Source organism: Acinetobacter sp. YH12023 (assembly GCF_013420135.1).
GTDB lineage: Bacteria > Pseudomonadota > Gammaproteobacteria > Pseudomonadales > Moraxellaceae > Acinetobacter > Acinetobacter amyesii.
In genome coordinates this window covers 1-57,413 of record NZ_VOYU01000009.1, presented here as the reverse complement: position 1 = coordinate 57,413, position 57,413 = coordinate 1, and the positions used below count along the sequence as shown (strand labels likewise).

The window sequence follows — 57,413 nt, the reverse complement described above, 5'->3', positions numbered from 1 at the left end:
TTCTCGTAAGTCAGCAACTAACTCTGTACTTTGGTTCTTTGGTGACGAAATTGCTCACATTCCGAACAAAAAAGATGGTGGTTATTGCTTAGGTTCTAAAATCGCTCCGATTTTCTTCAACACTATGGAAGATGCTGGTGCATTGCCAGTAGAAATCGATGTTCAAAACATGAACATGGGCGACGAAATCACGCTTAAAATCGACCACGCTGCTGCTAAAGTAACTGCGTTCAAAGACGGCGTTCAAATCGCTGAATCTGAACTTAAAACTCCAGTTCTTTTAGATGAAGTACGTGCTGGTGGCCGTATCAACCTTATCGTTGGTCGTGGTTTAACAACTAAAGCTCGTGAAGCTCTTGGTCTTGCACCTTCAACTTTATTCCGTACTCCAGTTCAACCTGCAGCTACTGGTAAAGGCTTCACTCAAGCTCAAAAAATGGTTGGTCGCGCTTGTGGTCTTCCTGAAGGTCAAGGTGTACTTCCAGGTACTTACTGTGAACCTAAAATGACGACCGTTGGTTCTCAAGATACAACAGGTCCAATGACTCGTGACGAACTTAAAGATCTTGCTTGCCTAGGCTTCTCTGCTGACCTAGTTATGCAATCTTTCTGTCATACAGCTGCGTATCCAAAACCAGTTGACGTTCAAATGCAGCACACGCTTCCTGATTTCATTATGAACCGTGGTGGTGTTTCTCTACGTCCAGGTGATGGTATTATCCACTCTTGGTTAAACCGTATGCTTCTTCCAGATACAGTTGGTACTGGTGGTGACTCGCATACTCGTTTCCCAATCGGTATTTCTTTCCCAGCGGGTTCTGGTCTTGTAGCGTTTGCTGCTGCAACTGGCGTTATGCCACTAGACATGCCTGAGTCTGTTCTTGTTAAGTTCAAAGGTAAAATGCAACCTGGTATCACTCTACGTGACCTAGTACATGCGATTCCTTACGTTGCGATCCAAGAAGGCGACTTAACTGTAGAGAAAAAAGGTAAGAAGAACATCTTCTCTGGCCGTATCCTTGAGATCGACCTTACAGAAATGGAAACTGACCTTACTGTTGAGCAAGCGTTCGAACTTTCTGACGCTTCTGCTGAACGTTCTGCTGCTGGTTGTTCTATCACGCTTTCTGAAGAGAAAGTTGCTGAATACCTTAAATCAAACATTACTATGTTGAAATGGATGATTTCTGAAGGTTATGGCGATGCTCGTACTATGGCGCGCCGTGTAGAAAACATGGAGAAATGGTTAGCGAACCCAAGCCTAATCAAAGCAGATCCAGATGCTGAATACACTAAAGTGTATGAAATTGACCTTTCTACAATTACTGAACCAGTTCTTTGCTGCCCGAACGACCCAGATGACGCTAAATTGCTTTCTGACGTTGCTGGTACAAAAATTGACGAAGTATTCGTTGGTTCATGTATGACTAACATTGGTCACTTCCGTGCGGCTGGTAAACTTCTAGACAAAGTTCCTGGTGGTTCTTTATCTACTCGTCTATGGTTGGCTCCTCCAACTCGTATGGACGAACGTCAATTGATGGAAGAAGGTTTCTATAACATCTATGGTAAAGCTGGCGCTCGTACAGAAATGCCAGGTTGTTCATTATGTATGGGTAACCAAGCACGTGTAGCTCCGAACACTACTTGTGTATCGACTTCTACTCGTAACTTCCCGAACCGTCTAGGTCAAGGTGCGAACGTTTACTTAGCTTCTGCTGAGCTTGCTTCTGTTGCTGCTGTACTTGGTAAATTACCAACTCCAGCTGAGTACCAAGAATACGCAGCTCAAATTGATAGCATGTCTGCCGACATCTACCAATACTTAAGCTTCGACAAAATGAGCGACTATACTGACGCTTCTAAAGATGTTGATACTAAGAAAATTGCTGCTGCTCAATTAAGCTAAGTTATTGAAAAATAATTTTAATTGAGTTAAAAATAAGGGCTGATTAATCAGCCCTTATTTTTTGAGAATAATTATTAATGGAATTATCAAATTTATCAGTTTGGTTTTTTAGTACATTAGGTTCTACAGGTTTGCTTGTTGGCATTGGATATTTGTCTAAAGATATTATTTTTAAGTACTATGAAAAGAAAATTAATATTAAATTTGAAAAAGAAATGGAAGAATTTCGACAAAAAATAAGAGAAAAAGACAGTCATGTAGCGTTAATAAATAATTATTTAACTGATTTAGAAACAAATCGTTCAAAAGTAAGAAATGATAAGCAATTAATTGCTGCGGAAGATTGTTTAAAATTAATAAAAATATTTAATAAAACAAATTTCCTGATTCAAATGCTAATAAGAATTAATTTTAAAAAAGTATATGCTGAAAAAAGAGAATTAGAATTACAAGAGGTTGGTGAGCAGCTATACCGTGACTGTAATATTGAAAATATTTTAAAAGAAATTAAAGACTTAAATAGTCATTTTATAGACCTTTATTTAGATCATGAAAGTTTAAATAGTTTGCGTATTTTTCAGGGAATAACAGTTACTGCAATAACATTAATAGCGGCTTTTAAAGACAAAACTACAGAATTTTTAAAAAAAGAAGATAAAGAACTTGTTGAATTAATAATTAAATACTTACCAAGTACTAAAAGTTCCTTTGAGAAATATGGTGACGAGTATATGTTTATTTGGCACGATTATTTTTATGAGAAAACTTTAATCTCATTACGTAGTTTTGTTAGTGGTGAAAAAATAAATGATGATATCGTCAATATTCAAAAAATAACAATGACAACTAGAAAAATTTATAATAATTTACCTGATGATTTAAAATTTCAAAGAAGTTGAAGTAATCAATGCTCAAACAATCCCGCTTTCTCTGCATAGGTGGTTTCCTTAACGGAACTCAAGTCAAAGACCAAGGTGACAGCTTTGTCTGTGTCGAAAATGGCAAACAGGTGAATTACTTCAAAAAAGAAATCTTTAACCAAGATGCGTGGGACCAAGATTACTATGTATGTGAAACCACCAGTGATAAAGAGGCGCATAACTGGGTATTCGACATAAAATAATATCTCAAAAATCTTTATATTCAGTCATAAATAACCAATGCTCAGCACATCACATACGCTGAGCATTTTTATTTATTTCACTTATTAGGCTTCAAAAATGTGTAGTAGAAGAAGGGGGGTAAATAGCTTACTTACATTTTTCTAGCTGAAAAAACTCCAATGATTATGTAAAAAGGTAAATAAAATTGAGCACTTAAGATTAAATTATGAATTATGAGCTAGATGCTTTTTTGACAATTGTCGTGGCGGTATTGGTTTTATTTATCGGTTATTTCTTCGTACATAAAATTTCCATCCTGAAAAAATACAACATTCCTGAACCAGTGGCAGGTGGTCTAGTTGCAGCGGTAATTACTTTTATATTATTTAAAAACTTTAATATCACCGTAAATTTTGATGCCAAAATTCAGCAAATATTCATGCTGATGTTCTTTACCTCTGTAGGTTTGAGCGCAAGTCTTGGAAAACTCAAAGAAGGCGGAAAAGCACTGGTACTGTTTTTAGGTTGTGTGATTGTATTTGTCATGCTGCAAAACATCGTCGGTATCAGCTTGGCCAAAGTTTTGGGACTTGATCCACTCATCGGCTTAATTACAGGTTCCGTAACACTTACAGGTGGTCACGGTACAGCAGGCGCATGGGGTACAGTCTTTGAACAAGATCATGGTATACAAGGTGCAGTCGTACTCGGTATGGCAAGTGCAACCTTCGGCTTGGTGATTGGCGGCATGATGGGCGGGCCAGTGGCGAAATTCCTCATCCGCCGTTTTCAGTTGGCAGAAGAACTTGTACCGACATCAGGGCGTAATGAAGCACCGCCTGCATCTGAAACGGCACCATTCGAATATCCTGAAAAAACTCGTTTAATTACCGCAGATGATGCCGTCAAAACGATGGGGATGTTTGCCATCTGTATCAGCTTTGCTTATTTCATGACAGAGTTTGCTCGTGGACAGTGGTTTGAATTACCTACCTTCGTTTGGGCTTTAGCGTGTGGTGTATTTTTAAGAAACACCCTTGAACTTGGCTTTAAAATTGAAATGTTTGATCGCTGTATCGATGTATTTGGTAACGCATCCTTGGCATTATTTTTATCCATGGCGCTGATGTCATTGCAACTCTGGTTATTGGCAAATCTTGCAGGCCCACTGGTGATTATTTTACTGGTACAAACCCTCGTTTTAGCACTGTATCTGTACTTTGTAACTTTTAGGATCATGGGAAAAAGCTATGACGCAGCCGTACTTTGTGCAGGGCAGTGCGGCGTAAACCTCGGTGCAACACCGACAGCGATTGCCAATATTCAGGCAGTGACCAATACCTATGGACCTTCACATAAAGCCTTTTTGATTATACCTTTGACAGGGGCGTTTTTTGTAGACATTGTCAATGCTGTGGTCATTCAGATAACGATAGGCTTCTTCGGTTAAAGCTGTATATACTGCTTAAAAAATGCTAAAGCATCTAGAGAGGGTGCTTCAGCATTTCATTTTTCACCATCTTATTGATCAAGAATAATTAACAATGAAAGCTTTAAAATATCATTTGCCTTACATCAAATTGTGCATGCTATTTGTATTAACAGTACTTCCATTTTCTATAACCTTTTCAGCCGAAATTGATGTCCAAAAGACCATCATTCAAGCGAAAAATAACGATAAACAGGCGCTGTATGATTTGGCTGTACTGAAACATATGGGGCTAGAAGGTGTGGAGATTAATCTGCCCGAAGCCATAGCGTTGTATAAACGTGCTTCTGCCTTAGGGCACCGCTCTGCAAATCAAAATTTGGGATTGATATATTACAAAGGTGTCGGTGTAAAAGTAGATTATGTGGAAGCTGCAAAATGGTTTGAGATTGGTGCTGAAAGAAATTTAGAAGACTCAAAGCGTATGCTTTTGATCATGAATAAATATGAACTCATTCCAAGGAATGAGAAAAAATTGGAAAGTCTTTTAATTGAATTTGCAAATAAAGGCAAGCAAGAAGATATCGAACAATTGGCCGACTATTATTACTATACGAAGCAAAATATGCAGCTTGCTGAAAAGCCAACAATGTTGTTGGCTGAACAAGGCTTGGCTCAATATCAGTCCCGTTTGGGTATGATTTATTATCAAGGTATTGACGCAAAGCCTGATTATAAAAAGGCTTATCCGTGGTTTTTAAAGGCTGCGGAAGCAAATGATTTGAACGGAAAAATTAGCGTAGCAAGTTTTTATTTAGGTGGGCTAGGCGTACAGCAAGATTTTGAAAAAGCTGCTGCATGGTTTAATTCGGCTTATGAGCAAGACCCTGTGAAAACATGTGAAATTCACAGTCTCGTTCTGTCAGAATTGAACAATGAAACACAACAATGTGAGCTGAGTAGAAAACAATAAAAAGCCCCGTGGTTAGGGGCTAGTCGTATCACTCGCGTGATACTCATATAAGGCTCATCTCATACTGTGTATATTAAAGCATAAAATTGAAAAAAATGTTGAGTAAATTGACATTTAAAACTTTGTTGTTTTAGGAAAAAGCGATCGCTATACTTTGCCATGAACATTTGTTCAATTCACTATAACCATAAAGAACTATATTGATGAAAGAATATAAAGTTGTTATCTATCAAGAAGGTATGCTGGGATCTTTGCTGCTTGGCTCTTCAAAAGTTGATCCTGTTAAATTCACCAATTTTTTAAATCAAAATGCACAGCAAGGCTGGGCTGTGATTACGATGGAAAAGGATATCCGTCGTATGCTGCTTTTTTGGAAGCGCGAAGCTTATGTAGTTGTTTTGGAGAGAGAAAAATGAAATACGGTGTCTTTAGTGCACTTATTATTTCAGTTTTATGGGGTTTATTAGCCATCGCTCAATTATGGTTTGAGTTGCTCAGTGTCGAAGTATTTACCAAACTAACCGTCACAGTAGCGATCTTAGAAGCCATCATTATTATTGCAACATTGGTCATACGTGAGTATTTGACAGATAAAAAATTGAAAAAAGATGGCTATATAGATTAGAACACATAAATAGGGCAATTGAGTGCTGAACTCAATTGCCCTTAAATTTTAAAGTCATCTTATAGATTAGATCTATATGGGCTCATTACTCAATCATCATTAGGTCAGCACTGCTGGCAGATTTTAATTGTCGTAGCGCAAAAATAGAGCGGGTATGGCGTATACCTTTCATAGAATATAAATTTTTACGTAAAAAACGCTCATAGTGTTCAGCATTTTTAACTGCAACTTTCACCAAATAATCATAATCGCCAGTGACTAAATGTGCTTCTACTACTTCTGGCATATTGGCTAAAGTTTCACTAAATTGATCTAAAATTTCATCGTCGTGACGTTCTAATGTAATTTCAATAAAGAATAATTCATTGATCCCAATCGATTTTGGGTTGATGTTGGCTGTATAGCCGTCGATAATTTTTAAATTTTCTAGACGCTTTAAGCGTGTCCAACACGGCGAAGAGGAGAGACCAACACGTTCAGAAAGCTGGGCTATGGTGAGTCGTCCATCTTCTCTTAATGCGGATAATATTAAACGATCAATTCTGTCGAGGTTGTGTCGTGCTTCACTCATGCCAAAATAGAATATAATTGAGAAAAAATAGTTATATCATTTTTTGCAATGGTCGGCTGAAGAAAATAAGTACACTTGGACGTTCAGTGCAGATTTTAAAGATAGAAAATAGAATATGTAAGCTGTCAGGCAGTTTGAATGAATCTAAAAGTAGAAATTATTGTGCAGTCCATAAAAAGACCACTCAGCCGGATTACTGACTGAGTGGCAAAAACTTAAGCGTGTAACTGTTGTTCAATGATCGGCCATAGGTTTTGATGTGACGATTTAAACATCAACATATGTCCGATGGCTTTATGACCTGTTTCTTTCGGTTTTAACTCAAGCATTTGAGTCGAAGCATTCGGGTATAAGCGCAGCAAGTCTTTGACATTGGCTTCCGTGGCAATTTCGTCATCGGAGCTCCATACGGCAGTGATCGGGCAGCTCACTTGTTGATGAAAATCATGCTGAACAGTTTTGCCTAAGGCATTGATGACATAACCAGGTTTGCTACAAAATTCAGCCCATTCACGAGCTACATCTTTTGGCAAATTTTCACCCATGCCAATTGCATTGGTCGGGCCATAGCCAATGGTATAGCGTGCAATCGGGAAGATCACATTAAACATCACTGGAGCTAAAAGTTTGGTACGACCTTTAAGTTTTTTTACATGACCTGTAGAGCCAGAAACAGCAACCACTTTGGCAACTTTGTCAAAATTTGGCACGATACCTAATAATTGTCCGCCTGCGCTATGACCGAGTAATATGACTTTAGGCGCTTGCGTTTTACTGATCAAGGCGTCGATTGCCGCAGGGATATCAAGCTGCCCCCATTGCACAATACTTGCTGTCGATTCTTTTAGAGGGCTGTGTAGCGACTCACCAATACCACGAAAATCAAAAACTAAAACGTCATAGCCTTGTTGGCTCAACCATGTTGCATAACTATTATAAAATTGCTTGGTAATGCCTGTGGCTGGACAAATCAACACAGGTAAAACCTGTTTGAGCTCTGTCTGGTGCGGATAATAGCGCGCACTCAGTGAATAGCCGTCTTGGCAATGAATCGTGAGTTTTTCAGATGATGACATGATTCAAACTTCATGGGTGTGTTCCGATGACTCTAATTTACACAAGTTCCAAAAAGAAACCTGAAAAGAGTATGACTCTAAAGTCATGTCATAACAGGTTTGAAGCAAGTACTATTGCAGTAGAAATACAGATAAAAATAATGCGTGTAATTGAACAATGGATGTAAATTAAAAATGGACATGCTTCAACTTTCGGGTGCAGTAAAAATTGCGATAGTCTTTAGTGGGATTTATTTATGGGTAGGTATGCTCACGGGTGTGTGGAAATATGCACAAATAAGACAGTCTGAACTGGCACGTGCGCATTATTATGTCGATATAGCACATCGGAGCAGTTTGTTATACGCCCCAGCGACACTCATTTTGGCGGTATTGGCCTATTTTTCAGCACTTCCTCACGCGCTCAATTTACTCTTTGTAATCATTAATTTGTTCTTTTTTAGTTTTTCGATTTTAAGCTATGTACTGCATGGCTTTTTAGCCGATACCACCAATCAATTTAAAGTCCCGCACGTCTTAGGTAAGTGGCATTTGCCTAAATGGATGATGAGTATGGCAATGCTTGGATTGGTGATAGGCGAGTTAATTGCAACACTCGGTTTGCTCTTTGGAGTCATTGTTAAATTTTGGTTTTAAGCAAAGTATATGAATCAGAAATAGTATCAATTAGATTGGAGGCTAATCAGGAGATAAACGCTTTTAAAGTGCAGACGATGGCTATGTAGAAGAATTTATAAAAACAAAATTTGAAGTTAAATAGAATCGAAAATTCATGAGAAAAGGCTGATGATTTTCTGGTTATTTTAGGGATTATTTGTATTGTTATTTAAAAAGGATTAAATGATCGAGAAGGTAGGGATTGGCATCTTTTCTTTTTTCAAGATGGATGATGCCTCATCCATCTTCTAACTTAAAATTCTGTTGATTTTTGCTTTCGATATTTGTGGTCAATGACTGCCCATAAATAAAAGGCCACCGAGACAATAAGCGCATAAGCAAAGTATTCAGGTCTTAAATTTCCTTGGATTAAGCCTTGAATAAGTAGTGTCAGCATGAGAGCAATAGTGGTGCTTGTATAGGTCACCATGTTCTTATTTGCCTTCAGAGCGTTAATGAAGAATTGCTTTTTGAAATGTACTGATAACATCTCCACCCCTCCGTGTTGTTGTTTCGCCAAAACCCATGATTTTGGTCAGGTTTGAACTACTGTTGTACTTCGAAACTAGAAGTATTTCAATAGTAAATGTCATTATTTTGTCATAAAACTATGTTAGATCATCATATAAGAATAATCATTTTATTCATATACTAAATATTATGAATCTAAAGGTGTTGGCTGGTAAGTAAAATGGTCGATGCATAATATCTATGTATGAATAAGCAATATATATACCAACACGGGTATATCGGCTTTATGACACGAAACCGCCTAGCTTACAGTCTGAATCGGGTTTAATCATGGAGTTTGTGTACGGTGTATTTTGCAGAAAGTATTTGTATTTTAACTATTATTATATTTTGTAGCCAAAGGGCTGGATTTTTTTCTCATCATGAAAATAAAACTTTATTTAAAAGTTCAATGACTTAGGATTTTTGCGCTGTAGTGGGACAAATAAATGTCAGTTTGGGTAAAACTCGACAATTATTGGTCACAGGTAAAATCGTCATTCGGGTAAAACTCCGATTTTAGACAGGTCAAAAAAGGTTATTTTTTAACTTTATCAATTACAGCAGCAATAATCAGCACAATCACTGATGGCATCAGCCATGCTAAATTTTGTTGAGCAAGTGGTAGATTGGCAATAACGCTTGGAAGTGCATCTTCGAAACCAGCCACTTTTAAACCATCAAAAATGCCGAAAATAAACGCACATGCGGTAACAGGCGCAATAACTCTTGATGGTGAAATAAACCATTTAGAGCAGAAGCTAAGTAGGATAACTGCAATCGCAGGTGGATAAATCGCACTTAAAACAGGCACTGAAACGGCAATGAGTTTGGTTAAACCTAAGTTTGAAATCAGCAGTGAGAAACCAACTAAAATGAACACAAAAACTTTGTATGGAATTTTAGTCAATTCTGAGAAATATTCAGCACATGCGCAGGTTAAGCCAATCGCGGTCACCATACATGCAACAAAGATCATTGCAGATAGGAAATAAGCGCCCATATCACCAAAAGCATGTTGTACATATGCATGCAGGATCACTGCACCATTTGTTGCATTTGGAGCAATATCATGGCTGCCCATACCGAGTTTGAATAAGCTGATATAAACCAGGGTAAGACCAATACCAGAAATAATACTGGCAATGACAGCATATTTGGTGACGAGCTTACTATCCGTTACGCCGCGTGAAGTAATGGCTTTGACGATCACAATACCAAAAACTAAAGCGCCTAGTGTATCCATGGTTAAATAACCATTTACTACACCTTCAGAAACTGGTGCAGTTACGTAGTTATCAATTGCAGGTGGAATCACACCGGCAGGGATAAAGAACGCAGAGATACCCAGTATAACGAGGCCTAAAATCTTGAGTGGTGAAAGGAAATAACCTACGGTATCTAAAATTTTATTTGGGTAAAGTGAAACAATCGTCACCAATGCAAAATAAATCACGCTATAAATCAGCAGACTGTTTGCGCTGTTACCAAAATAAGAAGAGAAACCAATTTCATAAGAAACGGTAGCTGTACGAGGTGTTGCAAATAAAGGTCCAACAGCTAAGTAACACGCGACAGTAAGGATAATGCTGGCTGCTTTACCCAGAGGTGAACTTAAAACTTGAATAGAACCTTCTACACGCGACAAAGCAATAATCGTGATGACAGGTAGGCCAACTGCAGTGATCAAGAAACCAAATGCAGCTAACCAAACATGTTCACCCGCTTGCTGTGCGACAATTGGTGGGAAAATAATGTTACCTGCACCAATAAACAGTGCGAAGGTCATAAAACCTAAGGCAACAATATCCCGTGTACGAAGACTTGTCATAAAGGGGAGATGAACTGTGAAAAAAGGCAATTTTAGTGCAATTAAGCTCGTTTTTGGAGCAAAATTTATAAATGGTATAGATAGTTTTTATAATACGAATCATGAATATATTGACAGATAAAATAATGTTTTATTTATGTTTATGATAAATAAAAGAAATTTATTGTATATAAATTTTTTATAGGAATAAGTTTAGCTATTAAGATTTATCAGATATAAATCAATTGTTCTAATTTTCAGCACTAAATAGGATGCTATAAGCCGAATAAATGCAGAAATATTGGCTGAATAAAACAAAAAAAATCTAAAAGGTCTATAATTCGGTGTATTCAAATTTGAGGATATTCAGATGAAAGCTTCCAAAATCACGATTAAAACCGAGCAAGATATTGAAAAATTACGCATTTCAGGTCGTTTAGCTGCTCAGGTTTTAGAGATGATCGGGGAGTATGTCAAGCCGGGCGTGACCACTGAATATCTGGACGATATTTGTAATGATTTTATCGTCAACACACTTAAAGTGATTCCTGCCAATGTTGGCTACTATGGCTATACCAAAACCACCTGCATTTCACCGAATGAAGTGGTTTGTCATGGTATTCCTTCGAAAGAAACCGTATTGAAAGATGGTGACATTATCAATATTGATGTTGCCATCATTAAAGATGGTTATTTTGGTGATACCAGTCGTATGTACTATGTGGGTGAGGTTTCGCCTGCGGCTAAAAAGTTAGTCGAAACTACCTACGAAGCGATGGTTGCAGGGATTCATGCAGTTAAACCGGGAGCAACTTTGGGGGATGTAGGCTATGCCATTCAACAAGTTGCTCATCGTGAAGGCTACAGCATTGTACGTGAATATTGTGGTCACGGGATTGGTAAGGTTTATCATGAGCAACCAAGTGTTTTACACTATGGTCAACCTGGTCAAGGTGTTATTCTGAAAAAAGGCATGGTCTTTACCATTGAACCGATGATTAATAGCGGTAAAGCACGTACTAAAGAGTTAAAAGACGGCTGGACAGTAATTACTGCAGACCGTTCTTTATCGGCACAGTGGGAACATATGGTTGTTGTAACCGATACTGGTTTTGAGTTGTTATCTCCATGGCCAGAGGGTACAGGCGCATATCCCGCGATCTAAGCTCTGTAGTGTTGTTAATGCCATATCTACTGTGTCCAAATGATTGAAGTTAAATAAAATTATACAGTTGTATATATTTTGACTTTAGTCTAGGAGTTCGTGGTGATTATGGGCGTTATCGTTTTTAAGACTAACTACATTTCTCTAAGTCTTAATTTGTAAGGCTTTGCCTATAGCTCAAAAAATCAGTTAGAGCTATTAACGATTTAATAAAGATGTATTTTATTTATACAATAGCCCTACAGATTCTGCTGTAGTTTCTGATTTTACTTAATTTTTAAGTTTTCGCTTACCCATCACATGGGTAAGCTTTTTTTTGCTTAAAATTTAGCGTGTTCATGTTGGCTGAGTTTTTCAACTAAGTAATCAATGAATACACGTACAGCAGGTAGTAAGCCACGACGAGATGGATAAACTGCATGGAAAATACCATGTGCAGCTTTCCACTCAGGTAGTACACGAACCAAAGCACCTGATTTCACGTGATCGGACACAATACTGTCGGGTAATAACACCACGCCACAATCTTGGCAGGCCAGTGCAGCTAACATAGACAGGTCAGAGCCCATCACGGTTGGGTTAACTTTGATTTTTTTCTGATGATGCTGTGCATCGGTCACAATAATATGTTGATCGAGATGCTCATCCGCCATACTTAATATTTGATGCTGAGATAAATCTTCAGGTTGTTTGAGTTCACCAAATTTATTCAGATACGCCTGACTGGCAAATAAGTGCTGCTCAATCGTTTCAAATTTACGAATGACTAAATTAGGGTCGTCGTCTAGATTTGAACGTACACGTAGCGCAAGATCGAAGCCTTCATTAATGATATCTACGCGTCGATTGGTCACCATCATTTGCACTTTGATTTCTGGATATTGCTTTAAAAATTCAGGCAATATTTTGGTCATTTCATTTTGCGCGATGGAAACAGGTAAGCTGACTTTAATTAAGCCGCGCGGCTGCGTACTGAGATGATCAACCAAATCGTGTGCGGCTTGAGCGGCATTCATCATAACTTGTGCATGGCGGTAGATATTCATACCAATATCTGTAACAGCAAAATGTCGTGAACTACGTTGAATCAGGCGGACACCTAAACGTTCTTCTAAGTTATAGACCCGACGACTCAGTTTTGATTTTGGAATATCTGTTGCACGTTCGGCTGCACTAAAACCACCATGTTCGACCACTTGGGCAAAACAATAAAAATCATCTAGATCACTCAGCACTGTTCTTATTCCATATTTGCAACGATTTTGCTAATTAACTTGAATTGTTTCATGAAGTCAATCACGTTTTGTAGTTTTTCATGTGAGAAGATTGAGCAAAATTGCCAATACTAAAGTCGGGTTAACCTTGTAATCGTTTCACATTAGCATGACCAAACAATAAATGTGGTGTATACATCTTTTAAATAACCGAATTTGAAGGATGTGATTTGAGTGTCGTCCTGATATATTCAAATAAAAGACCATTATGAAAGAAATTCGACATTAAAGGACAATGTCATGGAATTAAGACATTTACGTTACTTTGTTGCCGTTGTAGAAGAACAGAGTTTTACGAAGGCTGCTGAAAAGCTATTTATTGCTCAACCTCCTTTAAGTCGTCAAATTCAAAATTTAGAAGAAGAGTTGGGGGCACAGCTTTTTGAGCGTGGCAGCCGTCCTTTAAGAACCACCACCATTGGACGTTTCTTTTATCAGCAAGCTGTGAAATTACTTTCCAATGCAGAAGAAATTAAGCTCATTACGCAGCGGGCCAGTGCTACAGAACGTACCATTAATATTGGGTATGGCGGTTCGTTACTCTGTGGTTTATTACCTCGAATTGTTTATTTGTTCCGTCAGCAATATCCACACTTAAATGTAAATTTAATTGAACTGAGTGCAGTCGATCAGATTCAGGCATTAAAAGAAGGTCGGGTTGATGCATGTTTTAGCCGAGTTCGAGTGTCGGATCAGGCGGTTAAACGTGTGCTATTGCGTGAAGAGCCACTAATTGTTGCGGTGCATTCGAGTCATCCTTTATCTTCACAGCAGCAGATTGCATTAAATAATCTCAAAGATGAGCAGATTTTTATTTATCCTGCAACGGATGGTCAAAGTTATGCAACGCTGATCAAGTCGTTGTTTTTAGAATATGGTATGGAGCCGAAACGCTTTAATACTCAAGCAGATTTGCAACAATCACTAGGCATGGTTGCCGCAGGCGAAGGCATTTGTATTGTTCCTGAATCTGTACAAATTATGCAGTTTAGGCATGTGAATTATGTGAGATTATCGGACAGTGCTGCCATTAGCCAAATTTATTTGATTGTGCGGAATGATGATGAAGGGGAATTGGCACGTCCTTTATTTGATTGTGTTTACCAAGTATATGATTTAGAAGCAATTGAATACGATCGTCGAGTTTTCTAACATTTGTTTTAAAATTAATATTGATGTTAATTTCGAAATTCAATTTTGAAGCAAACGCTTAAGTAACACCATTCTGCATAAAAAATAGGCTCATTCTTGAAAGTTTTGAGCCTATTTTTTTATTCAGTCTTATTAGATCGCTTGTTTTAAGAATTTGGTGATTTCACGGCTAAATTTGACTGGTTCACTGAGCAATGGCGTGTGTCCCGATTTTTTAAAAATGATTTGCTCTGCATTGGCTAGGCTATCAGCAATAATTTTTTGACCTTGAGCAGGATAGAGGATCGATTTTGCACCTGTGAAAAAAGTTGTTGGTGCGGTGAGTGCTGCAATGGCTTCACGATAATCTTCAGTATGGTTCAAATAATTTTGAATATACCAATATAAATAGGCCACACTTTGTGAGGGTAACATCAGCTTCTGTAATGTTGGTTTTTGGTATGCGAAACGGAAAGCGGATAATGCATAAGGATTGCTATTTTGTAAGTCTATGAACCTTAACCAAGCATCGACCAGACTTTGACGATCATGTTTATTCATCTGCTGTGCAAATGGCACGGAGAGGTTAGTTGCAAGTACCTTCGAGATGTCTTCTAAAATACTCAAAAACTCAGTGTGGCGTTTGCCATATAAACCATATTGCCAATCAGCATCCACTCGAATTTTAGGCGTTTGATCGATGTGCAAATAACGTTTAATTTTTTTGGCAAACTGACCGTATTTTAAACCGTGCATGGTGGTTGTTGCCCCCATGGAGTAAGCAATCACCGTGATTTTATCGTAACCAAGTTGGGAAACTAAGCTGTCAATATCTCGCCAATGGCTTGAAATGGTGTCCATATTTGGAATTTGACAATGTTTAGAGCCACCAAATCCACGCCAGTCTGGAATGATAAATTTAAAGTGTTTTCGGTGTTGATATAGAAAAGGGTGCCATTGCCAACTTTGCATGCCGAGTCCAGATAAAACCAGGATGGGTTCTCCTTGACCATATTCACGAACATACAGTTGTTGCAGATCGGGCATTGTATAATGTGGCATGCGGCTTCCTATTTATTTTTTGTTTTAGCGATTAAATTTATGCAACTGTGGAATGATGGTTTCGAGCCATTTGATCCAACCGATTTCCAAATCAATCCCAAGCTGTAAAATCATTTTATGAATGTACAAAGTACGGTCTTCATCATGCGCATGTGCAAAGTCTTTTGCAAAAATAGACTGGTACACTTTTAGTTTTTCTTTGTGAATTTCTAGATGACGTTCTAATTCGGGTAATACGCCATTTGTACCCAGCTGAGCTTCTGCACGTAAACGAACCATCAACTCTTCACGTAATTGAGCCGGAGGGCTTTGCTCAACCATCCAATTGGCTAATTCAACACGTCCAAGCTGTTCAACTTGGTAGGTTTTTTTACGGGTTGTACTGTGCTCATCTTCAATGGTGCTGATCCAGCCTTTTTGCAGCATGCCATTGAGTTCACGGTAGATTTGCTGATGTGTCGCATTCCAAAAAAAGCCCATAGAGCGGTCAAAACGGCGTGCAAGGTCAATTCCTGTGCTCGGTTTTTCAAGTAAGCTCGTGAGTAAAACATGGGCTAAAGACATATATGGCTCAGTCAAAATAGTTTTGTACTTTTTATTATGCAACATGTTGCATAAAAATCAAATCTCGCATATAAATTAGTGCAACAAGTTGCAAAAATCTTGTATGCGTAGATGGAAATAGAAAGCTTGTATACAAGCGAAGATAAAAATAGCCAGCTTTTCAGCACGCTAAGGAGAAAAAATGTCAAATTATCCAAATTTATTGGCACCACTAGATTTAGGTTTTACAACGCTAAAGAACCGTGTATTGATGGGTTCTATGCATATCGGCCTTGAAGAAGCACCGGGTGGCTATGAACGCATGGCTGCTTTTTATGCAGAACGTGCGAAAGGTGGTGTAGGTCTGATTGTAACCGGTGGTATTTCTCCCAATGATGATGGTGTGACATTTGCTGGTGGTTCAAAATTAGACTCTTTAGAAGAAGCAGAAAAACATAAAGTGATTACGCAGGCGGTACATGATGCTGGCGGTAAAATTGCGATGCAGATTTTGCATACAGGTCGCTACTCGTATCAAGCCAATAATGTTGCACCTTCATCTATTCAAGCACCAATTAACCCAGTAAAACCGCAAGCTTTAAGCACAGCAGACGTCGAACGCACAATCAATGATTTTGCCAAATGTGCTCAGTTAGCACAGACAGCGGGTTATGATGGTGTAGAGGTCATGGGGTCAGAAGGTTATTTAATTAATGAGTTTATTGCTGCACGTACCAACCACCGTGATGATGAATGGGGTGGCAGTTATGAAAACCGGATTCGTTTTCCAATTGAGATCGTGCGTCGTACGCGTGAATTAGTCGGTGAAAATTTTATTATTATTTACCGTCTTTCTATGCTGGATCTGGTTGAAGGTGGTTCGACTTTCGAAGAAGTTGTGCAACTTGCAAAAGCCATTGAAAAAGCCGGTGCAACTATTATCAATACCGGTATTGGTTGGCATGAAGCGCGTATTCCGACCATTGCAACCAAAGTGCCACGTGCTGCATTTACATGGGTGACCAAGAAATTAAAAGGTCTTGTGAATGTTCCTTTAATCACCTCAAACCGTATTAACACTCCTGAAATGGCTGAGCACGTACTTGCTTCGGGTGATGCAGATATGGTGTCCATGGCACGTCCAATGCTGGCTGACCCACGTTTTGTAGAAAAAGCAGAACAAGGTCGTAGTGATGAAATTAATACCTGTATTGGTTGTAACCAAGCCTGTCTAGATCATATTTTCTCGATGAAAATTGCAACATGTTTGGTTAACCCTCAAGCTTGCTATGAAACTGAACTGATTTTTAAAGAATCTGCACAGGTGAAAAATATTGCTGTGATTGGTGCGGGACCTGCAGGTTTAAGCTTTGCAACTTATGCTGCAGAGCGTGGTCATAACATAACTATTTTTGAAGCATCGAGCCAAATTGGTGGGCAGTTCAATATCGCGAAAACGATTCCTGGTAAAGAAGAGTTTTATGAAACGCTGCGTTATTTCAAACGCAAAATAGAACTATTGCCTCAGATTAAATTGGTATTGAACCATACAGCAACGTATGAAGAATTAGCTCAGTCTGATTTTGATGACATCGTGGTGGCGACGGGTGTAACACCGCGTCAGTTAGATATAGATGGTATTGATCATCCAAAAGTATTGAGCTATTTACAGGTATTACGTGAACGTCAACCTGTTGGCAAACGTGTAGCAATCATTGGTGCAGGCGGTATTGGTTTCGATACGGCTGAATATTTAACGCATGAAGGTGAAAGCGGTAGCCTCAATCCTGAGAAATTTTATGATGAATGGGGTATTGATACCACTTATGCGCAAGTCGGTGGCTTGAAACATCCAGACGTCGAAGAATCGCCGCGTGAAGTGTATTTATTGCAACGTAAGGCTAAATCGGTTGGTGCTGGCTTAGGTAAAACCACGGGTTGGATTCACCGTACAGGTTTGAAACACCGCGATGTGAAAATGATTGCGGGTGCAAGCTACGACAAAATTGATGATCAAGGTTTGCATATTACCGTTGATGGTCAATCACGTATTTTAGATGTTGATCATGTGGTGATTTGTGCAGGTCAGGAATCCTATACCGCGATGTATGAACAGCTACAAGCAGATGGGAAAAATGTGCATTTGATTGGTGGTGCGAAAGAAGCAGGTGAGTTAGATGCTAAACGTGCCATTCGTCAAGGTGCAGATTTGGCTGCGGTGATTTAATCAGCCTCATACTAAACCACGACAACTTCATTCAATTTAATATGCAGTTGTCGTGCTTCCTCTCCATTTGGGAGAGGAGTTTGAGGAAAGGGAAATGATTCATCAAAAAAAAGGACATAAACATGATTATTGAAACAACAAAAAAATCTGTTGCACGTTGGCACGAAATGCTTAACACACGGGATATGAATATTTTAAATGAACTCTTGGCAGAGGATGTGGTGTTTCGTTCACCTGTCGCGTTTAACCCATATCCAGGTAAGCCTGTAGTAACTTTTATTTTGACCAATGTGATTCAAATTTTTGAAAATTTTACTTACCACCGTGAGTTTTATAGTGAGGATGGCCTCAATGTTGTACTTGAGTTTTCTGCCAATGTTGGCGAGAAAAAGTTAAAAGGGATCGACATGATTCAGTTTAATGAACAAGGTCAGATGATTGATTTTGAAGTCATGCTTCGTCCAAAAAGTGGCTTGGAAACATTGGCGGCGAAAATGGGTGAGCGCATTATGCAATATCAGCCTTAACTCTGCTGATTTTTAAATGCTCATCACAGAATGATAAAAAGCATGATGGGGATTGTCATGCTTTTTGCTTATGAGGCTTAAGCAAACAAATATTGCTAGCTAGATATAGTTTTGTAGATACATTTTTTTAATGGGCATTGTTAGTCAAAGTGAAAAGATTGAAATGATTTGCTGTGGTGCGAAGCGAGGTGAAGGTAAGGTCAATGAATAATGTGATTCATAAAGGGCGTCAGGCTCTTTTAAACTTTGTAGATCATGCAATTGGTGCAGAATTACCACAGCTTTATTATCATCCTGAAGGGCAAATGAAACATGTGCTGCCGAAGTTAAAGCAACTACATGAAAAATATCGCCCTACGCCTTGGCTGTCGAATACCCACGCACATTTACTATATTTTGATGTCATTAAAAAGCGTCAAGTGAAGCTTAAATATGATGCTATAGAGCAGCTGACCATGGCTGATGGTGGAATCACAGCCATTGCATGGTTAGGTTTAGATTTACCTGTGGCTGTGCCAACTGTGGTGCTCATGCATACGATTACGGGAACGCCTGAAAGTATGCGAGAAGTGGTTCGGGATCTTCATCTATATACAGGTTGGCGCATTGCACTGTGTTTAAGACGTGGTCATGCCAATTTACCTATGCCTGTTGCCAAAAAAACTTATTTGGTTCAACCGATGACCTGCGTGAACAGATTGCCTTTATTCAGCAGAAATTTCCCGAATCGAATTTATTTGGCGTCGGTTCATCTGCAGGAACGGGGTTATTGGTCCGCTATTTAGGCGAACAAGGTGAGGAAACACCACTTAAAGCGGCTTTTGCTTTATGTCCGGGCTATGACACCGAGCTTGGCTTTAAAAATGTACATCCTTTTTACAGTAAAATGATGACCAAGAAGCTCTTTCAGAAATTTGTAGAACCCTATTCTGCAACATGGTCAACGACTCCATCTATAATTGAAGTCCTAAAAAGTAAAGATCTGGCGCAGTTTGAACGTACATATTTTCAAATGGCGGGTTTTACTGATTATGAAAGTTATGCCAAATCCACCAACCCAATTTATGTATTTGAAAATCTTAAAATTCCTTTGATGATTTTAAATGCCGAAGACGATCCTATTTGCCACATTCAAAACTTTGAGCCCTATAAAGAATTAATCTGTTCTTTGCCGAATGTTGTGGTGGTAACCACCAAAAAAGGCAGTCACTGTGGTTATTATGAAGGTTTAGTAGAAACCCATTCATGGGCAACCAAATTAATGGCAGATTTTTTAAAGTTATATGCGAACTAGAATATAGCCTACTTTTAGTAGGCTATATTTTGTGAAGTTATTCAGCTTGTACGCAACATGTAGTTGTTTGAGGTTTAAGCTTCATCTGTATCAATACTAAAATCAACGCTATAGCGCTCAGTGTAGCGCCTGCATACGATACTGCTGCATAGCTTAGGTTAAGATTTAGCACTGCGGCACCTGCAACAGCGCCCAAAGCATTTCCAAGATTAAATGCACCAATATTCACTGAAGAAGCGAGGCCTGGTGCATCGTGAGCTACTGTCATAACACGCATTTGTAAAGGTGGTACGACGGCAAAGGCTGCTGCTCCCCAGATGATTAATGCAATCGCTGCGCCAATGGTGGTGGTTGCTAAAATTGGAAATAACAGCATCATCAGCATCAGTAAGACTAAAAAGCCAATCAAGGTCTTATCTAAGGATTGATCGGCAAACTTACCACCGAAATGGTTACCAATTGAAAATCCGATCCCGATTAAAACCAACATGAAAGTGATAAGTTCAGGGCTTGCATGAGTAAAGACTTTTAAACTTGGTGCGATATAGGTATAGAGCGCGAACATAGCTCCAGCACTCATTACCGTGGTGAGCAGTGCTAAAACAACAGGCATGCGTGTTAATACTTTTAACTCTGCTCGTACATCAGGTTTTTCGGTCTGTTGCTGATGAGGTAGTGCTTTCCATAATGTCAACATGGTGATGATGCCAAGTAAGGTGATGGCCGCAAAAGACATACGCCAACCGATATTTTGCCCCACCCACGTTGCGAGTGGCACGCCGCCAATATTGGCAATGGTCAAGCCCATAAACATCATAGCAACGGCACTGGCTTGTTTATCTTTAGGTACGACACTCGCAGCAACAACAGAACCTAAGCCAAAAAATGCACCATGATTTAAGCTAGTCACCAAACGTGCAGCCATTAAACCGAGATAATTGGGTGCAATCGTTGCCAAAATATTACCGATGGTAAAGATTGCCATTAGTAAAATAAGGGCAGTACGTTTTGGAAAACGTGCTAACCATAAGGTCATTAGTGGGGCACCAATCATGACGCCAACGGCATAGGCACTAATCAGTAAGCCCGCTTGAGGAATAGATACCGATAAATCTGCTGCGATTTCAGGCAAAAAACCCATCGGTGAAAATTCTGTTGTGCCAATTGCAAAAGCACCTACGGCTAATGCAATTAATGGAAAATTGAATTTCATATTAAATATCCCAAACTGGAGCAAGTTCAGGTGGGTTCACTTCACGCGCATTTCTGTCGAGTGTGGCAATGGCCTGCATCTGTTCAGGTGTTAAGTGAATGTCTTGAGCTTTTAAATTACTGATTAAATGTTCACGTTGGGTTGAAGATGGAATTACGGCATAACCTTTTTGTAATGCCCATGCGAGTGCAATTTGGGCTGAAGTGACTTGGTGTTCGGCTGCAATGTTTAACAGCGTTGGGTCTTGCAAAACTTTGCCATAAGCCAAGGTCATATAAGAGGTGACATCAATATTTTGCTGTTTTAAGTAAGTCGCAAGTCGTTCATTTTGAAGATAAGGACTCAGTTCAATTTGACTGGTTGCAATATTTTCCAGCCCGATGTGATCAATGGCTTGTTGAGTGAGCTCAATATTAAAATTAGATACACCAATATGTTCAGTCAAACCTTGTTTTTTTGCCTCAAGTAAATGTCCCATTAATTCTGGAATATTGACTCCAAGTGCAGGTGCAGGCCAATGAATAAGTGTGAGGTTAACTGCATCCGTCCTTAATTTAATTAAGCTGTCTTTTAGACTGGGTATCAGTTTGTCGGCAGCATAATTTTCAGTCCAAATTTTCGTGGTTAAGAAAATATCAGCTCGATTGACCTGACTTTCGTGGATTGCTTGGCCTACTTCTGCTTCATTACCGTAAATTTGTGCGGTGTCTACAGCACGATATCCAAGCTCTAAGGCTGTTTTAATTGAGTGAATGACAGTATCACTTGTCAAACGGAAGGTACCGACACCAAATTGGGGAACAATCATCAGGAATTCTCTTTTTTGAATTGATGCTATTGTGCTGCTAACTTTAATGAAGAAAAATGCATGAATTTGGAATATATTATTGATTAAAAATCACGAATTCGAATAAGCAATGAAATCGACCATTGAGGAACTGCAGGCTTTTACTGTCATTGTAGATAGCGGCTCTATTATTAAAGCAGCAGAAAGACTTGATCAAACAGCATCTGGTGTCAGCCGCGCATTACAGCGTCTGGAATCTAAATTAAATGTAACCTTGTTGGAACGAACTACCCGCAAAATTAAGCTGACGCAAGAGGGGCAATTGTTTTTAGCAAAAACACGGCGGATATTGAATGATTTGAGCGAAGCGGAAGATTCCCTTCTGAAATTAGATGCAGATACATCGGGTTTGGTGCGAGTCGATTCTGCGATTTCTTTTATTCTGCATATGATTGTTCCCTTGATTCCAGAATTTAATGCGCGTTATCCACATATACAGATTGAATTAGTAAATCATGATCAAGTGATTGACTTATTAGAGCATAAAGCTGATGTCGCAATTCGCTTTGGAGAATTAAACGATTCAAGTTTGCATGCAAAACTTATCTATAAGAGTCGATTGTGTTTGGTGGCGAGTCCTGAATACCTTCAGCAGCATGGACGTCCGCAAAATGCTGAAGAGCTAACCGCACATGCTTTACTTGGATTTAGTCAAATTACCCATATGAATACTTGGCCGATCCAAGTCGCAGGGAAGCCCCTGACGATCCGCCCCAACATCAAGGCGTCAAATGGTGAAACCATTCGTGAGCTTGCGATTCATGGGATGGGCATCGCTTGTCTTTCGATTTTTATGTTAGAAAAAGATATTGCAGAAGGGCGATTGGTACAACTTTTAGACGATCAAATTGAGCCACATGAACAGCTTATTCATGCTGTCTATTATCAACAAGAGCATTTACCGAAACGTGTTCGTTTATTTATTGAATATTTAGCTGAAAAATTACAAGAATAGATGTGAGAAAAAAACAGAGCATTGTTGGGTACAGATTTTTATTTACATAGAAACAATAAAAAACCCGACAATTGCCGGGTTTTTTTGATCATTTGTTTGATAAAACTTCGATCTTAGTTCTCTAAAGCTGGTGTTGCAGCAGCAATGGCAGCAGCCACGGCGTCATCTTCAGACTGAGCAGAACCTGAGTTTTGTTTAGGTTGAGCAGCTTGTGCAGGTTTTTCTGCAGCTTTAGGCACTTCTGCTTTTGGAGCAGGAGCTTCTGCAGGAGGAGTAGGTTCACGACGAATTTCAGTTGTTGTATTCGGTGTCTCTTCACGAATCACTTCAACTTGCTGTTGAGTCGGTTCTTCAACAACTGGTTGTTCTTCAACTGGTTCTAATTGTGTAGGTACAGATACTGTTGGTTCAGATGCTGCAACTTCAACCTGTTCCTGTTCTTCTTCTTTTGGTGCTTCTTTTTTTACACATGCTGTAAGAAGTAGACCTGTTGCGATTGCACCGCAGATTAAAAGTTTCTTATTCATAATTACACAAAACAAAAAAAGTGTGGATTGGATAAATGCATTATAACAGCAAATAAGAATATAGAAATGATAAGAACTTACTCTAAATTTTTATGATAATTGCTGTTACAATAGCCAATTGTTAATTGTTCTATGAATTGATGCGGAATGACTTTGCTTTCTTGGTACAGAGTAAAGTAAAATCGCACAACATTGTAGGCCAATTTAGGCTCCATTGTACGAGAAACTTAATGACCCATTTTATTTTCGTTACTGGTGGTGTTGTATCATCACTAGGTAAAGGTATTTCAGCTGCATCAGTGGCTGCGCTTTTAGAAGCCCGTGGTTTAAAAGTAACCATGGTAAAAATGGATCCATACATTAATGTCGATCCAGGGACTATGAGTCCATTCCAACACGGTGAAGTTTTTGTCACAGAGGATGGTGCTGAAACTGACTTAGACTTGGGTTATTACGAACGTTTCTTGCGTCGTGCGAAAATGACCAAACTGAACAACTTTACTTCAGGACGAGTGTACCAAGATGTCTTGAATAAAGAACGTCGTGGTGACTACCTCGGTGGTACAGTTCAAGTTATTCCACATATTACTGACAATATTAAAGAACGTGTTCTTCGCGCAGGTGAAGGCTATGACGTTGCGATCGTTGAGATCGGCGGTACAGTAGGTGACATTGAATCTCTCCCATTCATGGAATCTGTACGTCAACTTATGGTCGAACTAGGTCATAAGCGCACAATGTTAATGCACTTAACTTTACTCCCATACATTAAGTCAGCTGCTGAATTAAAAACTAAACCAACTCAACACTCTGTAAAAGAGCTTTTGTCGATTGGTATTCAACCAGACATCCTGATCTGCCGTACAGAGCATGATGTTGATGCTGACACTACACGTAAAATTGCGTTATTTACGAACGTTGAAGCACGTGCAGTTGTGGTATGTAAAGATGCGCGTTCTATTTACCAAATTCCACGTACTTTCTATGAACAAAACGTTGATGATTTAATCTGTGAACGTTTTGGCTATAACGATCTTCCTGAAGCTGATTTAACAGATTGGGATAATGTTGTAGATGCATTACTTAACCCTGAATACACAGTTCGTGTAGCGATGGTTGGTAAATACGTTGAACTTCCAGATGCATACAAATCTGTAAACGAAGCACTTTTACATGCGGGTATTCAAAACCGTGTGAAAGTTCAAATCGACTACGTCAATGCAGAAGAACTTGAAAGCCAAGATGTAAACGACGTATTAAAAGACGCGGATGCAATCTTAGTGCCGGGTGGTTTCGGTGAACGTGGTACAGAAGGCAAAATGAAAGCGATTCGTTTTGCACGTGAAAACGGTGTGCCATTCCTTGGTATCTGTTTAGGTATGCAGTTGGCTGTGATCGAATATGCGCGCAACGTTGCGGGTATTAGCGATGCAACTTCAACTGAATTTAACCGTTCTACAAAATCACCATTGATTGGTTTAATCACTGAATGGTTAGATGAGCGCGGTGAAGTTCAACAACGTAATGCAGATTCTGACTTAGGCGGCACAATGCGTCTGGGTGCTCAAAAATCTGAATTGGTTGCAGGTACAAAAACTGCACAAGTTTACGGTTCTGAAGAGATCGTTGAACGTCATCGTCACCGTTATGAAATGAACAACCGTTATATCCCAATGCTTGAAGAAAAAGGCATGAAGATTTCAGGTTATTCTCCAGTACAGCGTCTTGTTGAAACTGTTGAAATTCCTGAACATCCTTGGTTTATTGCTGTACAATTCCATCCGGAATTTACAAGTTCACCACGTGATGGACACCCATTATTCGCAAGCTTTATTGATGCTGCTAAAAAGCAGTACCAAAAAGCGAAATAATGTGTTTTTGACTAAACCAGGAAGAGTTTAAATGTCACAATTAAAACCACAGGAAATTGTACGTTTAGGCGATATACAAATGGCAAATCATTTGCCATTTGTACTATTCGGCGGCATGAACGTACTTGAGTCAAAAGACCTTGCTTTTGAAATTGCTGAAACATATGTGGATATCTGCAAACGCTTGGATATTCCGTATGTGTTTAAAGCAAGTTTTGATAAAGCCAATCGTTCAAGCTTGAACTCTTTCCGTGGCCCAGGCCTGGAAAAAGGAATCGAGTGGTTAGCTGACATTAAAAAACACTTTAATGTGCCGATTATTACTGACGTACATGAACCATACCAAGCTGCGCCTGTTGCTGAAGTTGCGGATATTATCCAACTTCCTGCATTTTTAAGCCGTCAGACTGACCTTGTTGAAGCGATGGCGAAAACTGATGCCATCATCAACATTAAAAAAGCACAGTTCCTTGCGCCACACGAAATGCGTCATATTTTGCATAAGTGTTTGGAAGCAGGAAATGACAAACTGATTCTTTGTGAACGTGGTTCAGCATTTGGTTACAACAATTTAGTTGTAGACATGTTGGGCTTTGACATCATGAAAGAAATGAATGTCCCTGTGTTCTTTGATGTTACGCATGCGCTTCAAACGCCGGGTGGTCGTGCGGATTCTGCAGGTGGTCGTCGTGCGCAAATCACGACACTGGCACGTGCAGGTATGGCGACTGGTTTAGCAGGTTTGTTCTTAGAAGCTCATCCGGATCCAGAAAATGCCAAATGTGACGGTCCATGTGCGCTACGCATGTCACAGTTGGAGCCTTTCTTGGCACAGTTAAAAGAGCTCGATACCTTAGTTAAAGGTTTCGCAAAGTTAGACACACACTAATTCGATACACATTGATGCGTCACTTTTGACGCATCATTTTTATTAATCAACTGAGGAATTGTTCATGAGCCAAATCGTTGACATTCGTGCACGTGAAATTTTGGACTCTCGTGGTAACCCTACCATCGAAGCAGACGTAATCTTAGCCTCTGGCGTTGTAGGCCGTGCATGTGCACCATCTGGTGCTTCAACTGGTTCTCGTGAAGCTTTAGAACTACGTGACGGCGACAAAGCTCGTTACTTAGGTAAAGGCGTTAAAACTGCGGTTAACAACGTTAACACAGTAATTCGTGATGCATTGTTGGGTAAATCAGTATTCGAACAAAAAGACATTGACAACACAATGATCGCGCTTGACGGTACTGAAAACAAAGAAAAATTAGGTGCGAATGCAACTTTAGCGGTATCGCTAGCTGCTGCGCGCGCTGCTGCTGATGAAAAGAAAATTCCACTTTTCCAATACATCGCAGACCTTCGTAATAACAGCATTTTGACTATGCCTGTTCCAATGATGAACATCCTAAATGGTGGTTCACATGCAGACAACAACGTAGACATTCAAGAATTTATGATTGAGCCAGTTGGCTTCACTTCATTCTCTGAAGCTTTACGCGCTGGTGCTGAAATTTTCCATTCTTTAAAATCAGTTTTAAAGAAACAAGGTCTAAATACTGCAGTTGGTGATGAAGGTGGTTTTGCACCGAACCTTCGTTCTAACGAAGAAGCAATCACAGTAATTCTTGAAGCAATTGAAAAAACTGGCTACAAAGCAGGTTCTGACATTATGCTTGCGCTTGACTGTGCATCTTCAGAATTCTACAAAGATGGTCAATACATCCTTGCAGGTGAAGGCAATAAAGCATTTACAAGCAACCAATTTGCTGACTACCTTGCTGGTTTTGTGAAACAATACCCAATCATCTCAATTGAAGATGGTTTAGACGAGTCTGATTGGGAAGGTTGGTCTTACCTCACTTCAATCCTTGGCGACAAAATCCAATTGGTTGGTGATGACCTATTCGTGACGAATCCTAAGATTCTTCAACGTGGTATCAACGAAAAAGTGGGTAACTCGATTCTGATCAAGTACAACCAAATCGGTACATTGACTGAAACTCTAGATGCAATCTACCTTGCAAAAGCAAATGGTTACTCTACTGTTATTTCACACCGTTCTGGTGAAACTGAAGATTCAACTATTGCGGATCTTGCAGTGGGTACAGCAGCGGGTCAAATCAAAACTGGTTCACTTTGCCGTTCTGACCGTGTAGCGAAATATAACCAATTACTTCGTATTGAAGAATTGACTAATGCTGCATATCGCGGTAAAGCTGAGTTCAAAGGTTTGAACTAAGCAGATCATGCTATCTATGTTAAATGTATTTGACTCCAAAGCGAGTAAAGCATTGTTGGGCCTTGCGATCTTTTTGATCGCAGGGTTTCAATATTTATACTGGTTCGGTGAAGGTGGTTATCATCAACATCAACAACTGAGTCAGAAAATACAACAACAAGTCGAACTCAATGACGAATTAAAAGAACGAAATCGCGTGCTTGCCGCTGAAGTATACGATTTAAAAAATGGCGTTGAAGCTATTGAAGAGCATGCTCGTCTAGATTTAGGTTTAATTAAACCGCATGAGACTTTCGTGCAGATGAGTACGATCAGTACTCAGTACAAACCAATTTATATTGATCCAAACGCAAAAGTAGACCTACGTACCAATGAGTCAGAACCAGCCGAACTTCCACCCGAACCTTAAATTGTGGGCTATTATTCCTGCTGCTGGTTCAGGAAGTCGATTTTCTAAAACTGAACTAAAACAATATCAAAACATTGCGGGTCTAACTGTGCTTGAACATACAGTTGCACGTCTCAACCAATTGCCGTTGACGGGTTATGTATTGGCTATAGGTGAGCAAGATAATGTTGCTCAGACCTTGGCACTCACTAATCAAGAGAAGGCTCATTTTTGTTTAGGCGGTGCAGAGCGTGTGCATTCTGTACTCAATGCATTGCAATATCTATCTAGGATTGCCAATGATGATGATTGGGTATTTGTTCATGATGCAGCACGACCATGTGTCTCGCAGTTGAGTCTAGAAGATTTAGTTCAATCGGCAGTCGATTCGGAGCAAAGTGCGATTCTCGCAATTCCCGTACGCGATACCTTAAAACGAGTTGAAACGGCACCACTTATATCAACAACGGTAGATCGTTCAACTTTATGGCAAGCGCAGACACCACAAATTGCCAAATTGGGTGTACTTAAAAATGCCATTGAACAAGCGCTTGCCGCTGGTGCGACCATCACAGATGAAGCAAGTGCCTTAGAATTTGTCGGTGAGCAAGTTAATGTCGTGCAAGGTCGTTCGGACAATATTAAAATTACCTATCCTGATGACTTGGAATTGGCACGTTTAATTTTAGCGTCTCAAGTTAATAGATGATTATTTCAAGGAATATTTAAGGGACAGTGATTTTTACTGTCGCTTTAATCTATAATTCCCGCATCCTTTTTAGATCTGTTTCGCAATGATCCCTTCTCAACAGTATCGTTTTTTACGTCAGTCATTACGCGATGGCCGCAGTATAAAACACGATTCTTCTCGATGGGCTAAACTTCATTTAGACCCGTGGTTACTTTGCTTCTTGGTACTCAATGCAATATTGGGGCTGATGGTTGTCTATAGTGCGACCGCGGAAGATTCGGGAATGGTACTACGTCAAGCCACAAGTTTTGGTGTGGGCTTTATTGTGATGCTGATCTGCGCGCAAATTCCACCCAAAGTTTACCAATCTATGAGTCCGTACTTATATGCCATCGGTATATTTTTACTGTTGTTGGTTTTGGTCATTGGTGAAAAAAGGATGGGGGCGAAACGCTGGATTAGCTTGCCGGGTATCGGCAGTATGCAGCCGAGTGAGTTTATGAAATTTGCCATGCCACTGATGATGGCTTGGTATTTTGCGCGAAAACCATTTCCACCGAAATTTTTACAAATCGTCGGGGCATTAATTTTATTATTGATTCCATTTGCATTGGTCGCTTTACAGCCCGACTTGAATATTGGTTTGATTATTCCGGGTATTTTTGTTTTATTTTTAAGTGGTATGTCTTGGCGTTTAATTGCAGGTGCTTTAACCGCCTTTGCAATTGCAGCACCTGTACTTTGGATGTTTTTTTTACAGGAATATCAGAAAAAACGTGTACTGACGTTATTTGACCCTGAATCTGACGCGCTTGGTGCAGGTTGGAATATTATTCAATCTAAAATTGCCATTGGATCAGGTGGTTTAATGGGTAAGGGTTATACCGAAGGGACGCAGTCGCACTTGGGTTATCTACCAGAGCATCATACTGACTTTATTATGTCGACCTATGCAGAAGAATTTGGCTTTATTGGTGTATTTCTTTTATTTAGTTTATTTACAGCAATTATTGTTCGCTGTTTGATTATTGGACTAAATTGCTTCCATAATTTTGGACGACTCTATGCAGGAGCGATAGGATTAACTTTCTTCTTTTTTGTATTTTTAAACTCGGGTATGGTTAGTGGGATTTTACCTGTAACAGGTGATCCACTACCGTTGATGAGTTATGGTGGTACAGCTGTAATTGCGATGCTCGCAGGGATGGGGATTGTGATGTCGATTCATACGCATCGTTAAATTTTAAAGCTGGAATTAATCCGGCTTTTTTTATATTTTAAATTTTGGCATTTAAAAAATGGAAGCTGATGTTGATAGATATTTTTCGTGATTCTGAATCGATGTTGGATGAGCTATATAACGAGTTAAATCATTCAGCATTTATTGGTGGCGTGCAGCGACTTGATTTAGTCTATGAATGTTGTGAATTATCCATGGAGCATGGTGAAGCCATTTTACAACTTTTAGAATCACGCCAAGATATATCTGCACTCGCATTATTTCGAATTCAATTGGAAGCTGTGGTGAGGGCATATTGGTTACTAATGGTCGCCTCTAATATAGAAATTCAGAAATTTGAAATTCAACGAGAAGAAGAGTTGCTTCAGAATGTGAAAATTCCTACCGCAGCTGAAATGATTACAAAGTTAGAAAATGTTGTAGAAATTAAGCATATTGTTGAAATGTTTAAAGAGTTTAAGTTCTATTCGTTAAAGCATTTGCATTCGATTGTGCATACTGGTCGAAACTCATTAATTCAGCGAAAAGCTGGGTTGGCGGATGCTCAGCGCATAATAATAGTAAAGCAAGTCAATGGATTTATTGTGATGGCAGCTCAAATTTTACTAAGACATGCAGCTAAAGAAAAATATATTCATCATATCCATGAAAAATTTAGAGACTGTTTTCAAATGCAAGACGATATTACAGCAGAAAAAAAGCCGAAATTGATCGCAAATATAATAAAGCCCTCAAATGAGGGCTTTATTTAGATATTAATTAATGTAGGAACCATGTGTAGTAGCCCCACAACATGAGTGGCCAAGCGAGGAAGGGGCTAAAAAGCCATTTCCAGAACCAATGGTGTGGTGTAAAACCCACACCATGCACAAAACCACCTGAAATACCTATCATGATGAACATCAGCGCTCGATGGCTATATCCACCATTGTCATCCAGCATGGCAGCAGGATGTACAAGTAACACGGCTGCCAAAGGAAAAGCTAACAGGCAGGAAATGACCATTGCAAATTTATTTGGCTTCTTTTCTACAAGTGATTTTTCTACAGCAGCATCAGTCATTTGTTATTCCTCATCTAGATCTTGATGATGTTCGATGTAAAGCGCACTAAGTACACCTGCAAAACATGCCATCAAAATACCGAGAATCCAAGCAAAATACCACATCGTCTTTTCTCCTTAGACACAGCCTTAGTATAGGCTGTGTGAATTCTCTTCAATATGTTTGTTTGTGACCACACCCCACATCTTGTAGTAACACCAAGTTGTGTAGCACAGGATAATTGGGACAAAAATACACGCGGCAACTGTCATCACAGTCAGGGTATTTTTACTTGATACCGCATCCCACATAGTCAAGCTTACAGTTGGGTTGATGCTCGATGGCATAAGGAAAGGGAACAATGCAAAACCAGCGGTTAAGATTGCACCAATGACTGCCAAGCTTGAACCAAGGAAGCTAAAACCTGCTTTACCTTTACCTGCGGCAAGGATAATGATCAAAGCACCTAAAATTGCCATGATTGGCGCAATCATAGTAATAGGATAAATACTATAATTGTTCATCCAACCTGGATTGGCATTGGTGATCACTTCTTTAGCCAATGGGTTAGCAACGCCATTAGTGTCAAACGGTTGAGCTAACGTGTAGCCTTGGATATTACCGAAGTATAACCATGCGCCTGCAAGTAAGAAGCAAACCAAGAATACGATACCCATAAGCTGAGTCGCTTTTGCAGAGCGTGCACGTAGGTCGCCGTCTGTACGAAGCATGAGCCATGCACCACCATGAGCGCAAAGCATAGATAAACTCACGATACCGCAAACTAAAGCAAATGGGTTAAGCAGTGCAAAGAAGCTACCTGTATAAGTTGAGCGAACAGTTTCGTCCATAGTGAATGGAACACCAAGGAACATATTACCAAATGCAACACCAAATACGAGGGCAGGAACGGCACCACCAATTGCTAAACCCCAGTCCCAAGAATTACGCCACTTGGTATTTTCGAGTTTAGAACGGTAGTCAAAACCGACTGGACGTAAGAAAAGGGCGAAGAGTACCAGTAACAGTGCCCAGTACATGCCTGAGAATGCAGTCGCATATACCATTGGCCATGCTGCAAACAGCGCACCACCGGCAGTAATAAACCAAACTTGGTTACCGTCCCAGTGTGGGGCAATCGTATTGATTGCCGCACGACGTTCTTCGTCTTTTTTACCTACGAATGGCATGATCGCCATTGAGCCCATATCGAAGCCATCGGTGAGGGCGAAGCCGATCAGTAGGACACCGACTAAAACCCACCAAATGATTTTGAGTAATTCATATTCGATCATGCTTGAGCCTCCTCATTTGCCTTTTTTGCAGCTTCAAGTTTCTCGAAGTGGTATTTACCAGTATGTAGAGAACTTGGGCCAAGGCGTGAGAATTTAATCATTAAGTACATTTCAATGATCAGCAGTACAGTGTAGAACGCTGCTAATGCAAGGATAGAACCCCATACATCACCTGTACTTAAGCTAGAAGCTGAAAGGTGTGTAGGTAGGACTTCACCAATGGTCCATGGTTGACGACCAACTTCGGCAACATACCAACCTGTTTGTGCAGCAATCCAAGGGAGTGGAAGTGCAAACAAGGCAAACTTTAATAACCAAGGTTTGTTTTCTGCATTACGTTTACCGACAGCAAAGGTAGCCAGTACGAACAGAAGGAGCATTAAGAAGCCAGAAGCAACCATTGCACGGAATGCCCAGAACAAGCTTGGAACATGTGGAATAGTGTCTTTTGCAGCAGCTTTGATTTGTTCGTCAGAAGCATCGACCACTTTGTCTGTGTATTTTTTCAGAAGCAAACCATAGCCCAAGTCTTTTTGAGACTCAGCAAATGCTGCTTTAAGTTCAGGAGACGTATCGCCTGCACGAAGTTGTTCTAACTGTGAGTAAGCCACCATACCGTTACGAATACGCGCTTCGTGTTGTACGATGAGGTCTTTAATACCTGTTACTTCTTTATCAGTTGAACGTGTTGCGATAATCCCCATGACATAAGGAATTTTGATCGCGTAGTCAGTAGACATAGTTTCTTTATTTGGAATACCAAACAAAGTAAATGGCGCTGGAGCTGGGTGAGTGTCCCATTCAGCTTCAATCGCAGCAAGTTTAGTTTTTTGTACGTCACCAATTTCATAACCAGATTCATCACCCAGTAAGATCACTGAAAGTGTAGACGCTAAACCAAAGATTGCAGCGATAGCGAATGAACGACGAGCAAATGGCAAGTCACGCTTTTTCAATAAGTAGTAACTTGAAATGGCTAGTACGAAAATAGCACCAGTCACATAACCTGCAGATACGGTATGTACGAATTTAACCTGAGCTACAGGGTTGAAAATCAGTGCACCGAAGTCCACCATTTCCATACGCATAGTTTCATAGTTAAACGCGGAACCAACAGGATTTTGCATCCAACCATTGGCCACTAAAATCCATAGTGCAGACATGTTCGAGCCAAGTGCAACTAACCAAGTGACTGCCAAATGCTGAACTTTAGATAGGCGATCCCAGCCGAAAAAGAATAAACCAATAAATGTTGATTCAAGGAAGAATGCCATTAGACCTTCAATGGCTAATGGTGCACCGAAAATATCACCGACATAGTGTGAGTAATACGCCCAGTTAGTACCGAACTGAAACTCCATGGTCAAACCAGTAGTAACACCTAATGCGAAGTTAATACCGAAGAGTTTTCCCCAGAATTTAGTCATGTCTTTATAAATTTCTTTGCCAGAAATCACATAGGTGGTTTCCATAATGGCAAGAATAAAAGCCAGACCTAAAGTCAGTGGAACAAAAATAAAGTGATACATCGCGGTCATTGCAAATTGGAACCGCGAAAGATCGACCACGCTTTCAGAAATCATCAACGTGTCTCCTTGATTTGGGAAGGACTGCCAGCAATATGCTCGGCAACTTGATTGTCAAAGTTTTTAGGGATAGTAGGGGCGTCGAACCAGATGTTCTTAATGATCATTAAAATAATCACTTTAATTATTAGTATTGCGGTTATTTCTCTGACCACACGACGATTTAAATCTTTGAATTTTAAGCTCATGGAGATAAGCCTATTCTTTAAACTTGTACTATATTATTAACAAATATATACAAAAAGCAAATAGGTTGAACAGTTAAAATAAAAATATATTATTAAGTAATTTAAATACAATTACTTATAGTGTTTAATAGTTAAAAAATAAACTAATTTTTTTATTTTAAATACTTGACTAAAACACTTGTGTTTTTTTATTTTAAATCCGACTAAAACGCTTATATTTTTATTTTAAATTCTTACTAATTTACTATATTTACTAAAAGTTACATTGTTAATAATGAGAATCCTTATTGAGTGAATAAGATTTGTATTTATTATTTTTAAGTATAGCTAAATAAATTCGTTGTTGATGTGGTGCTATTAAACGATCGTTATACGGATGATATTGAATAGGCGTGTCTAGTTTTTTTATTGTTTTTATAAACCATTGATAAATGATGAACTTAGCTAATTTTGGTCCTGAGACATTACATTTGCGAAAAAAAAGACATACCGGAGTATGTCTTTTGGGGGAGATATTGCAGCTTAGAAGTCGTAACGCAGACCAAGAGAAAGTGCAGTTGCATTTTCATCACCGATCCCTGATATACCGTTACCGAAGCTGCGACCTTCTTTCCAAGGATTCAGCTTAGAGTTTTTGTCGTTAATCACAGTGGCTAAGTTACCGTATACACGTAAAGTGCTGTCTAACTTATGTTCAACGCCAACGCCGATCAAGCTTGCATTTGCGTCATTAGCATCAACATCACGGTAGAAGTATTCACCGCGCACTGATGTTTTTGGCGTAAGTTTGTATTCACCAGCTAAGCCAAATACTTGAGCGTCTGGGTTTGCCGTATCATTATCATGCTTTGCCATTTGGTAAAGCGCACCAAGATTAAATTCTTCAGTCAGTTTATACGCGCCAGCGATACGGAATGCATCACGGCTTGCACCACCTGCTGCGTTTGCAGCATTTTCGTCATATTTTTCATATGCAGCTGCAAAGTCAATTGGGCCTTCTTTATAGGTTAATGCAAGGTCGTATGCTTTGTTATCATCTACGCCTTCACCGTTTGCGTCCTTATCAATTTGTGTACCTGAATGCATTGACATTGCTGCAAGGACATTGAAGCCACCACCAAATTTTGGTGATTTATATTCAATGGTATTTTCATTACGTTCATCAAATTTAAGGTTGCCCACACGTGTTACGTTACGTACATCACCAACCATGTCACCGAAGAAGTTGACAGGGCTACGTGCAACTTTAAATGGGCTGTCAAACCGACCTACACGTGCTTGACCATAAGTAGCGCTTTTTAAACCAACGAATGTGTCACGTGTTGAAAAATCTACGCCTTTAGAATCAGCGCTACCACTTGCAAAGTTAACTTCTTGCTCAATTTGTGCAAATACGTTTAAGTCATCATTAATTTTTTGATCGACTTTGAAACCCAAACGTGAAGCATTCGAAGAAAGGCCAAATTCGTTGTAATCTTTACCATCATCTAGGTAGTCTAGTGAAACATGTGCACGGCCATAAACTTTAACGTCGGCTGCTGCAGCCATTACTGGTGTAAGAATTGTTGCCCCGATTGCTAATGCACATAGAGTTTTTTTCATTTGAAGCTCCATAAGACTTTTTTAGTCATATCAATATGTTTTATCAGTAGCTTGGCTAAAATAATTTGCTATCTAATGGCGCTAAGTATTCATTACAAATAAGACAGTTCGATTAAGGAAATATTTCAAAATGGTGAAAGCTGATTTAAGGATGCTTGGGAAAGGTACATAAATAAAACTTTAATTCTTAATGCTTTATTTGGGCTTGAAGTAAATATTTTTGGCCATTTGAAAAATGAATATAATTTGCAGGCATTAAAAATGGAGCCGAAGCTCCATTGATCATCACTTTAAATTCAATTGAACTTAAAGTGCTGCTTTGATTTTTTCGCCAATGGCTTTGATTTTTTCCATATCGCCCATTTGTGCGGCATGTTTACCTAATTCATGCACTGAAGTCGGAATTAGGTGGAAATGCACATGCGGAACAGTTTGACCCGCAGCAGCGCCAGACAACTGCATCAATACGATACCTTTCACGTCTAAGGCTTTTTCCATTGCTTTCGCAACTTTTTGAGCAACCTGAATGGTATAAGCAGCCGCTTCTGGATCTAAATCAAGCAGCGTAATAGCAGGGGTTTTAGGAATTACGAGCGTATGACCTTCGGCCTGTGGCATGACATCCATAAAAGCGAGTACTTGATCATCTTCATAGACTTTAAACGCAGGAAGTTCTCCACGTAAAATCCGAGCAAAAATATTTTGATCATCATAAGTCATTGCTAAATTCCTTGAGCGAATTGAATCGTAATTATTTACAGTTCAATTCTTTCTGACGATCTTTGATCGCGTCAAGTCGTTGTTGCTCTTTTTCTGAAAATTTAGGCTTAGTTGTGTAGCAATTGTCATTGCCAAACTTCGCTTTAGCATCAGGATCTTTAAAGCAGAAACCTTTCGACGCATAAATCACATCATGGTCATTTTTCAACTTTTGGCATTCTTGCTCAGATGCTAAAACAGCAGTAGAAGCCCCGATTAAAGTTACAGCACCTAGCAAAGTTGCGAGGGTAAATTTGTTCATGCGAGTTTCCTCTGTCATTTGTAACAATGTGTGTTATGACACTAGAGTACAATATGATGGTTATTTATCGTTATTCAATGGCGAGTTATTACTCAATTGTAATTTTACTCCATTTTTCATACATAATCATAGCGCTTGAAAAATCACTGTTTTCTTCAGCTTGATCGCTTGCTGCTTGGATTAAATTTTGCGTCAAAGAGAGCACAGGTGCTGAAAGTTTTGCTTGGCGCACAAGATCAACAGCAATTCCCGTATCTTTGGCAAGTAATGGAAGTGCAAAGGTTAATGGGAAGCTACGATTCAGTACGCGCTGAGGTAAAACTGTTTCGGTCACATTGCTTTTACCGCTCGACGCATTAATACAATCGAGTGCTTCATGTAAGTCCACGCCATGCGCTTTTAAGGTGGTGAATCCTTCAGCAACTGCACAAAGATTTACAGCCATTAACATGTTGTTTACAGCTTTAACGGCAAAACCCGCACCCGGTTCACCCACATGTTTAATCAGTTTGCCAAATGTTTGGATCGCAGGTAATGCACGTTCAAAGGCTGCTGCGTCACCACCAATCATGACGGTTAATGTTCCCGTTTCAGCGCCAATGGTTTGTCCACTCACAGGGGCGTCTAAGAACGAAACGTTTTGTTGCTTTAAGGCTGAAGCGAGTTTTTTTGCAGATTCTGGCACACCGCTGGTACAGTCGACCCAAATTGAGCCTGATTTCAGCGTCACACTCGCAATTAAATTTTCAACATCTTGGCTAATGGGTAGGCATGAAAAAATAATGTCCGCTTGTATTGCTTGCTCTAATGCAACCGCTTGCGTACCAAATTCAGCAGCATGTTGCTCTGCCTTGGTAAAGTTTCGATTCCAGACATAAACCGTGTCGAACTTTTTTGGTAGGTGCGCTGCCATACGGTAACCCATTGCGCCCAATCCGATAAATGCAACTGACTGAATCATCTTTACCCTCTAAATTTTTATTTCAATAAACTGGATCTTTGTGTAAGCCACTGGGTCAAAGTTGGCCAAAATTGATTGGCACTTTTTTGACTCGACATTAGGCCGAGGTGACCACCGGGAATGAGAGTAAACGTGACATCTTGACTACTTGTCAATTCGCCTAAAGGACTTGCTGCATCGGCAGTAACGATTTGATCGGTAGAACCCGCGCCAATCAACAAAGGGCAGTGGATATTTTTTAATTTAATAACTTTATCTTTCAATTGAATAATGCCATTTTTAAGTGGATTTTGTAGCCAAACATTGAATACCATGTCTTGGTTAATGCCACCCGGATAGTCAATCATGTGATTGAGAAAATCGCCCATAGTTGCATGCTCATACAGGTCATGTAGATTGTCTAAGTTAGATAGAAATTGTTTTTGGCTTTTGAACCAACCCATTGGATCAACGATTTTAAATCCAATCGCATTGAGTACGCCCGGTGTATGGATAAAATGTTTAGGAATTTTCCCTGTGTAGACCTTTTCTTGTAAATTCTTACTACGTGAAAGCAAGCGATTGGTTTTTTGAAATAACTTTCCGATACGACCTGAAGCATAGCTATCAATCGGTGCGCCCATCACCATTAGATTTTTAACATGTTCAGGTTGGTGTAATGCGGTATATAGCGTTACAAAGACTCCAGCCATGCTCCAACCGTGTAGCGAGATGTATTGACTATCTGCATGCTCACAAATTTGATCAATACAATGTGGAATCACATCATCAATAAACGATAGAAAATTTAAGAAACGATCTTGATAGTTTAATTTTCCCCATTCCAACAAATAGACATCAAATCCACTATGTTGAAAATGTTTCACCAATGAGCGATATGGATACAAATCATAAATCGCCATATTGATGGCCAGTGGAGCAACAAACACTAAGGGTTCTTTGTATTTACGATCAGGCGAAGCGTAATACCGAACTTTTGCATGTTTATATTCAGTAATTACTTCATAGGGTGTCGATTGAGAAAGGACCAACGATTTTGCATTAAACACACGTGTAGACAGGTGTTTAATTTTCTTTTGCTGCGCCAGAAATTTTTGTTTGAAAGGGTGCATAACTGTCAATTGCCTAAGTCCTTGTAGGATTGGTCGAAGTCTAAGCGATAATTTCGTATTTTACCTTGACCTTAAATAGCTTAGACGCTCAAAATATTGGCAATTCTTCACAAAGGCAGTTCTTCGCGACTGAGTAATACAGATGAGCCAACAAGACGACATCGAATACCAATTAGAGACTTTAGCGATTCGTACAGGTCATACTCGTACTTTTGAGGGTGAACATAGTGAGCCAATTTTCCTGACTTCATCATTTGTTTGTGAAAGTGCAGCAGATGCCGCAGCAAAATTTTCAGGTCAAATTGAAGGCAATACCTATTCACGTTATACCAATCCAACTGTACAAGCTTTCGAAAAACGTTTAGCTGTTTTAGATGGTGCTGAAGCCGCAGTTGCGACAAGTTCAGGTATGGCGGGCGTACACGCGATCACTTTGGCATATTTGAAAGCTGGCGATCATGTGGTGTGTTCACGTGCTGTCTTTGGTTCGATCATTTCTCTATTTGAAAAATATGTCATCAAATTTGGTGTTGACGTTACTTTTGTTGATTTGGAAGATTTAGATGCTTGGAAACAAGCGATTCGCCCAACTACACGCCTATTGTTCATTGAAACACCGTCAAACCCATTGGCTCAAGTAGGGGATTTACAAGCTATTGCTGATATTGCACATGCGCATGGGGCATTATTTGCAGTCGATAATACTTTCTGTACACCGGTGTTACAGCAACCGATTAAATTAGGTGCGGACCTCGTGATCTACTCATCAACAAAATATATTGATGGTCAAGGTCGTGCGCTTGGTGGTGCTGTTGTAGGTAGTGCAAAATTGATGGAAGAGATTACAGGTGTTATTCGTACACTGGGTAACTCGATGAGTCCATTCAATGCATGGATCTTCCTGAAAGGCCTAGAAACTTTAAGCTTACGTATGAAAGCCCACTGTGCAAGTGCTCAAACTTTAGCTGAATGGTTAGATTCACACCCGAAAGTTGAAAAAGTGTACTATGCGGGACTTCCAAATCACGAAGGTCATGAGTTGGCGAAAAAGCAACAAAAAGGCTTTGGCGGAGTTGTGTCGTTTGTTGCCAAAGGCGAACGTGAAGGTGCTTGGACTGTGATTGATAATACCAAGTTCCTTTCTATTACAAGTAACTTGGGTGATGTAAAATCAACAATTACCCATCCTGCAACGACTTCTCATGGCAGAATGTCAGCAGAAGCGAAAAAAGCAGCAGGGATTAGCGAAGGTTTAATTCGCGTATCTGTTGGTTTAGAAGATATTAATGATATTATTCGCGATCTTTCACGCGGTTTAGATCTTATCTAAAGTGAATTCATCAGTTTTGTTCGGAGATTTTTATGAACATTAATATGCTCATGCAGCAAGCTCAACGCATGCAAAAAGAAGTTGAGAGCAACATTAAAAAAGCCAAGGAAGAGCTTGCACAAGTTGAAGTTCACGCTGAAGCAGGTGGTGGTCTGGTTAAAGTTACTATGACTGCACGTCATGTAGTGAAACGTATCGAAATCAATCCTGAACTACTTCAAGATGATGCAGATATGATTGAAGACTTAATTGCAGCAGCAATGAATGATGCTTCACGTCAAGCTGAAGCGATTTCAGAAGAAAAACTGAAATCTGCAAACTCTGGTATGGGTCTTCCACCAGGTCTTTCAGGTTTATTCTAAGGAATACGTTGAATGTTTAGTGATCGTTTTGATCAACTTGTACAGGCATTGCGTATTTTACCAAGCGTTGGGCCAAAGTCGGCTCAACGTATGGCACTGCACTTAATCATGAAAAACAGGGAAGGCGCTGTCGGTCTGGCACATGCCTTGACTGAAGCAACCAACTATATTCATGAATGTTCCATTTGCCATTCATTGACTGAAGATGAAGTATGCAACATTTGCGTCTCTTCAGAGCGTGATGATCAACTGCTTTGCGTGGTTGAATCTCCAGCAGATGTCATGGCAATCGAGCAAAGTGGCAGTTTTAGAGGGAAATATCATGTATTGGGTGGGCATTTGTCGCCACTCGATGGTATTGGCCCCGACGAAATTGGTATCCCATATTTAATTCAACGACTAAGTGATGGTAAAGTGCAGGAAGTGATCTTGGCGACCAATGCAACGGTTGAAGGTCAAGCGACAGCACATTATTTGGTTGAAGCGACCAAACATTTACCAATACAAATGACCCGTATTGCACAGGGTGTACCACAGGGTGGTGAGCTTGAATATGTGGATAGTCATACCTTAAGTCAGGCTGTGCATAACCGAATGCGAATGAAGTAACTATAGAGCGAAACTCGTTTCGCTTTGTATAAAATTCACCTAATTATTTATACTTAATAACGATTAAAGTTTTTATTTATAATGAATAAAAAAGCCAAATAAAGAAAATAAGTCACTAAAATAACGTTTTTCCTTATAGATAAATAATATATATCAGTTAATATAAGCTCATAGAGCATCTAAAATTAGACTCAGCAACTTATGTATCAATTCATTCAAAATCAGCCAGATTTAAATTCTGTTTTAAATCTTATGGACCAAAGCTCGATTTACGGACTCGACACCGAGTTTATAAAAGTAGATACCCTGTGGCCCAAACTTGGACTTTTCCAAATTAATGTACAAAATCAGGTGTATTTACTTGATGGTACAACCCTCGATTTAAGCCAATTCTGGCAAAAATTATTTGCGGCTCAGCAAAACATTTTTCATGCTTGTAGTGAAGATATCGACCTGATTTATCACTATGCACAGCATAAGTCTTTAGAAAATGTCTTTGATACACAAGTTGGGATGTCATTTTTAGGGCATGGCTTACAAGTCAGCTATCAAAATGCCTTAAAAACTATGCTCGATGTAGATATAGATAAAGATCAGACACGTTCAGATTGGTTGGCTCGTCCACTCAGTGCAGAGCAATTGAACTATGCAGCGAATGATGTACATTATTTAATGAATTTAAGCCATACGATTCAGAATGAATTGGCTGCGAAAAGTTTATTAAATTGTGTACTTGAGGACTGCAAAAATTTGACACATGAAATTGGCACTGAAACGCCAATCCATTTGTTGTATCACGATGTTGGTAATTATCGACATTCACGTCGTCAGCTCATGCAAATTCAGCAATTGGCCGTTTGGCGTGAGCAAATGGTGAAAGCCTTAAATCAGCCACGTAGCTTTATTCTTAAAAACTCAACTATCATTGATATGGTTGAAAAAAATCCAAAAAATAATTTTCAATTGAGCGCGGTGAAAGACATTCGTCCGAACATTGTGCGTGAGCATGGTAAAATTATTTTAGATTTGTTGAAGTTTTTACCTGAACAAGCTGAATGGCCGCTGCGTATGGCACGTCCAATTCGTCATTCGTCTCAGGATATTGGTTCACGCGTCGATACCGTTATTCAGCGTGCAGTACAAGAAACCTCTGTGCCTAAAGAAGTTTTAATGCGCAAAAAATGGTTAAATGCTTTGTATCAGCATGTGGTTTTTCATAATGATGAACAAGATTTACCGAGTTATTTGTTGGGCTGGCGCTATGATTTGCTGACGAAGCCTTTAATTGAAGTGCTGCATGCCGATGAAAGCTATCTTTCTGGTCAAATGAAAGTGATGGAATAAGTTCTGATTGATTAAAGAACTATCACTTATACAAATTCACGACTGATGCGTTAATAAACACTAATGTATCAGTCTTTTTTTTGATGTATCCTTTGCCTTGCGTTTAATGAGTATTGATTCAATTATGTACTGTTCTATCTACAAATCGAGCAAAAAAGATGAAATGTATCTTTATATTGCTCGTCCTGAAGTTAATGAAAACGAAACTGAAGCGACAGATCCGCTTGCAGTAATGCCTGATGCATTACGTACAGCATTTGGTCGTGCCACATTTGTCATGGATCTAGAACTCAGTGAATCACGCAAACTTGCACGTGTGAACGTATTACACGTCATAGATTCTATTGAAACAAAAGGATTCTTTATTCAGATGCCTCCAGAAGGTTTAATTGACCCAAATGCAGTTGAGCCAGAAGGCTTGCGCGGCGCTTAAGTTAATTCAGGAGTTGTGAAAATGAATGGTGTAGTATCGGTATTGGACTCAATTCCTGAAAGCAGTATTGCAATTACGGTTTACCTAGGTGGGGCTGTAATTGCTTTGTTGTGTTGGTATGGGCTGATGAAGCGCTTACCCAAATCGATCGGTGCCATTGGTTGGCTTATCGTATTTGCTATTTTATTAACACCAACCGTTTCTGAAGGTTCAAATGCAGCAATCGCACCTGCGATTTTTGGTTTGATTTTTGGTGTATTAACAAAAGATCAGCCATTGGTTTGGTTGAATCTATCGCTGATTCTCTTTGTGGTGGGTATTGGTTTAGTCCTTGGTTATTTTTGGACCAAATACAATGCAGCGAAACCACAGCACGTTGTTAACAAGAAAATTTCACCGCTTTAAATAAAAAAATAAGGTTATATCATGTCTGTTGAAACTCAACAATTTACTGGTACAGATCAATATATTGCGACCGATAGCTTAAAACTTGCAGTAAAAGCTGCACGTTCATTGCAAAAGCCACTTTTGGTTAAAGGTGAGCCGGGGACAGGTAAAACTCTTTTAGCCGAACAAGTGGCTGAAAGCTTAGGGCTTAAGCTCATTACGTGGCATATCAAATCGACGACCAAGGCTCAACAAGGTTTATACGAGTATGACGCCGTATCTCGTCTACGTGATAGTCAGTTGGGTGATGACCGTGTTTATGACATTAAAAACTATATTAAGCCGGGTAAGCTTTGGGAAGCGTTCACCAGTGAAGAACGTTGTGTACTTCTAATTGACGAGATTGATAAAGCAGATATCGAATTCCCTAATGATTTGCTGCATGAACTCGATAAAATGTCCTTCTTTGTGTATGAGACGGGTGAAACGATTACGGCAACACAACGTCCAATCGTGATCATTACTTCAAATAATGAAAAAGAACTTCCAGATGCCTTCTTGCGTCGTTGTTTCTTTCATTATATTGAATTCCCTGACGAAGCAACCATGCGTGAAATCATCGATGTACATTTTGAAAATATTTCAAGTACCTTGGTCTCTGAAGCACTACAAATTTTCTTTAAATTACGTCAAATTCCGGGTTTAAAGAAACCGCCTTCAACCTCTGAGTTGATTGATTGGTTGAGTTTGTTGATGGCGGATGATATGCCAGAAGATATTTTACGCAATAGGGATAAATCAAAATCAATTCCACCGCTTTATGGTGCCTTGATTAAGAATGAACAAGATGTGCAATTACTTGAGCGTCTAGCATTTATGTCACGTCGTTAATTGATATCAATTCTATCAAAGATTTAAAAGCCGGTTATCCGGCTTTTATTTTGAGTATTAAAAAATATAAGGGTGAATTATGCAGACAAGAGCATACGTTTCTTGTGTACACATTGCTGTACCTAGGAGGTTTAAGTCGGCAGCACTCTTGTTGGTTGCGAGTTTTTATTTTTCTAGTTTTAGCTATGCGATGGATGATGCTCAGTTTGAACAGCAGCATCAACAGCTACTCCAGGATGCGTATTGGGCGCAAGTTGCAGAACACAACTTAAAGAAAAGCTCATTGATCAATCAGATCATCTCGCAGCTCAAACGGCCATTCAGCAAAAGGCCTGTGCTGCAACTGTACTTGAGCTGAAATACTATGATTTTGTGATCTTGCATCTAAGTGACTTTAACCGCTATAGAAACCATCAAGGTTTTCATAAAATCGTATCTATTGAACATTTGCAGCAAGATCGCCTCAATGTTCAACACAAATATGAAACTCTTAAACAATCGCTTAATAATAGAAATGCGACTTGCGAATAAATCATGCTGTATGTGTTTCTTTGGGTAGTAGGGCAACGTATATGAACACGCAGTAAAAGCTTTTGGCTTTACTTGTAGGGATCAATTTTTCATAATGGTGGATGTAAAGGCAAGACTCAGTTGCAGATGAAATAACAAGATCACATGCATTCACACTGGATTTGACCTTCTGATATTTAATTTTTATTGGATTTTATTCGCCTATGTTTGTGCGATTGTTTTATACCCTTCGAAAATACGGTGTTCCTGTTTCAACTCGTGAATTGATTGACTTGAACCAAGCAGTGGCAGCAGGGCTGGTCTTTGCAGATCAAAATGAATTTTATCAGCTTGCAAAAACCGTTATGGTCAAAGATGAGCGTTACTTTGATAAGTTCGACCGTGCAATGAAAGACTATTTTGACGGTATATCGACCTTTGATTTAGACGAGCTATTAAATCAGGTGCATAAACTGCCAAAGGATTGGTTTGATCTTGAACTCATCGAAAAGCATCTAACACCAGAACAACGAGAAGAACTAAAAAAAGCTGGATCATTAGAAGAATTGATGAAAATGCTTGAAGAGCGTTTGCGCGAGCAGCATAAAAAGCATCAAGGTGGTAATCGGATGATCGGTACGGGCGGTACCTCGCCCTTTGGTGCCTATGGTGACCATCCTGAAGGTGTGCGTATCGGTGGGCCTGGTCGTAAACGATCTGCGGTGAAAGTGTGGGAACAACGACAATACCGAAACCTAGATGATGAGCAGATTCTCGGAAGTCGTCAGATGCAGATGGCTTTGCGTCGTTTGCGTAAATTTGCCCGCCAAGGTGCAGCAGAAGAGCTAGATATCGACGGAACCATTCGTGAAACGGCCAAACAGGGCATTTTGGATGTACAGTTGGTTCCTGAACGACGTAACCGCATTAAAGTATTGATGTTGTTTGATGTTGGGGGCTCGATGGATTCACATATTGCCCAATGTGAGAAGCTCTTTACCGCTGCAAAAACTGAATTTAAAACCTTAGAGTATTTCTATTTTCATAACTGTTTATATGACTATGTGTGGAAAGATAATATTCGCCGTTCAAGCACGCGTATGAATACATGGGATCTATTCAATACCTATGGGCGAGATTACCGTGTCATCGTGGTCGGTGATGCGAGTATGGCACCGTATGAATTGAACTCTGTAGGTGGTTCTGTGGAGTATATGAATGATGAAGCGGGTCAGGTGTGGTTACAGCGCTTACGCAATCATTTTGATAAAACAGCATGGTTAAACCCCGAAGAAGAAAGTTATTGGCATTACACCCAAACCATAGCTGTGATTAAACAAATCTTTGAAGATCATATGTTCCCGATGACTCTAAAAGGAGTGGAAGATATGACGAAATATTTAGCGCGCTAAAGCGTTAAAAACGATACTTTTTCTTATCAATGATGTTTATATTACTTACTCCAATTTTGCATTGTTTCTTATTTTTAAAATTGGATAGTATTTAAAAGTCTTTGTTCTGCATACAACATGAAGGAAATATGATGGATCATCAAATTAATGGTATCGCATTACCTAATGAAGAAGGTTTCTTCGGTAAATACGGTGGGCAGTTCATTCCACCAGATTTAAAACAGGCAATGGATGACATTAATGTTGCTTATGAGCAAATTCGTCATACAGAGGAATTTCAAAATGAATTGAAGGATTTGTTTGCACACTATGTTGGACGTCCAAGCCCATTGTTTTATGCGAAGCGCTTGTCTAACAAATTAGGTGGGGCACAAATCTACCTCAAGCGTGAAGACCTCAACCATACTGGCGCGCATAAAATTAACCACTGCCTTGGCGAAGCTTTGTTAGCAAAATACATGGGTAAAACCAAAGTGATTGCTGAAACTGGCGCAGGTCAGCATGGTGTAGCATTGGCAACGGCTTGTGCCTTGGTGGGCATTCCATGTGAAATTCACATGGGGCAAGTGGATATTGAAAAAGAACATCCAAACGTAGTGAAAATGAAGATTTTAGGTGCCAACCTAATCTCTGTCACTCGTGGTACAGCTACGCTTAAAGATGCAGTAGATAGCGCTTTTGAAGAATATTTAAAAGATCCAACCAATTTTATTTATGCGATTGGCTCAGTGGTTGGTCCACATCCATTCCCGAAAATGGTTCGTGACTTCCAGTCCATTATTGGTGATGAAATTAAAATTCAAGCCAATGATCGATTTGGTGCAAATCCTGACTATGTCGTTGCATGCGTGGGTGGTGGATCCAATGCTGTTGGTGCATTTACAGCATTCCTGAATGACTCCGATGTCAAACTCGTAGGCGTTGAGCCTGCAGGCCATGGTTTAGATACCAATATGCATTCTGCGACGTTGACATTGGGTAAGCCAAGTCAAATTCATGGCATGGCATGTTATGTCCTTGAAGATGAACAGGGTGAGCCTTTGCCAGTGCATTCAATTGCATCAGGTCTGGACTATCCAGGAGTGGGGCCACAACATAGTTTGTTAAAAGACCTAGGCCGTGTTGAATATACAACAGCGACAGACCAAGAGTGTTTAGATGCATTCATGACGCTTTCACGTGTGGAAGGTATTGTTCCTGCACTAGAAAGTTCACATGCGGTTGCTTGGGCAATTCGTGAAGCGCCAAAACTTGCCAAAGATGTGAAGATTGTCGTTAACGTTTCAGGCCGTGGCGATAAAGACTCAGACTATGTGGCTGAAAAATTAGGTTTAAATTAATTACTGCCATTAAAAAAGACTAAGTTGCTCATCATCTGTTGATGACGCAAAAATCTTTTGCAGTTGTATAGCCCGATCTATATTCGAAGTATCCCAGTTTTTAACTGGGATATTTTTTTTTGACGTAATTTTTATAAAAAATATGGTCAAAGCTTGATGAAATTGAAATTAACTCAGGATGTAGTGCATAAATAATTGCCTTTGCATCTAAAATTTCTGTGATAGAAGATGCAATCTCTAAATTGATCGTACGTCGGTGGTATTGCAGCAGCTCATCGTCTTTCATCGATAACATTAAGCGTTCTAATTCTAAAATGATGGCATCTAGTTGGTCTAATTTATCTAAAGCGGATTCAAACATAAGAAAGGAATTTGAGAAAAGTAATTAATTTGTAATGTGTATGTCATTACAAAATGTGAGTTATATAAATTATTGATATTTGGAATTCCCCCTTAAAGCTTATCAAGGGGGATTTTTGAGTTTAGCCAGAAATATATTGTTGAAGTTGTTCGATCAGTTTGCGTTGATCATCCATTGCTGCTTTTACAAGGTCGCCGATGGAGATTAAGCCAGTTAATTTCCGTTCCTCAACGACAGGTAAATGACGTAAATGGCGATCTGTCATAAGTTCTAAACATTCTTCGACAGTCGCTGCACTTGTCACGGTGATGACACTACCCGTCATAATTTCGCTGACAGAGGTATCGAAAGATGTTCTTTCCATCAGGGCGATTTTACGTGTGTAATCACGCTCAGACAAAATCCCAACAACTGTGCCTTCATGGGTCACAACGAGGGCACCAATGCCTTTTTGTGCCATCAGGGAAATGGCTTCGAGTACAGTCGCATCTGGAGTGATGGTGTAGATTTCTTGATAAGCTTTGTCTTTAAGTACTTGGGCAACTGTAGTCATATTTTCATTCCTTTATAGTAGTTTTTGTTTAATTTAAATTAGCGCGAAATTTGAAAAAAGCAAATACTTTTCAGTGCATGCAGAGGTCAAACATGCACTGAGGGTTTTATGCCATTTGAATCTTATTTTGGTTAAAAAAGAATAAACGCATTTGCGAGGTTGTGAGCTTGAGACGGATGTGGCTAGAGCTATGCAACGCAGGGATAACTTTAAGACGTGTTAATGTCGGTAATAGCGATGCCTCAAAATCTTGTGGTGTAATGCGTCGTGGAGTGTAGTTGGGCCAATGCTTTTTGGCATATTTATGCGCTTGAATGCCATTTAGCCAAAACGGGAAGATAATATGATCTTGATCGCTGGTCATTGCCCAACCTTGTTGGTGGTAGAGACCCCAAAGGACTCCACAGTACATCATGGTTTTTAAAATACTAATTTTATAAAATAAATCTTTTGGAATAGGTTTATATTGCTTTAATTTAGACATCATATGCAGCGTGTTGTTGATGTTGCTCCTATTGTAGGAAATTCTTATGAAAAAGCTGTGTAAGCTTTGAACTTGATTGTAAGAATTTATGTAGTTAAAAGTTGAAGGGTGTAAAAAACGCCACCTTAGTGACGTTTTGTTATGCTTGCAAGGTGGCCATGTTCTGCCAATATTGCGCTTTGAGTGAGTCACGTTCTACGCGGAAGCCTTGATAATAAAGTTCAGCCAAAAATAACGCTGCTTTACCATGTCCAGCACGAGCTGCATCTTCCAATTCATGAACTGCATCGCTGAAGTTCATTTGAGATTGAATTGTGTTTACCGCATTTGCGTATACATGTTCGAGTTCATGTTGAGAGAATTGTTGAATCATATTTAACTCCTTATTCTAATTATGATCATTAAGGGCCCATTCTTTAGCCCTATTAACTAATTTAACTAAGTATTATTAAACTAATATTACAATTATCTTGAATTGTCAACTATTCACGTAAATATTTCTAATTTGCTATAGTTTACATGATTAAACAATGGACAATTGTTTTCGTGAGTAAAATACTATCATAAGAAGTTGTAGATAATAAGGAGAAGTAAAATGACAAAAGTTTTAGACGGTTTAACTTTAGATTATCCTCCGACATTAGCGCAAATTGTGGAGTTGGCACATCTACATCGTCGCAATCTTGATGAAGCAATTTTTCATCATGAAATTCATTTGGGGGATTTTGGTTTGGCACAGCGCAAACGTGTATATGATTTCACACGGGATTTAGATAAGGGACAGCGCTTAGAATTTTACAATGCATATAATGGCGAATTACTCAAAATCGCCGATGATGATGATTTACATCCTGCGCATGCAGAAGGTGGAATGAGTATTTTTGCAGTATTTATCGTTTTGGCGATTATTGCATTAATTCTTTATTTTGCGGTGATACGTACCATTATTCATTAAATTGTTTAGCTAACTCACAGACTGAAAAGGTGAACTGATGCAGTTTTAAGCGCTGTGACTTGAACTTCTTGAACGTCAGCCATACACTACTTTGAACCTGAGGTAGTGTATGACTATTGATTTAGAAAAAATTATTCAATTCAAATCTAAAATACAGCTAGAGCAAATTTATAATATCTTTGTTTCAGTCATGATCGTGGTGATTTTGGTATTGGCTGTGATTGCCTTATATCGTCCTATTTCTGTACAGCAATACCAAAACGTGTCACGACTTGCTTTGCAGCAAAGTTATCCTGAAACACAGGAAATGGCGATGCTACTGAGACAGCAAGATCGCATTCGTGTGGGTGCTTATCTTAAATTGATGCATGCTTATCAGATGGAGTCTGTACGGGCACATCAACTTCCTGCTTTGGCAGAGGAACAGCTTTAGTTGCAGAGATTATCTTGGTTGGAGCTGCTTGTATATTCTCTTCCAATATCTGCTGTACTTCATTTTTATCTAAGGTTTTGCTCACCACAATCACCGTCATATTTTCAGGGTGCATGTAGGTACGAACCGCATTTTGTACATCAGCTACAGTTATTTTTTCCAATAATTTAGGGTACTGGGTCAAATAATCTGGGTCTTGTTGATAAAAGCCCAATAGACCAAGCTGTGCATTGATCGTTGCATTACTGCTGTAATTATTCGGAAAAGCACGCAGCATGCCTGCTTTGGTTTCTTCCATTTGTTTTTGATCAATAGGCATTTTGACAAAATCATTAAAGGCCTTATGTGCCACTCGAATACTATCTATAAGCTGATCTTGACGTGTTCCATAGCTAAAACTAAAGATACCGGGTGCTTGGCTAAAGCTAAATGCACTATAGGCACCATAAGTATAGCCACGTTTGACACGAAGCTCTTGCATGAGGACTGAGTTAAAACCGCCACCACCAAACATTCGATTGGCTACTTCTAGGGCTAATCGATCTTTGTTATCGCGTGTGGTGCCTAAATGTCCGAATATGACGTTGGCTTGGGTGGAATTGTAGGGAAGATGGATGATATCAAACCCTTGTTTTTCTTCTGGTTGTGCAAGTGCCTTAGCTTTTTCACCTTGGTTTAAGTTTCCAGAAATACGTTCTGCAAGGTTTTGTGCTTCTTTTTTGCTGAGTTTACCTGTAATGGCAATATTCATGTTTTGAGCAACTAAAAATTGATTACGAAACTTCTTTAAAATGTCTGGGGTGATTTTTTTGATACTGCCATTGGTTCCTGTAATTGGTTCTGCATAAGGATGTGTGCCGTAAACAGCCCGATAGAAACGAATATTCATTAAGCGACTTGGACTTTCTTGGAGTTGTTTTTGACCAGCTTGGTTATTGCTGAGTGCTAAGTTGAGGCTGGAGTTTTTAAAAGTCGCATTTTTAATCACGTCCATCATCATACTTAAAGCAGGTTCTAATTTTTTAGGGTCTGACAATACGCGTAGCCGAACGACAAACATATCTCGATGTGCTTGTACGCTAAATTGAGCACCTGTTTGGTCAAAAACCGAGGCAATTTGCGTTGCATTGTATTTTTCTGTGCCTTCATCGATTAAACGTGCAGCCATGTTGGCAACACCATACAAGCCTTTTCCGACTTCTTCATCACGAGCAGAACCTGCATTAAAGGTCAGTTGAATATCCACCATAGGTAGATCTTGTGATTCAACAAACAGGCTATTTACGCCATTTCGGTTTTTCAGCACTTGAACCAGCGGAGCACGGTAGTCTTTATCAATCTGTAAATTCTTTAAACTTTGCAGCATTGGGATAGATTGTAATTGGCTCGGATTATCGTTGAGGTCGGGAACATTTTCCTTATAAGTTTCTGCATGAAGGATTGAGCCAAACGCAGTGAGTAAGCTTAGAGATAAAATTTTCGTAATAGTCATCACTAATCCTTACAAGACGCTTTCAGTGTTTTGGGTTGAGCTGATTTGTTGCTCTGGAATAACAACTTCCGTTTGAGCTGGTTTTGTAGTTTGATCTGCTTTATTTGAGGTTGTTGGAACCTCCGTCTGTTCTGGAAGTAGATACATGGTGCTTAAATTTTCTCGGACAAAATACGCATTTGCGACACGTTGAATATCTTGTGCGCTGACGTTTTCATATAGTTTTGGTAATTCGTCCATTAGCCTGAAACTGAGCCCATTGACTTCTAAGTTACCGATCGTCTTGGCTTGGCTGCTGATGTCATCTTGGTTGTAAACTAAATTGGAGACAAAACGTGTGGTGATACGTTCAACTTCAGGTGTTTTAACTAATTCTGTTTTTAAAGTGTCGATTTCATCTTGTATGGCTTTTTGAGCTTGTTCCATTTTGACGCCATCGGCAGGGAGTGCTGAAATGGTAAATAAGCTATCTCCACGATTGTATGGGTCATAGGAAACACTTACAGCGGTGAGTAATTTTCTATCGCGTACCAGTTTGTCTTGTAGGCGCGACGAAATACCACTGTCTAAAATATTGCGAATAATATTGAGAGCATATGCATCTTGTGGGTTTTTTGCGGTAGCCAGTGATCGCACATTCCACGCCATATACAAATTAGGCACTTGTACAGGTAAATTTAGTTCCATGTGACGATAGCCCACACGTTCGAATTCCATCACATCATTACGATCAGGTGTTTTGCGTGATGGAATATCACCAAAGTATTTTTGAACTTGACGAATGGCTGCTTCGGCATCGACATCACCAACAATCACCAAAATGGCATTGTTCGGGGTATACCAATCTTTATACCATTGTTTTAAATCTGCTAATTTGATGTTTTGCAGATTTTTCATGTGTCCAATGACAGGTTGACGATAGTGACTGGTTGGATAAGAAATCCATTTGAAACGTTCATAAGCCAAAGAACGAGGGTTGTCATCTGTACGCTGTCGGCGTTCTTCCATAACCACTTTAATTTCAGGGTCGAAATCTTGTTGTTGCAATCGTAAATTACTCATACGATCCGCTTCGAGCTCCAGCGCCATAGGGAAGTAGGCTTTAGGATACAACTGATAATAATTGGTGTAATTGGTGAAGGTTGCAGCGTTGATGCTGCCGCCATAGATACGGCTGAGACGTGTAAATTCATCATTAGGAACTTTGGTGGTTCCTTTAAACATCATATGTTCGAGCGCGTGGGAGATCCCTAATAGATTGCCCGACTCATCACTACTGCCAACACGATACCAAATATGGGTCATTACCATCGGCGCACGGTGGTCTTCACGGATAATGACCTTTAAGCCATTTTTAAGTGTGGTTTCAAAGGTGCTTCGCGTTAATTGGGTACGTGTGTCTGCATGTAGATTGGGTGCAGACCAAAGGCAACTGCTGATGACACAGATAGGAAGCGCAGAGCGAAATAAAGTTTTAAAAAAATAAGGAGAAAATCTGTTTTTATGGGACACAAAGGAATCCATTAAAATGCATTTTATAGCTATCTAGTTTTCCTAAAGTTAATTTTGATTGCAAGTTCAACATGTTGTTTTTTAGTGTGCTTCGCTCTGACAGGCGTGTATCGACTCAATTTAAGATAACTTATGATAGAATCGGTTTTTTTAACGCAGTGCTTTTCAAGGATTCGGCATGCAACAGCAATCTCATGGGCAGAATAAATTTTTGATTGATGCTGATATCGGTGATGACGATGTCACGCTACCGAGTTTACCTGCGGTAAATGTGCCGATTATCGAGACACCGAAAGTACAGCAAGACGTTGCTGCACCATTACAAGAAACAGAGTCAGAAACTGAAGACTCGAAGGCGAAAGGCGGCTTCTTTAGTCGAATGAAAGAAGGTCTAGCAAAGTCACGTAAGAACTTGGCAGACGGCATGGTGAATATCCTGATCGGTGGAAAGGAAATTGACGATGAGCTTTTAGAGGAAGTTGAAGAGCAACTTTTGGTTGCTGATATTGGTGTCGATGCAACCAAAACGATTATTGCGAACTTAACTGAACGTACTGAACGTGGCGATTTAATTTACTCGCACTCTTTATATAAAGCGCTTCAAGAAGAACTGGTGGCATTACTTGCACCACGTGTTAAACCGCTACATATCGACAGCAATAAAAATCCGTATGTGATTTTGGTTGTTGGTGTGAATGGTGTGGGTAAAACCACCACGATTGGTAAATTAGCGAAACGCTTACAAGGTGAAGGTAAAAAAGTAATGTTGGCTGCTGGTGATACATTCCGTGCAGCAGCCACAGAGCAATTACAAATTTGGGGCGAACGCAATAATATTGCAGTTGTGGCGCAAGGTCATGGTGCAGATTCTGCTTCAGTTATATTTGATGCATTCGAAAGTGCTCGTGCAAAAGGCGTAGACGTGCTGATTGCAGACACTGCAGGTCGTTTACACAACAAAGGACACCTCATGCAAGAGTTGTCTAAAGTAAAACGTGTAATGCAAAAAATTGATGCTACAGCTCCGCATGAAGTGATGTTAGTGGTAGATGCAGGCACAGGTCAAAATGCCATTAACCAAGTTGAAATGTTTGATGAGGCAGTAGGGCTTACAGGTCTAACCATTACTAAACTGGATGGTACTGCGAAAGGTGGTGTGTTATTTAATATTGCAAGCCGTACCCATGTGCCAATTCGTTTTATTGGTGTAGGTGAGAAAATTGATGACTTACGTCCATTCTCAGCTAAATCATTTGTCGCAGCATTATTTGAAACTGATAAATAAAATGCGTTAAATGTCACATAAACTCCGCAAAATGCGGAGTTTTTTGTTTTTGAGCTTACTGATTGATTTAAAAAGCAACATGTGAATAAATCATAGTCAAAATTCAGCCTAATAAACCCTTAGAATAAGTAAGGAATTATTGTTTATATATAAAAATTGCTTTGGGGTGTTTAGGGTGGCGTTACTCGATAAAATTGGTCATGTATTGACTGCGGATATCACTAAAGATTTTAAATTAAAAAAGAAAAATACTGACCAAGAAGTAGAAGCGTCATTTGTCGACCAACTAAAGAAACGTCGCAGTATTTATGAGCTTGGAAAGAAGGTACATTATAGTCAGGCTTATTTGGCGGAACTGATTCAAGAGTCTGTAAGAAGTTGTCCATCTGCATATAATTCGCAAAGCACACGTATTGTGGTTTTATTTGGCGAATCTCATCAAAAATTTTGGGACATTGTAAAAGACGTACAACGCAAGAATGTTGCGAGTTATATATTTGAAGGTGTGGCGCTCAAAATAGATCTGTGTGCAGCTGGCCTGGGAACTGTACTTTTCTATGAAGATCAAGCTGTGATTCAACAATTACAAAAGAAAGTGCCATTAAGTGCAGAAGATTTTCCAGTGTGGTCGGAGCAAACGTCTGGCATGGCCCAATTCGCAGTATGGACTTCGATCGCAGATGCAGGTCTAGGCGCATGTTTACAGCACTATAATCCACACATTGATTATGCTGTTGCCGAACACTTTAATATTTCAAAACAATGGCTGCTACGTGCGCAGTTGGTCTTTGGTTCAATTGAAGGTCAAGCGCCTGAACGTTTAGAACCAGAAGATCAAGATCAGTTTAGAATTTATGAGTAATTTCTATGTGCTGTAAGTTGCTTTGATCTCTGCTTTTTAGAGCAGTAAACTAAAATCTATATGTAAATGAGTTGTGGGTATTTAGATGCTTACAACTGATTGTTCTAGAAATAAGACACAATGTTGTAAATATAGTCATGCAACGGTTAAAAACTTCACCTATTATAAATCTCAACTTAGTCAGCTAATTGAAAATAAAAAGAGGTCTTGTAATGTCATTCTTGAATCAAATCGAACAACGTCGCACAATCTATTCTATTGGTAATAACGTTACTTTATCGCAAGATGAAATTGAGCAAACCATTAAAAATGCTGTACGTTTAAGTCCATCATCATTTAACTCTCAAACGTCTCGTGTTGTTATTCTGTTTGGTGATGCACATCAAAAATTCTGGAATATCGTACGTGAAACTTTACGTAAAATTGTACCTGCAGATGCATTTGAAGGAACTAATGGCAAGATTAATAGTTTTGCAGCAGGTTTTGGTACAGCATTATTTTATGAAGATCAGGCTGTAGTAAAAGCTCTCCAAGAACAATTTGCACTTTATGCAGATAATTTCCCAGTATGGTCTGAACACTCAACGGCGATTGCTCAATTTGCTACTTGGACTGCTTTGGCTGAAAAAAATATTGGTGCGTCATTACAACATTACAATCCAATTGTTGATGCTGAAACAGCTGCGGCATTTGATGTGCCAGATCAATGGAAACTACGTGCACAACTTGTTTTCGGTTCGATTGAAGCACCTGCAGGTGAAAAAACCTTTATTGCAGATGAAGAACGATTCAAAACATTCAAGTAATGATGGTGTGATGAATTAAAAAGGATGCATTAAGCATCCTTTTTTTATATGCAAAATTCTTGAATGAATATCAAAATAATGTCTTGAAACAAAATATACAGTGATTGTTAGATGTCATAAGATTGTCACATATGCATTGCATAGTGCATTCGAAACTAAATAATTGATAAAGAGTGATAATGATGACTTTAAGATTAACTGTTGCTGCTGCAGCGCTGATGTTAAGTAGTGCCGGATTTGCAGCTGTAACTTTGACTGTTCCAGAAGAAATTAAAATAGTTGCAGTTAATGATCAAGAAGTTACTGGTGGTTTATTTCGATCTACGGAGAAGTATAAGCTAGATGCAGGTGAAAACCTATTAACGGTACGTTATAGTGAATTTTTTCAACATGCTGATAATTCTCACGATATTTTAAAGTCAGGTGTTGCCGCCATTCGTACTCCAGCTCTGATTGATGGGCAAGAGTATCGTTTGGGTCTAGTCAATGCACCAAAAGATTTTGATGCTGCGCAAAAATATAAAGACCAACCGATATTTGGTTTGTATGACAGATCTAATCAATTACTTGTGCAGCAAGCTGGGGCGAAGAAAGAACAAAAATCGATTTTCTCCAATGGTGTTTTGGGTAATGCTGTAGATTTTGCGAAGAAAGAAGCTGTGCCAGAAAATCAACCGTCACCTGTTTATGCACAATCCGTAACTGTAAAATCAACGAATGTAGCATCTCATATAACTACTCCAAAAAATGTGACTATTAATGAAAATGGGGCAGATCAACAATTAATTCAGCTTTGGCAAAAGGCCAATAAAGCTGAACGACAAAAATTCATGGGTTGGTTGGCTGAGCAAGCAAACTAAAGTCACTTTTGTAATTTCATTAGTTTTCTTAAAATCCGTGTTATTTGAAAAGTCCGTTGAATTACGGGCTTTTTAGATTGAAGAATATAAAAATCACTAAGAATTATAAAATTCGTCTTTCATAAAGCAAAATATACGGATATATTGATCTTTAAATAAGCAATAAATTGCTTTTAGTTTAAAAAATATACACTCAAGCAAAATATTATAGAAATTTCTATGATAGGGGCTTGTGTTTGTTTTGAAACTCTATAGAATACGCTGCATACCAACGCAGACAGCGATAAACGTAAGTTTTTTAGTTGTTTGATGTTGTTTTCTTATTTGCTGACGAAGCATTAAGAAGATCATTAAGAGATTATGAAGAACAACTTGTGTGGATTTTTACTGATTGATCGATCGAAATTATTTTCATTGATTGATGGTAGAAATTACTCGAAGTTTATTTGAGCAAATTTTTGTCAGTAATTGATGAGCCAAGATTGGTACACTATATGTACTATTGATTTTAAACTGAAGAGTTT

At 39.3% G+C, this 57,413-nt stretch carries 61 protein-coding genes and 2 pseudogenes (1 of these 63 running past the window's edge); 37 read left to right on the top strand and 26 right to left on the bottom strand.

Going from position 1 to position 57,413, the window contains the following annotated elements; all coding sequences use genetic code 11:
* The 7 genes from FTT92_RS10995 to FTT92_RS10965 all read left to right on the top strand — a co-directional run.
* Positions 1-1,909, top strand: partial view of a bifunctional aconitate hydratase 2/2-methylisocitrate dehydratase gene (locus FTT92_RS10995; protein WP_180131839.1) — the 3' portion only. Its footprint begins 731 nt before the window's first position; 1,909 of the gene's 2,640 nt are visible here — the last part of the coding sequence; the start codon falls outside the window, past its left edge; it ends in the stop codon at positions 1,907-1,909.
* Between the two features lie 77 nt (positions 1,910-1,986).
* Positions 1,987-2,808: a hypothetical protein gene (locus tag FTT92_RS10990; protein WP_180172126.1), complete on the top strand. Its 822-nt coding sequence runs from the start codon at positions 1,987-1,989 to the stop codon at positions 2,806-2,808.
* 8 nt (positions 2,809-2,816) lie between these two features.
* Positions 2,817-3,032 (top strand): hypothetical protein, encoded by a 216-nt coding sequence (locus tag FTT92_RS10985; protein ID WP_180172125.1) that lies wholly within the window; start codon positions 2,817-2,819, stop codon positions 3,030-3,032.
* Between the two features lie 206 nt (positions 3,033-3,238).
* Complete coding sequence (gene gltS / locus FTT92_RS10980) at positions 3,239-4,462, top strand: sodium/glutamate symporter (protein ID WP_180172124.1); 1,224 nt, start codon at positions 3,239-3,241, stop codon at positions 4,460-4,462.
* A gap of 94 nt (positions 4,463-4,556) precedes the next feature.
* Entirely contained in the window at positions 4,557-5,414 is an 858-nt protein-coding gene (locus FTT92_RS10975) for a tetratricopeptide repeat protein (protein WP_180172123.1), read from the top strand.
* Between the two features lie 203 nt (positions 5,415-5,617).
* Positions 5,618-5,830 (top strand): DUF4177 domain-containing protein, encoded by a 213-nt coding sequence (locus FTT92_RS10970; RefSeq protein WP_078193931.1) that lies wholly within the window; start codon positions 5,618-5,620, stop codon positions 5,828-5,830.
* A complete protein-coding gene (locus tag FTT92_RS10965; protein WP_180004964.1) occupies positions 5,827-6,039 on the top strand; it encodes a hypothetical protein in 213 nt (70 codons plus the stop codon). Before FTT92_RS10970 ends, FTT92_RS10965 begins: the two co-directional genes overlap by 4 nt.
* A gap of 85 nt (positions 6,040-6,124) precedes the next feature.
* Here the strand turns inward: FTT92_RS10965 and FTT92_RS10960 are convergent, their stop codons facing one another.
* Entirely contained in the window at positions 6,125-6,610 is a 486-nt protein-coding gene (locus FTT92_RS10960) for an Lrp/AsnC family transcriptional regulator (protein ID WP_078188537.1), read from the bottom strand.
* A gap of 215 nt (positions 6,611-6,825) precedes the next feature.
* Entirely contained in the window at positions 6,826-7,686 is an 861-nt protein-coding gene (locus FTT92_RS10955; RefSeq protein WP_180172122.1) for an alpha/beta fold hydrolase, read from the bottom strand.
* A gap of 174 nt (positions 7,687-7,860) precedes the next feature.
* Here FTT92_RS10955 and FTT92_RS10950 point away from each other — a divergent pair, with 174 nt between their 5' ends.
* A complete protein-coding gene (locus tag FTT92_RS10950) occupies positions 7,861-8,322 on the top strand; it encodes a hypothetical protein (RefSeq protein ID WP_180133157.1) in 462 nt (153 codons plus the stop codon).
* A 274-nt stretch (positions 8,323-8,596) separates the two neighbouring features.
* Here FTT92_RS10950 and FTT92_RS10945 read toward each other — a convergent pair whose 3' ends face one another.
* Both FTT92_RS10945 and brnQ read right to left on the bottom strand, forming a co-directional pair.
* Positions 8,597-8,833, bottom strand: coding sequence for a hypothetical protein (locus FTT92_RS10945; protein WP_078188534.1), 237 nt, complete (start codon positions 8,831-8,833; stop codon positions 8,597-8,599).
* 558 nt (positions 8,834-9,391) lie between these two features.
* Positions 9,392-10,684 carry a branched-chain amino acid transport system II carrier protein gene (brnQ, locus tag FTT92_RS10940; RefSeq protein WP_111884967.1) on the bottom strand — a complete coding sequence of 431 codons (1,293 nt, stop codon included), beginning with the start codon at positions 10,682-10,684 and terminating at the stop codon, positions 9,392-9,394.
* Between the two features lie 349 nt (positions 10,685-11,033).
* Between brnQ and map the strand changes: the two genes are divergently transcribed.
* Positions 11,034-11,828, top strand: coding sequence for a type I methionyl aminopeptidase (gene map, locus FTT92_RS10935; RefSeq protein WP_078188532.1), 795 nt, complete (start codon positions 11,034-11,036; stop codon positions 11,826-11,828).
* A gap of 320 nt (positions 11,829-12,148) precedes the next feature.
* Here map and FTT92_RS10930 read toward each other — a convergent pair whose 3' ends face one another.
* Positions 12,149-13,063 (bottom strand): LysR substrate-binding domain-containing protein, encoded by a 915-nt coding sequence (locus tag FTT92_RS10930; protein WP_078188531.1) that lies wholly within the window; start codon positions 13,061-13,063, stop codon positions 12,149-12,151.
* Positions 13,064-13,342: 279 nt separating this feature from the next.
* Between FTT92_RS10930 and FTT92_RS10925 the strand changes: the two genes are divergently transcribed.
* Complete coding sequence (locus tag FTT92_RS10925) at positions 13,343-14,254, top strand: LysR family transcriptional regulator (RefSeq protein ID WP_180172121.1); 912 nt, start codon at positions 13,343-13,345, stop codon at positions 14,252-14,254.
* 132 nt (positions 14,255-14,386) lie between these two features.
* Here FTT92_RS10925 and FTT92_RS10920 read toward each other — a convergent pair whose 3' ends face one another.
* Positions 14,387-15,295 (bottom strand): alpha/beta fold hydrolase, encoded by a 909-nt coding sequence (locus FTT92_RS10920; protein ID WP_180172120.1) that lies wholly within the window; start codon positions 15,293-15,295, stop codon positions 14,387-14,389.
* 24 nt (positions 15,296-15,319) lie between these two features.
* Positions 15,320-15,859: a PadR family transcriptional regulator gene (locus FTT92_RS10915; protein ID WP_078194002.1), complete on the bottom strand. Its 540-nt coding sequence runs from the start codon at positions 15,857-15,859 to the stop codon at positions 15,320-15,322.
* Between the two features lie 181 nt (positions 15,860-16,040).
* On the opposite strand from FTT92_RS10915, the gene FTT92_RS10910 reads away from it, so the two are divergent.
* From FTT92_RS10910 to FTT92_RS10900, 3 genes and pseudogenes are all read left to right on the top strand, one after another.
* Positions 16,041-18,065, top strand: a complete 2,025-nt coding sequence (locus FTT92_RS10910) for an NADPH-dependent 2,4-dienoyl-CoA reductase (protein WP_180035779.1) — start codon at positions 16,041-16,043, stop codon at positions 18,063-18,065.
* Positions 18,066-18,187: 122 nt separating this feature from the next.
* Positions 18,188-18,592 carry a nuclear transport factor 2 family protein gene (locus FTT92_RS10905; protein WP_180172119.1) on the top strand — a complete coding sequence of 135 codons (405 nt, stop codon included), beginning with the start codon at positions 18,188-18,190 and terminating at the stop codon, positions 18,590-18,592.
* A gap of 203 nt (positions 18,593-18,795) precedes the next feature.
* A pseudogene (locus tag FTT92_RS10900) lies at positions 18,796-19,886 on the top strand (YheT family hydrolase).
* A gap of 37 nt (positions 19,887-19,923) precedes the next feature.
* Here FTT92_RS10900 and FTT92_RS10895 read toward each other — a convergent pair.
* Positions 19,924-21,099 carry an MFS transporter gene (locus FTT92_RS10895; protein ID WP_180172118.1) on the bottom strand — a complete coding sequence of 392 codons (1,176 nt, stop codon included), beginning with the start codon at positions 21,097-21,099 and terminating at the stop codon, positions 19,924-19,926.
* A gap of 1 nt (position 21,100) precedes the next feature.
* Positions 21,101-21,907: a 2,5-didehydrogluconate reductase DkgB gene (gene dkgB / locus FTT92_RS10890; RefSeq protein WP_180172117.1), complete on the bottom strand. Its 807-nt coding sequence runs from the start codon at positions 21,905-21,907 to the stop codon at positions 21,101-21,103.
* Positions 21,908-22,016: 109 nt separating this feature from the next.
* Between dkgB and FTT92_RS10885 the strand changes: the two genes are divergently transcribed.
* Positions 22,017-22,901, top strand: a complete 885-nt coding sequence (locus FTT92_RS10885) for a LysR family transcriptional regulator (RefSeq protein ID WP_180172116.1) — start codon at positions 22,017-22,019, stop codon at positions 22,899-22,901.
* Between the two features lie 113 nt (positions 22,902-23,014).
* On the opposite strand, the gene FTT92_RS10880 is transcribed toward FTT92_RS10885, so the two are convergent.
* A complete protein-coding gene (locus FTT92_RS10880; RefSeq protein ID WP_180172115.1) occupies positions 23,015-23,428 on the bottom strand; it encodes an internalin in 414 nt (137 codons plus the stop codon).
* Between the two features lie 230 nt (positions 23,429-23,658).
* On the opposite strand from FTT92_RS10880, the gene FTT92_RS10875 reads away from it, so the two are divergent.
* The 7 genes from FTT92_RS10875 (at position 23,659) to FTT92_RS10845 (ending at position 30,613) form a co-directional block, all read left to right on the top strand.
* Positions 23,659-25,299 carry a CTP synthase gene (locus tag FTT92_RS10875; RefSeq protein WP_180172114.1) on the top strand — a complete coding sequence of 547 codons (1,641 nt, stop codon included), beginning with the start codon at positions 23,659-23,661 and terminating at the stop codon, positions 25,297-25,299.
* 31 nt (positions 25,300-25,330) lie between these two features.
* Positions 25,331-26,188: a 3-deoxy-8-phosphooctulonate synthase gene (gene kdsA, locus FTT92_RS10870; protein WP_078188522.1), complete on the top strand. Its 858-nt coding sequence runs from the start codon at positions 25,331-25,333 to the stop codon at positions 26,186-26,188.
* 64 nt (positions 26,189-26,252) lie between these two features.
* Positions 26,253-27,542, top strand: a complete 1,290-nt coding sequence (gene eno / locus FTT92_RS10865) for a phosphopyruvate hydratase (protein WP_180172113.1) — start codon at positions 26,253-26,255, stop codon at positions 27,540-27,542.
* A gap of 16 nt (positions 27,543-27,558) precedes the next feature.
* The gene (locus FTT92_RS10860) at positions 27,559-27,951 is read left to right on the top strand and encodes a septum formation initiator family protein (RefSeq protein ID WP_078188520.1); all 393 of its coding nucleotides are present in this window, start codon (positions 27,559-27,561) and stop codon (positions 27,949-27,951) included.
* The gene (ispD, locus tag FTT92_RS10855; protein WP_180172112.1) at positions 27,914-28,639 is read left to right on the top strand and encodes a 2-C-methyl-D-erythritol 4-phosphate cytidylyltransferase; all 726 of its coding nucleotides are present in this window, start codon (positions 27,914-27,916) and stop codon (positions 28,637-28,639) included. The genes FTT92_RS10860 and ispD overlap by 38 nt, the downstream gene beginning before the upstream one ends.
* A gap of 85 nt (positions 28,640-28,724) precedes the next feature.
* Positions 28,725-29,861, top strand: a complete 1,137-nt coding sequence (gene rodA / locus FTT92_RS10850; RefSeq protein WP_078193916.1) for a rod shape-determining protein RodA — start codon at positions 28,725-28,727, stop codon at positions 29,859-29,861.
* Between the two features lie 68 nt (positions 29,862-29,929).
* On the top strand, positions 29,930-30,613 hold the full coding sequence (locus FTT92_RS10845) for a hypothetical protein (RefSeq protein ID WP_257231679.1): 684 nt from the start codon (positions 29,930-29,932) through the stop codon (positions 30,611-30,613).
* 7 nt (positions 30,614-30,620) lie between these two features.
* On the opposite strand, the gene FTT92_RS10840 is transcribed toward FTT92_RS10845, so the two are convergent.
* From FTT92_RS10840 to FTT92_RS10795, 10 genes are all read right to left on the bottom strand, one after another.
* Entirely contained in the window at positions 30,621-30,923 is a 303-nt protein-coding gene (locus tag FTT92_RS10840; RefSeq protein WP_078188516.1) for a cyd operon YbgE family protein, read from the bottom strand.
* Between the two features lie 3 nt (positions 30,924-30,926).
* Complete coding sequence (cydX, locus tag FTT92_RS10835) at positions 30,927-31,028, bottom strand: cytochrome bd-I oxidase subunit CydX (RefSeq protein ID WP_002120988.1); 102 nt, start codon at positions 31,026-31,028, stop codon at positions 30,927-30,929.
* 24 nt (positions 31,029-31,052) lie between these two features.
* Positions 31,053-32,198: a cytochrome d ubiquinol oxidase subunit II gene (gene cydB / locus FTT92_RS10830; protein ID WP_078193913.1), complete on the bottom strand. Its 1,146-nt coding sequence runs from the start codon at positions 32,196-32,198 to the stop codon at positions 31,053-31,055.
* On the bottom strand, positions 32,195-33,781 hold the full coding sequence (locus tag FTT92_RS10825; protein ID WP_078188514.1) for a cytochrome ubiquinol oxidase subunit I: 1,587 nt from the start codon (positions 33,779-33,781) through the stop codon (positions 32,195-32,197). The genes cydB and FTT92_RS10825 overlap by 4 nt, the downstream gene beginning before the upstream one ends.
* A complete protein-coding gene (gene cydP / locus FTT92_RS10820; RefSeq protein ID WP_078188513.1) occupies positions 33,781-33,972 on the bottom strand; it encodes a cytochrome oxidase putative small subunit CydP in 192 nt (63 codons plus the stop codon). The genes FTT92_RS10825 and cydP overlap by 1 nt, the downstream gene beginning before the upstream one ends.
* Before the next feature lie 522 nt (positions 33,973-34,494).
* On the bottom strand, positions 34,495-35,574 hold the full coding sequence (locus FTT92_RS10815) for a porin (protein WP_180172111.1): 1,080 nt from the start codon (positions 35,572-35,574) through the stop codon (positions 34,495-34,497).
* Between the two features lie 306 nt (positions 35,575-35,880).
* Positions 35,881-36,294, bottom strand: coding sequence for an HIT family protein (locus FTT92_RS10810; protein ID WP_078188511.1), 414 nt, complete (start codon positions 36,292-36,294; stop codon positions 35,881-35,883).
* A gap of 31 nt (positions 36,295-36,325) precedes the next feature.
* A complete protein-coding gene (locus FTT92_RS10805; protein ID WP_078188510.1) occupies positions 36,326-36,595 on the bottom strand; it encodes a YARHG domain-containing protein in 270 nt (89 codons plus the stop codon).
* 88 nt (positions 36,596-36,683) lie between these two features.
* Positions 36,684-37,556, bottom strand: a complete 873-nt coding sequence (locus FTT92_RS10800; protein WP_180172110.1) for an NAD(P)-dependent oxidoreductase — start codon at positions 37,554-37,556, stop codon at positions 36,684-36,686.
* A 17-nt stretch (positions 37,557-37,573) separates the two neighbouring features.
* Positions 37,574-38,668 carry an alpha/beta fold hydrolase gene (locus FTT92_RS10795; RefSeq protein ID WP_180172109.1) on the bottom strand — a complete coding sequence of 365 codons (1,095 nt, stop codon included), beginning with the start codon at positions 38,666-38,668 and terminating at the stop codon, positions 37,574-37,576.
* 142 nt (positions 38,669-38,810) lie between these two features.
* On the opposite strand from FTT92_RS10795, the gene FTT92_RS10790 reads away from it, so the two are divergent.
* The 10 genes from FTT92_RS10790 to trpB all read left to right on the top strand — a co-directional run bounded on the left by FTT92_RS10790 (position 38,811) and on the right by trpB (position 47,286).
* The gene (locus FTT92_RS10790; protein ID WP_180172108.1) at positions 38,811-39,998 is read left to right on the top strand and encodes an O-succinylhomoserine sulfhydrylase; all 1,188 of its coding nucleotides are present in this window, start codon (positions 38,811-38,813) and stop codon (positions 39,996-39,998) included.
* Between the two features lie 32 nt (positions 39,999-40,030).
* Positions 40,031-40,360, top strand: a complete 330-nt coding sequence (locus tag FTT92_RS10785; RefSeq protein WP_180074039.1) for a YbaB/EbfC family nucleoid-associated protein — start codon at positions 40,031-40,033, stop codon at positions 40,358-40,360.
* Between the two features lie 12 nt (positions 40,361-40,372).
* Positions 40,373-40,969 (top strand): recombination mediator RecR, encoded by a 597-nt coding sequence (recR, locus tag FTT92_RS10780; protein ID WP_078188505.1) that lies wholly within the window; start codon positions 40,373-40,375, stop codon positions 40,967-40,969.
* Between the two features lie 201 nt (positions 40,970-41,170).
* The gene (locus FTT92_RS10775; protein ID WP_180172107.1) at positions 41,171-42,313 is read left to right on the top strand and encodes an HRDC domain-containing protein; all 1,143 of its coding nucleotides are present in this window, start codon (positions 41,171-41,173) and stop codon (positions 42,311-42,313) included.
* Between the two features lie 124 nt (positions 42,314-42,437).
* Positions 42,438-42,746, top strand: coding sequence for a YcgL domain-containing protein (locus tag FTT92_RS10770; protein ID WP_180011296.1), 309 nt, complete (start codon positions 42,438-42,440; stop codon positions 42,744-42,746).
* Positions 42,747-42,767: 21 nt separating this feature from the next.
* Entirely contained in the window at positions 42,768-43,151 is a 384-nt protein-coding gene (locus tag FTT92_RS10765; protein ID WP_180077036.1) for a hypothetical protein, read from the top strand.
* A gap of 21 nt (positions 43,152-43,172) precedes the next feature.
* On the top strand, positions 43,173-44,024 hold the full coding sequence (locus FTT92_RS10760; RefSeq protein WP_180102468.1) for a MoxR family ATPase: 852 nt from the start codon (positions 43,173-43,175) through the stop codon (positions 44,022-44,024).
* A 79-nt stretch (positions 44,025-44,103) separates the two neighbouring features.
* Entirely contained in the window at positions 44,104-44,382 is a 279-nt protein-coding gene (locus FTT92_RS10755; protein WP_180172106.1) for a hypothetical protein, read from the top strand.
* Between the two features lie 376 nt (positions 44,383-44,758).
* The gene (locus FTT92_RS10750) at positions 44,759-45,946 is read left to right on the top strand and encodes a VWA domain-containing protein (protein WP_180172105.1); all 1,188 of its coding nucleotides are present in this window, start codon (positions 44,759-44,761) and stop codon (positions 45,944-45,946) included.
* A 131-nt stretch (positions 45,947-46,077) separates the two neighbouring features.
* Positions 46,078-47,286, top strand: a complete 1,209-nt coding sequence (gene trpB / locus FTT92_RS10745; protein WP_180172175.1) for a tryptophan synthase subunit beta — start codon at positions 46,078-46,080, stop codon at positions 47,284-47,286.
* 100 nt (positions 47,287-47,386) lie between these two features.
* On the opposite strand, the gene FTT92_RS10740 is transcribed toward trpB, so the two are convergent.
* The 4 genes from FTT92_RS10740 to FTT92_RS10725 all read right to left on the bottom strand — a co-directional run bounded on the left by FTT92_RS10740 (position 47,387) and on the right by FTT92_RS10725 (position 49,057).
* A complete protein-coding gene (locus tag FTT92_RS10740; RefSeq protein WP_180172104.1) occupies positions 47,387-47,647 on the bottom strand; it encodes a hypothetical protein in 261 nt (86 codons plus the stop codon).
* Between the two features lie 121 nt (positions 47,648-47,768).
* Positions 47,769-48,200: a CBS domain-containing protein gene (locus FTT92_RS10735; RefSeq protein ID WP_180172103.1), complete on the bottom strand. Its 432-nt coding sequence runs from the start codon at positions 48,198-48,200 to the stop codon at positions 47,769-47,771.
* A 106-nt stretch (positions 48,201-48,306) separates the two neighbouring features.
* Positions 48,307-48,684, bottom strand: a complete 378-nt coding sequence (locus FTT92_RS10730; protein ID WP_078193900.1) for a DUF2750 domain-containing protein — start codon at positions 48,682-48,684, stop codon at positions 48,307-48,309.
* Positions 48,685-48,823: 139 nt separating this feature from the next.
* The gene (locus tag FTT92_RS10725) at positions 48,824-49,057 is read right to left on the bottom strand and encodes a hypothetical protein (protein WP_078188494.1); all 234 of its coding nucleotides are present in this window, start codon (positions 49,055-49,057) and stop codon (positions 48,824-48,826) included.
* Between the two features lie 222 nt (positions 49,058-49,279).
* Here FTT92_RS10725 and FTT92_RS10720 point away from each other — a divergent pair, with 222 nt between their 5' ends.
* Positions 49,280-49,639 (top strand): hypothetical protein, encoded by a 360-nt coding sequence (locus FTT92_RS10720; RefSeq protein ID WP_180172102.1) that lies wholly within the window; start codon positions 49,280-49,282, stop codon positions 49,637-49,639.
* A 109-nt stretch (positions 49,640-49,748) separates the two neighbouring features.
* On the top strand, positions 49,749-50,072 hold the full coding sequence (locus FTT92_RS10715; RefSeq protein WP_078193898.1) for a hypothetical protein: 324 nt from the start codon (positions 49,749-49,751) through the stop codon (positions 50,070-50,072).
* Here FTT92_RS10715 and FTT92_RS10710 read toward each other — a convergent pair.
* On the bottom strand, positions 49,996-51,564 hold the full coding sequence (locus FTT92_RS10710) for a pitrilysin family protein (protein ID WP_180172101.1): 1,569 nt from the start codon (positions 51,562-51,564) through the stop codon (positions 49,996-49,998). The genes FTT92_RS10715 and FTT92_RS10710 overlap by 77 nt on opposite strands.
* 126 nt (positions 51,565-51,690) lie before the next feature.
* A pseudogene (locus FTT92_RS10705) lies at positions 51,691-53,004 on the bottom strand (M16 family metallopeptidase); the annotation flags it as partial.
* Between the two features lie 250 nt (positions 53,005-53,254).
* Here FTT92_RS10705 and ftsY point away from each other — a divergent pair.
* From ftsY to FTT92_RS10685, 4 genes are all read left to right on the top strand, one after another.
* Entirely contained in the window at positions 53,255-54,361 is a 1,107-nt protein-coding gene (gene ftsY / locus FTT92_RS10700) for a signal recognition particle-docking protein FtsY (RefSeq protein WP_168379661.1), read from the top strand.
* Between the two features lie 175 nt (positions 54,362-54,536).
* Entirely contained in the window at positions 54,537-55,223 is a 687-nt protein-coding gene (locus FTT92_RS10695) for a nitroreductase family protein (RefSeq protein ID WP_180122402.1), read from the top strand.
* 212 nt (positions 55,224-55,435) lie between these two features.
* A complete protein-coding gene (locus FTT92_RS10690) occupies positions 55,436-56,029 on the top strand; it encodes a nitroreductase family protein (RefSeq protein WP_168379659.1) in 594 nt (197 codons plus the stop codon).
* Between the two features lie 182 nt (positions 56,030-56,211).
* Positions 56,212-56,889, top strand: coding sequence for a DUF2057 domain-containing protein (locus tag FTT92_RS10685; protein WP_180172174.1), 678 nt, complete (start codon positions 56,212-56,214; stop codon positions 56,887-56,889).
* Positions 56,890-57,413 lie beyond the last annotated feature (524 nt).

Bases quoted from the DNA above. Each gene is read 5' to 3' on its own strand.
- FTT92_RS10990 (WP_180172126.1), top strand. From the start codon at position 1,987: ATGGAATTATCAAATTTATCAGTTTGGTTTTTTAGTACATTAGGTTCT.
- FTT92_RS10985 (WP_180172125.1), top strand. From the start codon at position 2,817: ATGCTCAAACAATCCCGCTTTCTCTGCATAGGTGGTTTCCTTAACGGA.
- gltS (WP_180172124.1), top strand. From the start codon at position 3,239: ATGAATTATGAGCTAGATGCTTTTTTGACAATTGTCGTGGCGGTATTG.
- FTT92_RS10975 (WP_180172123.1), top strand. From the start codon at position 4,557: ATGAAAGCTTTAAAATATCATTTGCCTTACATCAAATTGTGCATGCTA.
- FTT92_RS10970 (WP_078193931.1), top strand. From the start codon at position 5,618: ATGAAAGAATATAAAGTTGTTATCTATCAAGAAGGTATGCTGGGATCT.
- FTT92_RS10965 (WP_180004964.1), top strand. From the start codon at position 5,827: ATGAAATACGGTGTCTTTAGTGCACTTATTATTTCAGTTTTATGGGGT.
- FTT92_RS10960 (WP_078188537.1), bottom strand. From the start codon at position 6,610: ATGAGTGAAGCACGACACAACCTCGACAGAATTGATCGTTTAATATTA.
- FTT92_RS10955 (WP_180172122.1), bottom strand. From the start codon at position 7,686: ATGTCATCATCTGAAAAACTCACGATTCATTGCCAAGACGGCTATTCA.
- FTT92_RS10950 (WP_180133157.1), top strand. From the start codon at position 7,861: ATGGACATGCTTCAACTTTCGGGTGCAGTAAAAATTGCGATAGTCTTT.
- FTT92_RS10945 (WP_078188534.1), bottom strand. From the start codon at position 8,833: ATGTTATCAGTACATTTCAAAAAGCAATTCTTCATTAACGCTCTGAAG.
- brnQ (WP_111884967.1), bottom strand. From the start codon at position 10,684: ATGACAAGTCTTCGTACACGGGATATTGTTGCCTTAGGTTTTATGACC.
- map (WP_078188532.1), top strand. From the start codon at position 11,034: ATGAAAGCTTCCAAAATCACGATTAAAACCGAGCAAGATATTGAAAAA.
- FTT92_RS10925 (WP_180172121.1), top strand. From the start codon at position 13,343: ATGGAATTAAGACATTTACGTTACTTTGTTGCCGTTGTAGAAGAACAG.
- FTT92_RS10920 (WP_180172120.1), bottom strand. From the start codon at position 15,295: ATGCCACATTATACAATGCCCGATCTGCAACAACTGTATGTTCGTGAA.
- FTT92_RS10915 (WP_078194002.1), bottom strand. From the start codon at position 15,859: ATGTCTTTAGCCCATGTTTTACTCACGAGCTTACTTGAAAAACCGAGC.
- FTT92_RS10910 (WP_180035779.1), top strand. From the start codon at position 16,041: ATGTCAAATTATCCAAATTTATTGGCACCACTAGATTTAGGTTTTACA.
- FTT92_RS10905 (WP_180172119.1), top strand. From the start codon at position 18,188: ATGATTATTGAAACAACAAAAAAATCTGTTGCACGTTGGCACGAAATG.
- FTT92_RS10895 (WP_180172118.1), bottom strand. From the start codon at position 21,099: ATGAAATTCAATTTTCCATTAATTGCATTAGCCGTAGGTGCTTTTGCA.
- dkgB (WP_180172117.1), bottom strand. From the start codon at position 21,907: ATGATTGTTCCCCAATTTGGTGTCGGTACCTTCCGTTTGACAAGTGAT.
- FTT92_RS10885 (WP_180172116.1), top strand. From the start codon at position 22,017: ATGAAATCGACCATTGAGGAACTGCAGGCTTTTACTGTCATTGTAGAT.
- FTT92_RS10880 (WP_180172115.1), bottom strand. From the start codon at position 23,428: ATGAATAAGAAACTTTTAATCTGCGGTGCAATCGCAACAGGTCTACTT.
- FTT92_RS10875 (WP_180172114.1), top strand. From the start codon at position 23,659: ATGACCCATTTTATTTTCGTTACTGGTGGTGTTGTATCATCACTAGGT.
- kdsA (WP_078188522.1), top strand. From the start codon at position 25,331: ATGTCACAATTAAAACCACAGGAAATTGTACGTTTAGGCGATATACAA.
- eno (WP_180172113.1), top strand. From the start codon at position 26,253: ATGAGCCAAATCGTTGACATTCGTGCACGTGAAATTTTGGACTCTCGT.
- FTT92_RS10860 (WP_078188520.1), top strand. From the start codon at position 27,559: ATGTTAAATGTATTTGACTCCAAAGCGAGTAAAGCATTGTTGGGCCTT.
- ispD (WP_180172112.1), top strand. From the start codon at position 27,914: ATGAGTCAGAACCAGCCGAACTTCCACCCGAACCTTAAATTGTGGGCT.
- rodA (WP_078193916.1), top strand. From the start codon at position 28,725: ATGATCCCTTCTCAACAGTATCGTTTTTTACGTCAGTCATTACGCGAT.
- FTT92_RS10845 (WP_257231679.1), top strand. From the start codon at position 29,930: ATGTTGATAGATATTTTTCGTGATTCTGAATCGATGTTGGATGAGCTA.
- FTT92_RS10840 (WP_078188516.1), bottom strand. From the start codon at position 30,923: ATGACTGATGCTGCTGTAGAAAAATCACTTGTAGAAAAGAAGCCAAAT.
- cydX (WP_002120988.1), bottom strand. From the start codon at position 31,028: ATGTGGTATTTTGCTTGGATTCTCGGTATTTTGATGGCATGTTTTGCA.
- cydB (WP_078193913.1), bottom strand. From the start codon at position 32,198: ATGATCGAATATGAATTACTCAAAATCATTTGGTGGGTTTTAGTCGGT.
- FTT92_RS10825 (WP_078188514.1), bottom strand. From the start codon at position 33,781: ATGATTTCTGAAAGCGTGGTCGATCTTTCGCGGTTCCAATTTGCAATG.
- cydP (WP_078188513.1), bottom strand. From the start codon at position 33,972: ATGAGCTTAAAATTCAAAGATTTAAATCGTCGTGTGGTCAGAGAAATA.
- FTT92_RS10815 (WP_180172111.1), bottom strand. From the start codon at position 35,574: ATGAAAAAAACTCTATGTGCATTAGCAATCGGGGCAACAATTCTTACA.
- FTT92_RS10810 (WP_078188511.1), bottom strand. From the start codon at position 36,294: ATGACTTATGATGATCAAAATATTTTTGCTCGGATTTTACGTGGAGAA.
- FTT92_RS10805 (WP_078188510.1), bottom strand. From the start codon at position 36,595: ATGAACAAATTTACCCTCGCAACTTTGCTAGGTGCTGTAACTTTAATC.
- FTT92_RS10800 (WP_180172110.1), bottom strand. From the start codon at position 37,556: ATGATTCAGTCAGTTGCATTTATCGGATTGGGCGCAATGGGTTACCGT.
- FTT92_RS10795 (WP_180172109.1), bottom strand. From the start codon at position 38,668: ATGCACCCTTTCAAACAAAAATTTCTGGCGCAGCAAAAGAAAATTAAA.
- FTT92_RS10790 (WP_180172108.1), top strand. From the start codon at position 38,811: ATGAGCCAACAAGACGACATCGAATACCAATTAGAGACTTTAGCGATT.
- FTT92_RS10785 (WP_180074039.1), top strand. From the start codon at position 40,031: ATGAACATTAATATGCTCATGCAGCAAGCTCAACGCATGCAAAAAGAA.
- recR (WP_078188505.1), top strand. From the start codon at position 40,373: ATGTTTAGTGATCGTTTTGATCAACTTGTACAGGCATTGCGTATTTTA.
- FTT92_RS10775 (WP_180172107.1), top strand. From the start codon at position 41,171: ATGTATCAATTCATTCAAAATCAGCCAGATTTAAATTCTGTTTTAAAT.
- FTT92_RS10770 (WP_180011296.1), top strand. From the start codon at position 42,438: ATGTACTGTTCTATCTACAAATCGAGCAAAAAAGATGAAATGTATCTT.
- FTT92_RS10765 (WP_180077036.1), top strand. From the start codon at position 42,768: ATGAATGGTGTAGTATCGGTATTGGACTCAATTCCTGAAAGCAGTATT.
- FTT92_RS10760 (WP_180102468.1), top strand. From the start codon at position 43,173: ATGTCTGTTGAAACTCAACAATTTACTGGTACAGATCAATATATTGCG.
- FTT92_RS10755 (WP_180172106.1), top strand. From the start codon at position 44,104: ATGCAGACAAGAGCATACGTTTCTTGTGTACACATTGCTGTACCTAGG.
- FTT92_RS10750 (WP_180172105.1), top strand. From the start codon at position 44,759: ATGTTTGTGCGATTGTTTTATACCCTTCGAAAATACGGTGTTCCTGTT.
- trpB (WP_180172175.1), top strand. From the start codon at position 46,078: ATGGATCATCAAATTAATGGTATCGCATTACCTAATGAAGAAGGTTTC.
- FTT92_RS10740 (WP_180172104.1), bottom strand. From the start codon at position 47,647: ATGTTTGAATCCGCTTTAGATAAATTAGACCAACTAGATGCCATCATT.
- FTT92_RS10735 (WP_180172103.1), bottom strand. From the start codon at position 48,200: ATGACTACAGTTGCCCAAGTACTTAAAGACAAAGCTTATCAAGAAATC.
- FTT92_RS10730 (WP_078193900.1), bottom strand. From the start codon at position 48,684: ATGTCTAAATTAAAGCAATATAAACCTATTCCAAAAGATTTATTTTAT.
- FTT92_RS10725 (WP_078188494.1), bottom strand. From the start codon at position 49,057: ATGATTCAACAATTCTCTCAACATGAACTCGAACATGTATACGCAAAT.
- FTT92_RS10720 (WP_180172102.1), top strand. From the start codon at position 49,280: ATGACAAAAGTTTTAGACGGTTTAACTTTAGATTATCCTCCGACATTA.
- FTT92_RS10715 (WP_078193898.1), top strand. From the start codon at position 49,749: ATGACTATTGATTTAGAAAAAATTATTCAATTCAAATCTAAAATACAG.
- FTT92_RS10710 (WP_180172101.1), bottom strand. From the start codon at position 51,564: ATGACTATTACGAAAATTTTATCTCTAAGCTTACTCACTGCGTTTGGC.
- ftsY (WP_168379661.1), top strand. From the start codon at position 53,255: ATGCAACAGCAATCTCATGGGCAGAATAAATTTTTGATTGATGCTGAT.
- FTT92_RS10690 (WP_168379659.1), top strand. From the start codon at position 55,436: ATGTCATTCTTGAATCAAATCGAACAACGTCGCACAATCTATTCTATT.
- FTT92_RS10685 (WP_180172174.1), top strand. From the start codon at position 56,212: ATGACTTTAAGATTAACTGTTGCTGCTGCAGCGCTGATGTTAAGTAGT.